The 57,671-nt window shown below is 54.6% G+C and carries 54 protein-coding genes and 3 pseudogenes (1 of these 57 running past the window's edge); 37 read left to right on the plus strand and 20 right to left on the minus strand.

Translation table 11 applies throughout. The annotated features are described in order from the left end of the window. Nucleotides 1–76: 76 nt before the first annotated feature. Complete coding sequence (locus CWM52_RS13815) at nt 77–316, minus strand: DUF1435 domain-containing protein (RefSeq protein ID WP_100684708.1); 240 nt, start codon at nt 314–316, stop codon at nt 77–79. Nucleotides 317–580: 264 nt separating this feature from the next. On the opposite strand from CWM52_RS13815, the gene CWM52_RS13820 reads away from it, so the two are divergent. Both CWM52_RS13820 and fhuF read left to right on the plus strand, forming a co-directional pair. Further along, nucleotides 581–1,627 carry a GGDEF domain-containing protein gene (locus CWM52_RS13820; protein WP_100684629.1) on the plus strand — a complete coding sequence of 349 codons (1,047 nt, stop codon included), beginning with the start codon at nt 581–583 and terminating at the stop codon, nt 1,625–1,627. A 112-nt stretch (nt 1,628–1,739) separates the two neighbouring features. Further along, entirely contained in the window at nt 1,740–2,528 is a 789-nt protein-coding gene (gene fhuF / locus CWM52_RS13825) for a siderophore-iron reductase FhuF (RefSeq protein ID WP_100684630.1), read from the plus strand. A 43-nt stretch (nt 2,529–2,571) separates the two neighbouring features. Here fhuF and CWM52_RS13830 read toward each other — a convergent pair whose 3' ends face one another. Next, nucleotides 2,572–3,915: a PTS sugar transporter subunit IIC gene (locus CWM52_RS13830; protein ID WP_100684631.1), complete on the minus strand. Its 1,344-nt coding sequence runs from the start codon at nt 3,913–3,915 to the stop codon at nt 2,572–2,574. Nucleotides 3,916–4,254: 339 nt separating this feature from the next. Here CWM52_RS13830 and CWM52_RS13835 point away from each other — a divergent pair, with 339 nt between their 5' ends. Continuing rightward, complete coding sequence (locus tag CWM52_RS13835) at nt 4,255–4,722, plus strand: YbaK/EbsC family protein (RefSeq protein WP_100684632.1); 468 nt, start codon at nt 4,255–4,257, stop codon at nt 4,720–4,722. A 7-nt stretch (nt 4,723–4,729) separates the two neighbouring features. On the opposite strand, the gene bglJ is transcribed toward CWM52_RS13835, so the two are convergent. The 4 genes from bglJ to pobA form a co-directional block, all read right to left on the minus strand. Then, nucleotides 4,730–5,407 carry a DNA-binding transcriptional activator BglJ gene (gene bglJ, locus CWM52_RS13840; protein ID WP_165785396.1) on the minus strand — a complete coding sequence of 226 codons (678 nt, stop codon included), beginning with the start codon at nt 5,405–5,407 and terminating at the stop codon, nt 4,730–4,732. Further along, nucleotides 5,356–6,099: a helix-turn-helix transcriptional regulator gene (locus CWM52_RS13845; protein ID WP_100684633.1), complete on the minus strand. Its 744-nt coding sequence runs from the start codon at nt 6,097–6,099 to the stop codon at nt 5,356–5,358. The genes bglJ and CWM52_RS13845 overlap by 52 nt, the downstream gene beginning before the upstream one ends. A 259-nt stretch (nt 6,100–6,358) precedes the next feature. Beyond that, entirely contained in the window at nt 6,359–7,228 is an 870-nt protein-coding gene (locus CWM52_RS13850) for a helix-turn-helix domain-containing protein (protein WP_100684634.1), read from the minus strand. A 22-nt stretch (nt 7,229–7,250) separates the two neighbouring features. Beyond that, nucleotides 7,251–8,435: a 4-hydroxybenzoate 3-monooxygenase gene (gene pobA / locus CWM52_RS13855; RefSeq protein WP_100684635.1), complete on the minus strand. Its 1,185-nt coding sequence runs from the start codon at nt 8,433–8,435 to the stop codon at nt 7,251–7,253. Between the two features lie 286 nt (nt 8,436–8,721). Between pobA and CWM52_RS13860 the strand changes: the two genes are divergently transcribed. From CWM52_RS13860 to opgB, 6 genes are all read left to right on the plus strand, one after another. Then, complete coding sequence (locus CWM52_RS13860; RefSeq protein ID WP_100684636.1) at nt 8,722–9,498, plus strand: threonine/serine ThrE exporter family protein; 777 nt, start codon at nt 8,722–8,724, stop codon at nt 9,496–9,498. Further along, entirely contained in the window at nt 9,489–9,962 is a 474-nt protein-coding gene (locus CWM52_RS13865; protein ID WP_100684637.1) for a threonine/serine exporter, read from the plus strand. The genes CWM52_RS13860 and CWM52_RS13865 overlap by 10 nt, the downstream gene beginning before the upstream one ends. A gap of 181 nt (nt 9,963–10,143) precedes the next feature. Further along, nucleotides 10,144–10,683, plus strand: a complete 540-nt coding sequence (dnaT, locus tag CWM52_RS13870; protein ID WP_100684638.1) for a primosomal protein DnaT — start codon at nt 10,144–10,146, stop codon at nt 10,681–10,683. Between the two features lie 2 nt (nt 10,684–10,685). Further along, the gene (dnaC, locus tag CWM52_RS13875; protein WP_015585195.1) at nt 10,686–11,423 is read left to right on the plus strand and encodes a DNA replication protein DnaC; all 738 of its coding nucleotides are present in this window, start codon (nt 10,686–10,688) and stop codon (nt 11,421–11,423) included. 65 nt (nt 11,424–11,488) lie between these two features. Then, complete coding sequence (locus tag CWM52_RS13880; protein WP_100684639.1) at nt 11,489–11,980, plus strand: DUF2501 domain-containing protein; 492 nt, start codon at nt 11,489–11,491, stop codon at nt 11,978–11,980. Nucleotides 11,981–12,236: 256 nt separating this feature from the next. Then, on the plus strand, nt 12,237–14,528 hold the full coding sequence (gene opgB / locus CWM52_RS13885; protein WP_100684640.1) for a phosphatidylglycerol--membrane-oligosaccharide glycerophosphotransferase: 2,292 nt from the start codon (nt 12,237–12,239) through the stop codon (nt 14,526–14,528). Between the two features lie 41 nt (nt 14,529–14,569). On the opposite strand, the gene CWM52_RS13890 is transcribed toward opgB, so the two are convergent. Further along, nucleotides 14,570–15,403 (minus strand): GNAT family N-acetyltransferase, encoded by an 834-nt coding sequence (locus tag CWM52_RS13890; protein ID WP_100684641.1) that lies wholly within the window; start codon nt 15,401–15,403, stop codon nt 14,570–14,572. Nucleotides 15,404–15,435: 32 nt separating this feature from the next. Between CWM52_RS13890 and CWM52_RS13895 the strand changes: the two genes are divergently transcribed. Continuing rightward, the gene (locus CWM52_RS13895; protein ID WP_100684642.1) at nt 15,436–15,969 is read left to right on the plus strand and encodes a GNAT family N-acetyltransferase; all 534 of its coding nucleotides are present in this window, start codon (nt 15,436–15,438) and stop codon (nt 15,967–15,969) included. 160 nt (nt 15,970–16,129) lie between these two features. Here the strand turns inward: CWM52_RS13895 and hpaR are convergent, their stop codons facing one another. Next, complete coding sequence (hpaR, locus tag CWM52_RS13900) at nt 16,130–16,621, minus strand: homoprotocatechuate degradation operon regulator HpaR (protein ID WP_100684643.1); 492 nt, start codon at nt 16,619–16,621, stop codon at nt 16,130–16,132. 290 nt (nt 16,622–16,911) lie between these two features. On the opposite strand from hpaR, the pseudogene CWM52_RS26820 reads away from it, so the two are divergent. The 13 genes and pseudogenes from CWM52_RS26820 (at nt 16,912) to yjiA (ending at nt 31,638) form a co-directional block, all read left to right on the plus strand. Further along, nucleotides 16,912–18,305, plus strand: a pseudogene (locus CWM52_RS26820) (fumarylacetoacetate hydrolase family protein). Continuing rightward, nucleotides 18,302–19,768: a 5-carboxymethyl-2-hydroxymuconate semialdehyde dehydrogenase gene (gene hpaE, locus CWM52_RS13920; protein ID WP_100684646.1), complete on the plus strand. Its 1,467-nt coding sequence runs from the start codon at nt 18,302–18,304 to the stop codon at nt 19,766–19,768. Before CWM52_RS26820 ends, hpaE begins: the two are co-directional and overlap by 4 nt. Nucleotides 19,769–19,839: 71 nt before the next feature. Next, nucleotides 19,840–20,697 (plus strand): 3,4-dihydroxyphenylacetate 2,3-dioxygenase, encoded by an 858-nt coding sequence (hpaD, locus tag CWM52_RS13925; protein WP_100684647.1) that lies wholly within the window; start codon nt 19,840–19,842, stop codon nt 20,695–20,697. A gap of 9 nt (nt 20,698–20,706) precedes the next feature. Continuing rightward, nucleotides 20,707–21,087, plus strand: a complete 381-nt coding sequence (locus tag CWM52_RS13930; protein WP_100684648.1) for a 5-carboxymethyl-2-hydroxymuconate Delta-isomerase — start codon at nt 20,707–20,709, stop codon at nt 21,085–21,087. Between the two features lie 276 nt (nt 21,088–21,363). After that, nucleotides 21,364–22,167: a 2-oxo-hept-4-ene-1,7-dioate hydratase gene (gene hpaH, locus CWM52_RS13935; RefSeq protein WP_100684649.1), complete on the plus strand. Its 804-nt coding sequence runs from the start codon at nt 21,364–21,366 to the stop codon at nt 22,165–22,167. An 11-nt stretch (nt 22,168–22,178) separates the two neighbouring features. Further along, entirely contained in the window at nt 22,179–22,976 is a 798-nt protein-coding gene (gene hpaI / locus CWM52_RS13940; RefSeq protein ID WP_100684650.1) for a 4-hydroxy-2-oxoheptanedioate aldolase, read from the plus strand. Nucleotides 22,977–22,997: 21 nt separating this feature from the next. After that, complete coding sequence (hpaX, locus tag CWM52_RS13945) at nt 22,998–24,356, plus strand: 4-hydroxyphenylacetate permease (protein WP_100684651.1); 1,359 nt, start codon at nt 22,998–23,000, stop codon at nt 24,354–24,356. A 9-nt stretch (nt 24,357–24,365) separates the two neighbouring features. Then, the gene (hpaA, locus tag CWM52_RS13950; protein ID WP_100684652.1) at nt 24,366–25,256 is read left to right on the plus strand and encodes a 4-hydroxyphenylacetate catabolism regulatory protein HpaA; all 891 of its coding nucleotides are present in this window, start codon (nt 24,366–24,368) and stop codon (nt 25,254–25,256) included. A 534-nt stretch (nt 25,257–25,790) separates the two neighbouring features. Continuing rightward, entirely contained in the window at nt 25,791–27,353 is a 1,563-nt protein-coding gene (hpaB, locus tag CWM52_RS13955) for a 4-hydroxyphenylacetate 3-monooxygenase, oxygenase component (protein WP_100684653.1), read from the plus strand. A 19-nt stretch (nt 27,354–27,372) separates the two neighbouring features. After that, entirely contained in the window at nt 27,373–27,885 is a 513-nt protein-coding gene (locus CWM52_RS13960; protein ID WP_100684654.1) for a 4-hydroxyphenylacetate 3-monooxygenase reductase subunit, read from the plus strand. A 332-nt stretch (nt 27,886–28,217) separates the two neighbouring features. Continuing rightward, a complete protein-coding gene (locus CWM52_RS13965; RefSeq protein WP_100684655.1) occupies nt 28,218–30,368 on the plus strand; it encodes a carbon starvation CstA family protein in 2,151 nt (716 codons plus the stop codon). A 98-nt stretch (nt 30,369–30,466) separates the two neighbouring features. After that, the gene (locus tag CWM52_RS13970) at nt 30,467–30,670 is read left to right on the plus strand and encodes a YbdD/YjiX family protein (protein ID WP_004857555.1); all 204 of its coding nucleotides are present in this window, start codon (nt 30,467–30,469) and stop codon (nt 30,668–30,670) included. 11 nt (nt 30,671–30,681) lie between these two features. Further along, a complete protein-coding gene (gene yjiA, locus CWM52_RS13975) occupies nt 30,682–31,638 on the plus strand; it encodes a GTPase (protein ID WP_100684656.1) in 957 nt (318 codons plus the stop codon). Between the two features lie 49 nt (nt 31,639–31,687). Here the strand turns inward: yjiA and CWM52_RS13980 are convergent, their stop codons facing one another. Beyond that, nucleotides 31,688–32,167 carry an Hcp family type VI secretion system effector gene (locus CWM52_RS13980; protein ID WP_100684657.1) on the minus strand — a complete coding sequence of 160 codons (480 nt, stop codon included), beginning with the start codon at nt 32,165–32,167 and terminating at the stop codon, nt 31,688–31,690. Nucleotides 32,168–32,407: 240 nt separating this feature from the next. Further along, nucleotides 32,408–33,100: a hypothetical protein gene (locus tag CWM52_RS13990; RefSeq protein WP_100684659.1), complete on the minus strand. Its 693-nt coding sequence runs from the start codon at nt 33,098–33,100 to the stop codon at nt 32,408–32,410. A gap of 570 nt (nt 33,101–33,670) precedes the next feature. Here CWM52_RS13990 and CWM52_RS13995 point away from each other — a divergent pair. Beyond that, entirely contained in the window at nt 33,671–34,216 is a 546-nt protein-coding gene (locus CWM52_RS13995; protein ID WP_100684660.1) for a YfaZ family outer membrane protein, read from the plus strand. 210 nt (nt 34,217–34,426) lie between these two features. Here CWM52_RS13995 and CWM52_RS14000 read toward each other — a convergent pair whose 3' ends face one another. The 5 genes and pseudogenes from CWM52_RS14000 to CWM52_RS14015 all read right to left on the minus strand — a co-directional run bounded on the left by CWM52_RS14000 (nt 34,427) and on the right by CWM52_RS14015 (nt 37,666). Beyond that, nucleotides 34,427–34,906: an Hcp family type VI secretion system effector gene (locus CWM52_RS14000; protein ID WP_100684661.1), complete on the minus strand. Its 480-nt coding sequence runs from the start codon at nt 34,904–34,906 to the stop codon at nt 34,427–34,429. A 9-nt stretch (nt 34,907–34,915) separates the two neighbouring features. Beyond that, nucleotides 34,916–35,155 (minus strand): hypothetical protein, encoded by a 240-nt coding sequence (locus CWM52_RS14005; RefSeq protein ID WP_227521298.1) that lies wholly within the window; start codon nt 35,153–35,155, stop codon nt 34,916–34,918. Further along, nucleotides 35,142–35,804 carry a hypothetical protein gene (locus CWM52_RS14010; protein ID WP_100684663.1) on the minus strand — a complete coding sequence of 221 codons (663 nt, stop codon included), beginning with the start codon at nt 35,802–35,804 and terminating at the stop codon, nt 35,142–35,144. The genes CWM52_RS14005 and CWM52_RS14010 overlap by 14 nt, the downstream gene beginning before the upstream one ends. 651 nt (nt 35,805–36,455) lie before the next feature. Further along, nucleotides 36,456–36,548: pseudogene (locus CWM52_RS26830) on the minus strand (hypothetical protein); the annotation flags it as partial. A 212-nt stretch (nt 36,549–36,760) separates the two neighbouring features. Then, a complete protein-coding gene (locus CWM52_RS14015) occupies nt 36,761–37,666 on the minus strand; it encodes an Rpn family recombination-promoting nuclease/putative transposase (protein ID WP_100684664.1) in 906 nt (301 codons plus the stop codon). Nucleotides 37,667–37,883: 217 nt separating this feature from the next. On the opposite strand from CWM52_RS14015, the gene CWM52_RS14020 reads away from it, so the two are divergent. The 7 genes and pseudogenes from CWM52_RS14020 (at nt 37,884) to CWM52_RS14050 (ending at nt 43,297) form a co-directional block, all read left to right on the plus strand. Next, nucleotides 37,884–38,699 carry an AraC family transcriptional regulator gene (locus tag CWM52_RS14020; RefSeq protein ID WP_100684665.1) on the plus strand — a complete coding sequence of 272 codons (816 nt, stop codon included), beginning with the start codon at nt 37,884–37,886 and terminating at the stop codon, nt 38,697–38,699. Nucleotides 38,700–38,745: 46 nt separating this feature from the next. Then, complete coding sequence (locus CWM52_RS14025; protein WP_100684666.1) at nt 38,746–39,408, plus strand: LysE family translocator; 663 nt, start codon at nt 38,746–38,748, stop codon at nt 39,406–39,408. Further along, nucleotides 39,401–40,693 (plus strand): DUF445 domain-containing protein, encoded by a 1,293-nt coding sequence (locus tag CWM52_RS14030; protein ID WP_100684667.1) that lies wholly within the window; start codon nt 39,401–39,403, stop codon nt 40,691–40,693. Before CWM52_RS14025 ends, CWM52_RS14030 begins: the two co-directional genes overlap by 8 nt. A 57-nt stretch (nt 40,694–40,750) precedes the next feature. After that, entirely contained in the window at nt 40,751–41,995 is a 1,245-nt protein-coding gene (mdtM, locus tag CWM52_RS14035) for a multidrug efflux MFS transporter MdtM (protein ID WP_100684668.1), read from the plus strand. 37 nt (nt 41,996–42,032) lie between these two features. Beyond that, complete coding sequence (locus CWM52_RS14040; protein ID WP_100684669.1) at nt 42,033–42,272, plus strand: DUF2164 domain-containing protein; 240 nt, start codon at nt 42,033–42,035, stop codon at nt 42,270–42,272. Nucleotides 42,273–42,401: 129 nt separating this feature from the next. Next, nucleotides 42,402–43,046, plus strand: a pseudogene (locus CWM52_RS14045) (acyl-CoA dehydratase activase); the annotation flags it as partial. Next, entirely contained in the window at nt 43,043–43,297 is a 255-nt protein-coding gene (locus tag CWM52_RS14050; RefSeq protein ID WP_100684671.1) for a DUF3343 domain-containing protein, read from the plus strand. The pseudogene CWM52_RS14045 and the gene CWM52_RS14050, both read left to right, overlap by 4 nt. Nucleotides 43,298–43,894: 597 nt before the next feature. Here the strand turns inward: CWM52_RS14050 and CWM52_RS14055 are convergent. From CWM52_RS14055 to CWM52_RS14070, 4 genes are all read right to left on the minus strand, one after another. After that, nucleotides 43,895–44,959 (minus strand): DUF2955 domain-containing protein, encoded by a 1,065-nt coding sequence (locus CWM52_RS14055; RefSeq protein ID WP_100684672.1) that lies wholly within the window; start codon nt 44,957–44,959, stop codon nt 43,895–43,897. After that, a complete protein-coding gene (locus tag CWM52_RS14060) occupies nt 44,949–46,016 on the minus strand; it encodes an HlyD family secretion protein (RefSeq protein ID WP_100684673.1) in 1,068 nt (355 codons plus the stop codon). Before CWM52_RS14060 ends, CWM52_RS14055 begins: the two co-directional genes overlap by 11 nt. A gap of 3 nt (nt 46,017–46,019) precedes the next feature. Next, entirely contained in the window at nt 46,020–46,484 is a 465-nt protein-coding gene (locus CWM52_RS14065) for a MarR family transcriptional regulator (protein WP_100684674.1), read from the minus strand. 180 nt (nt 46,485–46,664) lie between these two features. Further along, on the minus strand, nt 46,665–46,829 hold the full coding sequence (locus CWM52_RS14070; RefSeq protein ID WP_100684675.1) for a DUF1127 domain-containing protein: 165 nt from the start codon (nt 46,827–46,829) through the stop codon (nt 46,665–46,667). A gap of 177 nt (nt 46,830–47,006) precedes the next feature. On the opposite strand from CWM52_RS14070, the gene CWM52_RS14075 reads away from it, so the two are divergent. Next, nucleotides 47,007–48,419 (plus strand): PLP-dependent aminotransferase family protein, encoded by a 1,413-nt coding sequence (locus CWM52_RS14075; protein ID WP_100684676.1) that lies wholly within the window; start codon nt 47,007–47,009, stop codon nt 48,417–48,419. A gap of 293 nt (nt 48,420–48,712) precedes the next feature. On the opposite strand, the gene CWM52_RS14080 is transcribed toward CWM52_RS14075, so the two are convergent. Then, nucleotides 48,713–49,105: a hypothetical protein gene (locus tag CWM52_RS14080; protein ID WP_100684710.1), complete on the minus strand. Its 393-nt coding sequence runs from the start codon at nt 49,103–49,105 to the stop codon at nt 48,713–48,715. 191 nt (nt 49,106–49,296) lie between these two features. Between CWM52_RS14080 and CWM52_RS14085 the strand changes: the two genes are divergently transcribed. From CWM52_RS14085 to CWM52_RS14105, 5 genes are all read left to right on the plus strand, one after another. Continuing rightward, nucleotides 49,297–51,369: an McrB family protein gene (locus CWM52_RS14085; protein ID WP_100684677.1), complete on the plus strand. Its 2,073-nt coding sequence runs from the start codon at nt 49,297–49,299 to the stop codon at nt 51,367–51,369. Next, the gene (locus CWM52_RS14090; RefSeq protein WP_416308808.1) at nt 51,366–52,715 is read left to right on the plus strand and encodes an McrC family protein; all 1,350 of its coding nucleotides are present in this window, start codon (nt 51,366–51,368) and stop codon (nt 52,713–52,715) included. Before CWM52_RS14085 ends, CWM52_RS14090 begins: the two co-directional genes overlap by 4 nt. A gap of 29 nt (nt 52,716–52,744) precedes the next feature. Further along, on the plus strand, nt 52,745–54,364 hold the full coding sequence (locus CWM52_RS14095; RefSeq protein WP_100684679.1) for a type I restriction-modification system subunit M: 1,620 nt from the start codon (nt 52,745–52,747) through the stop codon (nt 54,362–54,364). Next, complete coding sequence (locus CWM52_RS14100) at nt 54,354–55,760, plus strand: restriction endonuclease subunit S (RefSeq protein WP_100684680.1); 1,407 nt, start codon at nt 54,354–54,356, stop codon at nt 55,758–55,760. Before CWM52_RS14095 ends, CWM52_RS14100 begins: the two co-directional genes overlap by 11 nt. A gap of 95 nt (nt 55,761–55,855) precedes the next feature. Further along, nucleotides 55,856–57,671, plus strand: partial view of a type I restriction endonuclease subunit R gene (locus CWM52_RS14105; RefSeq protein WP_100684681.1) — the 5' portion only. Its footprint extends 1,448 nt past the window's final position; the window shows 1,816 of its 3,264 coding nt (coding positions 1–1,816); it begins with the start codon at nt 55,856–55,858; its stop codon lies beyond the right edge, outside the window.

Here is a 57,671-nt window from a genome sequence, read left to right on the forward strand (position 1 = left end):
CTTCAGGTGTTAGTGTCCTTAGGATGTGGGGGTTCGAGTCCCCCCCCTCGCACCAATATTCTTACCCTTCTCTGTATTATCCTGTCAGCTTCAAATTCAACGCCATTAGCATAATCCCACTAATTAATGCCACACATGACGGTAACAGGACGAAATGCCGCAAGCGCCGATGCCAGATCATCAATGCCGACATCAATAGCCCGACCGTGACCAGCCCACGCCAGGCTTCTACCGACAGACCAGCCCCTCCCAGTACAGCCACCAGTATGCCTGGAAGCAGCACTGCCCATCCACTGCCCAAAGCTCGCTGCAACATGTTTCCACCTATCCAATCGATAATGATAACCAATATCATATGATAGCTTTTATCATTTGTCATGCTTTTGCCCGTCAGGATATTCCGTTCTTTACGTTCGACCTGATGACATAGATTGGTGAAGGTGATAAATTAAGCGAGGCATACTAATGCATTAAAATATTTGACTATTTCGCAAAAAGCGCACTGCGTGCAGTGTTTTTTATCGTTCATTTTTGGCAGCCATCATTTTGAAATTTAATGACTAATAACGACAAGCCCAATATGACTGCGCAATCCTGGCAAAAGCATTATGACAAAAAATATCAATATTCATTACGGCTCTTCTTGCTGCTGAATTTTATTTCAGCGGTTTTATCACTAGTCAGTCCGCTCTATACCCCCGTCAGCTACACCCTTCCCTGCATGCTGATCGTTATTCTCAGCGCTACCCTGGCGCTATGGCACTGGAAGTTTTCACAGCACAAAATAAATATTTTGTTTATTTCTCTGATATTTGGCGTGCTGTGGGCGTCGCATATAACAGAAAAAGCCTTGTCACTGCCAGAGCCCCATTTTAACTTTCTGGTCATTGCGTTATTAAGCATATTGTTTATTGGCGCTATCGCATTCCCCAATAATGTCATTGCCTTTACCCTGCATTCTGTCCCCACGTTTATCGCCTGTCTGTTCCTTGCCGAAAGCGAACAGTGGTTACGGATGCTGTATTGCCTCACGCTCCCCATTGCCGGCATTACGTTGCAGGGCATCATGCAAAAACGCAACGATGCTTTCACCCAGGGGCTGATGGATAAACTCCTGCGCGAACGTAACACCCTGAACGATCTGAGTATGCTGGACCCGCTCACCGGCTTATATAACCGGCGCGGCCTGCAGAATCGTCTGGATACCCTTCTGTCGGTGAGTGACAGCGGGCATCATGTGCTGCTGCTGGATATTGACCACTTTAAAGCCTACAACGATCACTACGGCCATATGATGGGCGATCAGGCATTGATTCAGGTCTCCGCAGCCATTCGCAATGCCGTGCGATCGCGCGATATCGTCGCGCGCTTTGGTGGTGAAGAGTTTATGGTGCTGTTAACAAACTGTACGCCGGAAGCGGCTTTGCTGGCCGCAGAGCGTATCCGCCAGCAGGTCTACGATTTGAAAATTCCCCATATGTTTAATGAAAGCGTCGCCACCAATGTCACCATCAGTATTGGCATGACCCCCCTGCTGGAGACCGATATCGATGGTGCCCTGAAAAGAGCCGATACGGCGCTCTACGAAGCAAAAGGCCAGGGACGCAACATTATCCTTGCCAGTTAATCTCACCGCCGTGTGCTGCTGAGCCCACGGCGCAGACAAATTTCTTGCCATCGCCCGGGCAACTAACTAGTATCACTAATCATTATCATTTAGATTCATATCTGGCGATTTGATGGCTTACCGTTCTCCTTCATTCAGCAACGACATCATCTGGCAGGCTCCGTTGCCGCCAGCCGAAGATGCGTTGGCGAAGGCGATTCGGGAAAAAATCACCGCCCTTCGCCCCCATCTGCTGGATTTTCTTCGTCTGGATGAAGAGGCCCCGCCCTGTGCCTTGACGCTCGCTGAATGGTCAGCGCCCACGGTACTCAGCTCCCTGCTGGCAACCTGGTCCGATCATATCTATCGCCACCAGCCAACGATGCCGCGTGAACAAAAGCCGCTGCTTTCGCTCTGGGCACAATGGTACATCGGCCTGCTGGTGCCACCGCTGATGCTGGCACTGCTCAGTGAAGAGACCGCCATCAGTGTCGCGCCGGAGCGTTTTCGCGTTGAATTTCACGAAACGGGTCGCGCGGCCTGTTTCTGGATCGAGGTCAGTGCGGACGACTGCGCCAGAACCCATTCGCCGCAAACCCGTATGGAAACGCTGGTGACCAACGCGCTGCAGCCGGTAGTGCAGGCGCTGGAAACCACCGGTGATATCAATGGCAAGCTTATCTGGAGCAATACCGGCTATCTGATCAACTGGTATCTGGGGGAAATGAAAGCGCTGCTGGGTGACGAACAGATTGCCACCCTGCGCCAACACTGCTTCTTTGAAAAGCAGTTTGCTGATGGCCAGGACAATCCGCTGTGGCGAACGGTCATTTTACGCGAAGGATTGCTGGTGCGGCGCACCTGCTGTCAACGTCATCGCCTGCCCGACGTTCATCAGTGCGGGGACTGCACGCTGAAATAGCGCCGTTCACCGCGGGCGGCATTCAGGCCGCCCGCCGGTTATCTTATGCCGTCTGTCGGTTCTCTTCCGCCATGCGCTCCGCCTCTTCAGCCTCCTGCGCCAGCAGCTGTTTCTCGTACACCTTAAAGAACGGGAAGTAGATAATCGCAGAGACACAGGCCAGAATAACCACCAGGATGGCTGCCCGGAAATCCCAGCCCAACGCCCATGCGCCGCCAATCGGCGCCGGAGCCGTCCACGGTACCACTGAAATCACTCGCCCAATCAGATCCATCTTCATCGCCGCCCAGGCCAGTACTGCGTTAACCATCGGCGCCAGCAGGAACGGAATAAAGAACACCGGGTTCATGACGATAGGCGTGCCGAAAATAACCGGCTCGTTAATGTTAAACAGGCTTGGCACCACGCTCAGTCGACCGATTGAACGCAGATGCGCCGACCGGCTACGCAGGTAGCAGAAGACCAGGCCCATTGTGGCGCCAGATCCCCCGATAACAATAAAGAAGGTCCAGAACGCCTCCATAAAGATATGCGGCAGCGGCGCGCCCTGAGCCAGCGCCTGCTGGTTCATCCCCAGGTTGGTCAGCCAGAACATTTGCAGCATGCCAGACACAATCGCCGCGCCGTGGATCCCGGCGAACCACAGCAGATGGCCGATCAGCACCGCCAGTAAAATCGCCGGCAGCGAGTCCGCCGCCGATACCAGGGGTTTAAAGATGGCCATGATGGCCTGCGGAATAAGCATGTCAAAATGGTGCTGAATAAACAGACTGAGCGGATAGAGCGTCACCACCACCATCAGCACCGGAATGAGCAGATCAAAGGAGTTTTTGATCATTGGCGGCACCTGATCCGGCAGGCGAATACCGATATTGTGCGCCTTCAGGAAACGCATCATTTCAACGCAGTACACTGCCACCAGAATCGCCGTAAAAATCCCCGTGCCGCCAAGGCTATCGACCGGCAGGGTGCCGTTCGTTTTTGGCGCCGCCACCAGCAGAAAAGCCATAATGGACAACATGCTGCACATAAAGGGATCGAGCTGGTTGCTCTTCTCATAATGCTTGCCGAGGTTATAAGAGATCGCGGCACAAATGTAGATAGACATAATGTCCATCGTCATATCGAACGGCGTCAGAATGCGCCCTTCAAACTCTTTCGCCAAATCCAGCCAGGCGCGCGCAAACCCCCAGGTAGTATCTGGCGAAAACGGCGGATAGGCAAAGACCAGCAGGAATGACCCGACAATCATAAACGGCATCGCCGAGATGAAACCGTCACGGATAGCCATCACGTGGCGCTGCGACGAGATTCGCCCGGCGACAGGGCTTATATAATTTTCTACAAAGCGAAATATCAGATTAAACGCGGCATGGTTAGCAGACATAGCAGCCCTCCTGACAGGCTTTAGATACTGGCCCAACAACGATTATTCTGCCGTTGTGATGAAAGATGTTCTGTGAACGGACAACCACGCTGGCTATTCCACTCTCTATACCGTTCAAGTCAGCACGATTCATACGCGGCTCTTTGTTATATGTGATACAGGGAAGTTACCCATCCAGTATTCATCTGAGCGAGCAGAACGGCAACCGGTTACAGTAACCGGTTACGGTGATTGTGAAGAAGATCCAGAAATTGGAATAATTCCTGATTCACCATCGGCAATATTTACACTCCGCCAGGCTTGTGACAGATTAAATCGGTCATTCATCAGGAGATCCCAATGAGCCTGCAGTCCGTGCGGCAGTTTTTTGCCGAACATGCCCCCGATATCGACATCATCGAGTTAAATCAAAGTACGGCCACCGTTGCCCTCGCAGCCGCCGCGCATCATGTCGAACCCGGTCAAATCGCCAAAACCCTTTCGTTAAAAGTGAAAGAACGGGTCGTCCTTGTCGTCGCCAGCGGCAACGCCCGGCTGGATAATAAAAAACTGAAGGATGCATTTGGCGCGAAAGCGCGCATGCTCAGCAGCGACGAGGTCGTGATGTTGACCGGGCATCCGGTGGGCGGCGTGTGCCCGTTCGGGCTGGAAAACCCGCTGGCTATCTACTGTGATATTTCGTTAAAACAGTACCCGGAAGTCTTACCGGCGGCAGGCGCTGTCCATAGCGCAGTACGCATTTCACCCGACAGAATGGCCCAGTTGACCGAAGCCACCTGGATTGATGTTTGCCAGTCGCATTCCTGAAGCACCGCTACGCTATCCCTGCCCCCGCAGCGTCTTTGCCGCACGGTGGCGGGAGATGGATAAGAATATCGGCTGCGCTCAGCAGCCCGAGAGCCGAGCTGATACCCAGCCTGAGCATCGCATTGTACTTGTGCGCACGAATGGTTTTAATATCCCGGTCCAGTTGAACCGCTATCTCTGACAATGAATAGCCGCAGGCTATATAGCGAAGAATCGCCAGCTCTATTGAACTGAGGCGATGCCCGTGGAGCACCTTCCGACGGCAGGGTTCGTCAATCGGCGGCATTTGTTGGGCAAGTAGTCGAAATAACTGTTCCTGCAACGTTTCACGACCGCTGGCTTTATTTAAAACGCCGTGCAAATGAAATGGTACCAGCTGAGTAATTAAGTCGCGCTCCCCTCGACTGTTCGCCATAATAATTCGCAAAACATCCGGATGGGTATAAGCAATCTCCTGAAAGAAAAGTAAACTTTCCAGTCGCGGTTGGCGGTGACCGGAAAGTGAAAAAATAATCGCAGTAACATGTCTGATATTCAATGCTTGCGCCAGCGACTGCACATCTTTAAAAAAATGAACACACGTATTTTCGTTATCACGATCGTTTAAGATAAAACGAAGCGCCGTCTCCGTCATTACGCACTGTTCGACGACAGCAATACGTTGCGCTTCGTTGCGCTTATCCATTCCTGCAGCTCTCCGTGTTCTGAGTATATATTCAACTCTTTCATCCCTTGTTCGCTATTAATCCACGCATACATCTGCGCATTGCCATTCAAAGATAAACGGCGCATGGCGCTATTCTTTTGCGCGCTAATTGTCTTATTGCTTTTTTTCAATAAAGAGGCGATTTGATTAATTTCCCAACCCTTCGCCAGAAGCCGTAAAACTTTGCGCTCAGATAAAGTCAGAATGCTTATCATCTCCGGGCTTATCGACACACGATCGGCGTTCATATTGAGAGAAGTCACTTTCGCATGCGCGGCAGACAAATCATCCGGGCGCCTCGCGCATATCGCTTCACTTAAACGCGCCACCGGTGCCCCGTCGGAAACTAATGTGCTGTCATCGCGGGCTAAAAATATCTGGGCCTCACGATCGCTGACACGCCCGACAATATAAACCCAATGAATGTCTTTATACTGAGCCATTAAAAAACAATAATATTCACAAACTGCCTGAGGCTGGCTGATATCACCGGACAGATCGACAATGACCAGCCGGGCTCGACTCAGTTCGGTTCGCGTGAGCGCCTCCGATGAACGGCAGCAGCTGAATGTATAGTCGGGGAGACATTCACTGGTGATTGTTTTTAAGCCGGCCTGCATAACCGGAATTTTGCTGACGATGATGCCGTGCTGATCATGTCCTGGTAACATAAATCCTCCGTTTTCTGTAGAAGATTCACGTCTGGCATAAAACAGATGGCCCCCTGGCAACCATAATATTATTTTGCCAGGTGAATCTGTGTCACCCCTGGCGAACGTTTCGGCCCTACGCTCTGTACCAAATCTTAGTGTGGGGAATAGCATTGCTGGCCTTAGCAATAAACGACAGTAGCATACATAAAGACCAACAATAAATTAGAAAAAATGAAAGCAGACTTTAGAAACAATTATGCAAATGTATCACATCGGTTTATTTAATTTCATTCCTGAATGTTTTTGGCGACACGCCGCTATAGCGGCGAAAAAACCGCGAAAAATAAGTCGCATCTGAAAACCCTAAATAATCAGAAAGTTGAGTCACAGTCATGGCGGTATATTGCAAATTACGCCGCGCCTCCAGCATCAATCTTTGGTGCAAAACCCCTAAGGCACTGCAGCCATGAAATTCGCGGCACAAATAATTGAGGTGCGTCGGCGACAGCCCAACCTGGCGGGCGTATTCCGCCAGCGGCAGATGTTCGCGGTAATGGCTTTCAATAAGACGAGAAAAATGTCGCATGACGCTGCGCTTTCGTTCCGCTTTTCCTTCGGCGATCGGCGCCGGGAGGCACTGGCGGTTTAGCCAAACCAACAGCGCTCCTAAGAGCGAGTGCAGCATCATCTCCCGGGCGTCCAGTTCTTCGCAATACTCTTCCCGTAATGCCGTAAACAGCGCGCGGATATGCCCGCGGGAGCGCTTAACGGGCACACACCGCGGCTGGCCGAGGACATCAAGCTGGCGGCCAAACTGGCGTTCAAAATGGCTGAGCAGCGGCAGCGCCAGCGACAAAACATAACCCTGGGTGCCGGGTGAAAAACGAAACCCATGAATGCACAACGCCGGCACCACCTGAATACAGGATTCCGTCATCACGGTGGTTGTCCCTTCAATTTCGATCTCCGCCCTGCCTTTATGTAAATAGAGCAGCTGCACCAGCTCCGCATGCTGATGCATACGGATATGCCACTCATACAGGCTGCTGCGCTGCAAAATCGACTCGCAGTGCAGAAGATCGGGCGTCGGCCAGTCGCGCTCTTCGCCATACAATTTAAAAACGGGAACGGTATTGGTGGCCTGCATAACAACTCCGGCTGTTGATCCCCTACGCCACGCGCTCCATGGGCAAGCCCACATAGTTTTCCGCTATGGTGGTCAGCCCGGCGCGCGATCCGAGGTAATAGCGGCGGTCCGCCGCCTGCATTTTTTTATCGAACTCGCTCTGCTGCGGAAAATCATGCAACAGGCGAGTCATGAACCAACTAAACCGCTCCCCTTTCCACACCCGATCCAGGGCAAAACGAGAGTAGCTCGCCAGCAGATCGGTGCGGCCGCGGTGATAGTATTCCCGCAGAATGCGCCACAAATAGTTCACATCGGAAGCGGCCAGGTTCAGCCCTTTGGCTCCGGTCGGCGGCACGATATGCGCCGCATCGCCCACCAGAAACAGCCGCCCGTACTGCATCGGTTCCACCACGTAACTGCGCAGCGGCGCAATGCTTTTCTCAAGTGAGTGACCAGTTACTAACTTGCCAGACAGCTCATCCGGCAGGCGGCGCTTCAGCTCATCCCAGAAGCGTTCGTCCGACCATGCCTCAACCTTTTCGCTCAGCGGGACCTGCAAATAGTAGCGACTTCTTGTTAGTGAGCGCTGACTACATAAAACAAATCCCCGCTCATGGTGAGCATAAATCAGCTCCGGATTGACCGGCGGCGTGTCCGACAACAGCCCCAGCCAGCCAAACGGCCAGACGCTTTCATACTCTTTAAGAATGTCGCGCGGGATGCTTTGTCGCGAGACACCATGAAAACCATCGCAACCGGCGATAAAATCACATTCCAGACGGCAGGTTTCCCCACCGCTGACAAAGGAGACTGACGGCCGGTCGCTCTTCGCATCATGAATCATCACGTCGCTGACACCATAAATAGCCGGCGCTCCGCATTCAGCACGGGCCGCCATTAAATCCCGGGTGACCTCGGTCTGACCGTATACCATCACGCTTTTTCCGCCGGTCAACTCCGTCAGCGCAACCGGTACCCGCTGCCCCTCAAATAAAAACTCAACCCCATGATGCACCAGCCCCTCCGCATCCATGCGCTGCGCAGCTCCCGCTTCCCGCAGTAGTTCGACGGTACCGCTTTCCAGAATCCCCGCCCGAATGCGCCCCAGCACATATTCCGGCGTTTGCCGTTCGAGAATAACGGTGTTGATCCCGGCACGATGCAACAGTTGCCCCAGCAGCAGCCCGGAAGGGCCAGCCCCGATAATCGCGACCTGTGTTTTCATAGGATTGCCTCATGCTCGATGGTTAATTATTTGTTTATTTTTTGTTTAATAAAAGTACTCTCCTGCATTTTTGATAACCCGGACGGGAAAAAGAAGGCAAAAATCCGTATAAAAAATGCACTTTCCAACAGTTTTTAGAAAGTGTGGTGGAGTTCAAATTCTGTTCCGGCCGCCCGCGGCGACTTTTTGCACATTGTTTGATCCGCTCCCCCTCAGAGAAAGCGCGGGTTCAGGTTAAAGTAGCAACAGACACGACGGCATCGGATGTAACGAACAGCGGGTACTTATGCAAGCAGATCGGGCAGTGCAGCGCACAATTACGCGACTATGTATTCAGTGTGGACTTTTCTTATTACAGCATGGCGCAGAGAGCGCGCTGGTTGAGGAGCTCTCGACGCGTCTGGGGCGGGCGCTCGGCATGGATAGCGTTGAAAGCGCCATCTCCTCGAATGCGATCGTGCTCACGACGATTAAAGACGGCGAATGCCTGACTTCTACGCGTAAAAACGTCGATCGCGGCATCAACATGCACGTGGTGACGGAAGTACAGCATATTGTGATTATGGCCGAGCATAAGCTGCTGGATTATAAAGATGTGGAGAAGCGCTTTACGCAGATTAAGCCGCTGCGCTATCCGCGCTGGCTGGTCGTTCTGATGGTGGGACTCTCCTGCGCCTGTTTCTGCAAGCTCAACCAGGGCGGCTGGGACGGGGCGCTGGTCACCTTCTGCGCCAGCACTATCGCCATGTATATTCGCCAGCTCCTGACCCATCGCTCGATGCATCCGCAGATTAACTTCTGCCTCACCGCCTTTGTCGCCACCACCATCTCCGGGCTGATGCTGCGCCTTCCCGCCTTTACCCACACCTCAACGGTGGCGATGGCCGCCAGCGTGCTGCTGCTGGTTCCCGGCTTCCCTCTGATTAACGCCGTTGCGGATATGTTCAAGGGGCATATCAATACCGGCCTGGCGCGCTGGGCGCTGGCCAGCCTGCTGACGCTGGCCACCTGCATTGGCGTGGTGATGGCAATGACCATGTGGGGGCTACGCGGATGGGCATAATCTCGTATCTGTTCGCTCTGCTTCAGGATATGGCGCTGTCGGCCATTCCGGCCGCCGGGTTCGCCATGGTGTTTAACGTACCGCAGCGCGCGCTGCGCTGGTGTGCGCTGCTGGGCGCAATCGGCCACGGTTCGCGTATGGTGATGATGAGCGCAGGGTTCAATATTGAATGGGCGACGTTCCTCGCCGCTCTGCTGGTTGGCTGCATTGGTATTCAATGGTCCCGCTGGTATCTGGCGCATCCAAAAATTTTCACCGTCGCGGCCGTGATCCCGATGTTCCCCGGTATTTCCGCCTATACGGCGATGATCTCGGCGGTAAAAATCAGCCATTTCGGCTACTCGGAAGAGATGATGATCATGCTGCTGAGTAATTTTCTCAAGGCCTCCTCCATCGTTGGCGCCCTCTCTATCGGTCTTTCCATTCCGGGTCTCTGGCTGTACCGTAAGCGCCCGCGGGTATAGCAGGGATTTGGCCGGACGCTGTGCTACTATAGCCAATGGATTTCAGTTTGCTTGATTGCGACAGCCCGAGACGCTGCGCTGATGCCAGCGCGCCCTCAGTCAGCACAAAAGCGCCTGAAAGACGACAGGTATCCGGGGGCGGTGACCCCTCTCTATAGTTGTTCAGAATTGAGATAGTGTTATGTCTTCGCGAATATTAACCACCGATTTTAGCGGCCTGGATGATTTTATTCAGGACCACGCGGCCGTTCTCGCCAAATCGGCCAGCGGCGCGGTTGCCGTTTTTGCCAACAACGCCCCAGCGTTCTACGCGCTCACGCCAGAACGTCTGGCGCAGTTGCTTGAACTGGAAGCAAAACTGGCTCGCCCCGGCAGCGATGTTGCGCTCGATACGCAGTTTTTCGACGAACCCAGCGCAGCGCCAACCGCTATCCCCGTGGGGAAATTCGCCATGTATGCCGACTGGCAGCCGGACGCTGATTTCCAGCGCATGGCCGCGCTGTGGGGCATCGCCCTCAGCCAGCCGGTGACGCCGGAAGAGCTGGCGGCATTTGTCACCTACTGGCAGGCGGAAGGCAAAGTCTTTCATCATGTGCAATGGCAGCAAAAGCTGGCGCGCAGCGTACAGATCGGCCGGGCCAGCAACGGCGGCCAACCGCGGCGCGATGTGAATACGGTCAGCGAACCGGATAGCCATATTCCACGAGGTTTCAGAGGATGAGCATGAAAAACGTTGGCGACCTGATGAAGCGTCTGCAAAAAATGATGCCAGCCCATGTCGAACCGGCGTTTAAAACCGGCGAAGAGCTGCTGGCCTGGCAAAAAGAGCAGGGCAAATTGCGTTCTGAAGCGCTGGAGCGCGAAAACCGCGCCATGAAAATGCAGCGAACGTTTAACCGCTCCGGCATCCGCCCGCTGCATCAGAACTGTTCATTTGAAAATTACCGGGTCGAGTGCGAAGGCCAGATGAACGCGCTGTCCAGGGCGCGCCAGTACGTTGAAGAGTTTGATGGCAACATCGCCAGTTTTATCTTTTCCGGCAAACCCGGCACCGGCAAAAACCACCTGGCTGCCGCCATTTGCAACGAGCTGCTGCTCCGCGGAAAATCGGTATTGATCATCACCGTCGCCGATATTATGTCGGCGATGAAAGAGACCTTTGGCAATCGGGAAACCAGCGAAGAACAGCTTCTTAACGATCTGAGCAAGGTCGATCTGCTGGTGATCGATGAGATCGGGATGCAGACGGAGTCACGCTACGAGAAAGTGATCATCAACCAGATAGTCGATCGCCGCTCCTCCTCAAAGCGCCCGACCGGGATGCTGACTAACAGCAACATGGACGAGATGAACAAGCTGCTCGGCGAGCGCGTCATGGATCGTATGCGTCTTGGCAACAGCCTGTGGGTTATCTTCAACTGGGATAGCTATCGTCATCGGGTCACCGGCAAAGAGTATTGAGATATTTCCGAACCCAGCCGGGGTTATACTGCAGAAATACGTAAGTAACCATGATGAGTACACCGATGAAATCTGCAAAACGCTTATTCCGTACCACCTTGATTGCCGGCGTTTTTTTTGCCGCCGGTGCCCACGCCGCCTCCTGGCAGGACTCCCTGTCCAGCGCCGCCAGTCAGCTTAGCCAGAGCGGCTCTCATGAAAGCGGCGCCCTGTCGATATCTTCACTGACCGGCCTGCTGAGCGGCGGCACTCAGTCCCTGAGCGCCAGCAGCATGAACAATGCCGCCGGGATTATGTCCTACTGTGCCAAACAAAAGCTGGCCTCGGTCACCAACACGGAAAACGTCAAAAACCAGGTTCTGGATAAACTCGGCCTCAGCACCCCGGAAAAACAAAAAGAGGACACCAGCTATCTGGAAGGGTTGCAGGGCCTTCTGAGCAATAATAGCGGTCAGCAGCTGAACCTCAACACCCTCGGCAGCAGCCCGCTGGCGGAGAAAGTGAAAACCAAAGCCTGCGATCTGGTCTTAAAACAGGGCCTTAACTTCCTCTCCTGATTCTCTCACTGACGCCGCGTTTAACGCCTTAGCGCGTTCAACGCGGTTCCAGCCATGATTTTCGTCATTTTTCACCGCACAATCCGCGTTGTTCAGCGATGTGATACTGCTCAAAAATGACGATTTCTAAACCAATTCTGAACTACTGCACAGTTTAATGACTCTACAATTGCAGCTATATGACACTGCAATTACAGTGTAGCGTGAAAAATAGTCTATCCTGCCAGCGGTCAACTGGCGCTAATGAGGATGAATTGTGTCAGAGTTGTTATCCATCGCCTTGTTCCTCACCTCGGTGGTGATTTATGCCTTAAAAGCCGGTCGTAATACCTGGTGGTTTGCCGCCACGTTAACGGTGCTGGGGCTGTTTGTGGTTCTTAATATTACCCTTTATGCCAGCGACTACTTCACCGGGGACGGAATTAACGACGCGGTCCTCTACACGTTGACCAACAGCCTGACCGGGGCTGGCGTCAGTAAATATATTCTTCCCGGCATCGGGCTGGTGGCAGCGCTGGCGGCCGTATTCAGCGCGCTGGGATGGGTGCTGCGCCGTCGTCGCCACCATCCTCATCACTTCGGCTACAGCCTGCTGGCGCTGGTTCTGGCGCTGGCCTCCGTCGATGCCAGCCCGGCGTTTCGTCAAATCAGCGAGCTGGTCAAATCGCAGTCCCGCGATGGCGATCCCGATTTTATCGCCTACTACAAAGAACCGGCGAAGAGCATTCCGCACCCGAAGCTGAACCTGGTCTATATCTACGGGGAAAGCCTTGAACGCACCTGGTTCGATAACAATGCCTTTCCCGACCTGACGCCTGAACTCGGCAAGCTGAAAAACGAAGGCCTCGATTTCAGCCATACCGCCCAGTTGCCGGGTACCGATTACACCATCGCCGGCATGGTGGCTTCCCAGTGCGGCATTCCGCTGTTTGCGCCGTTTGAAGGCAATGCCTCCGCCTCGGTCTCCAGCTTCTTCCCGCAGAATATCTGTCTCGGCGATATTCTGAAAAATTCCGGCTATGAAAACTATTTCGTGCAGGGCGCCAACCTGCGTTTCGCTGGCAAAGATGTGTTTCTGAAATCACACGGTTTTGACTACCTGTACGGCGCTGAAGAGCTGAAAACCACGGTCGCCGACCCCGCTTACCGCAATGACTGGGGCTTCTACGACGACACGGTTCTGGATGAAACCTGGAAAAAATTCGTAGCGCTTTCTCAATCCGGTAAACGCTTTTCGCTCTTTGCGCTGACGGTCGACACCCACCATCCTGACGGCTTTATCTCCCGTACCTGCCAGCGTAAAAGCTATGATATCGACGGGAAAAAGAACCTCTCTTTTAGCGCGGTCACCTGTAGTCAGGAGCATATCGCGGCATTAATTGAGAAAATCAAAGCATCGCCGTATTTCAAAAATACGGTCATCGTGGTCTCTTCCGACCATCTGGCGATGAAAAACACCGCCTGGGATTATCTCAACAAGCAGGATCGCAGCAACCTGTTCTTTATCCTGCGCGGCGACCAGCCGCAGCAGGAGACGCTGGCCGTGAAGCGCAATACCATGGACAACGGCGCCACGGTGCTGGACATCCTTGGCGGCGATAACTTTATCGGTCTGGGACGCAGCAGCCTCTCCGGGCAATCGCTGTCCGGTATTTTCATGAATATGAAAGAGAAAGTGCTGGCGTGGAAACCGGATATCATCCGCCTGTGGAACTTCCCGAAAGAGATGAAAAACTTCACTATCGACAGCCAGAAGAACACCATCGCCTTCTCCGGCAGCCATTTCCGCTTACCTCTGCTGCTGCGGGTATCCGATAAACGCGTTGAGCCGCTGCCGGAGAGCGAATATTCCGCCCCGCTGCGCTTCCAGCTGGCCGATTTTGCCCCACGGGACAACTTCGTGTGGATCGATCGCTGCTACAAAATGGGCCAGCTGTGGTCCACTGAGCTGGCGCTCTCCACCGACTGGTGCGTTTCCCAGGGCCAGCTCGGCGGCGAACAAAAGGTGCAACATGTTGATAAGCCCAGGTGGCAGGGAAAAACGGCGTTTAAAGATACCGTTATCGATATGCCGCGCTACAAAGGCAACGTCGATACCCTGAAGATCGTCGATAACGATATTCGTTACAAAGCCGACAGCTTCGTCTTCAACGTTGCCGGCGCGCCGGAAGAGGTCAGGCAGTTCAGCGGGATCTCGCGCCCGGAATCGTGGGGCCGCTGGTCCAACGCCCAGCTCGGCAGCGAGGTGAAGATTGAATATAAAGAACCGCTACCGGAAAAATTCGATCTGGTGATTACCGCCAAAGCCTACGGGCCGAACGCCAATAAACCGATCCCGGTTCGCGTGGGCGACAGTGAGCACATTCTCACCCTGGCCAACGAGGTCTCCACCACCACGCTGCATTTCGATAACCCGGCGCGCAGCGATACGTTGATTATCGTCCCGCCGGATCCGCAGTCCACCAACGAAGGGAATATCCTTGGTCACGCGCCGCGCCAGCTGGGAATCGGCATGGTGGATCTGAAAGTGGTAAAAAGCGACGGTTAACGCTGCCGCCCCGGCGCGTGGCCTGAGCCGGGGCGTATCCGCTAGCATTCGGCAGGTGGTAAGCGGCTGAACTCCACGCACATCTCATACTGTTTCAGCATCAGGGGCGCATACCCCGCCGCGCTAAACAGCGGCGTAAATGATTCGGGAATGATCACCGAAGTACTCAGGCCAGGGAACTGGCGGGCCAGCGCCCTCAGCATCTCATGCGCCAGCCCGCGGCCGCGGACAGAGGGCTCAACCCACAAAAACTGTAGCTGCGGCGTGGAGGTTAAGGTTGCCAGCACCGCAAAAGCCTGCTGGTTTAGCGTAAGCGCCCGGCAGGGCAGAGTGGCGAAGGTGAGCGGGTCCATCAGCCACGGCAGACGACCGTTTACCTCCGCTGCGGACCTGCGCAACAGGGGCAGCACATCGCTCTCATCCAGCACCGCCGCGGCATCCTCTGCCCGGCTACTGACAAATCCGCACAGCCCATGATGTACTACAAAGCCTAAAGACTGGTACAGCGCCACCGCGGCATAGTTTTCGCGGATCACCTCCAGCCACATCCGCCGCACGCCCTGTTCCCGTAACGAGGCCATGAGCGGGATCATCAGCCGACGGCCGATGCCTTTTCCACGCCAGGCCGGACGCACCGCAAAGGCCGCCAGCCTCGCCTCATCGCCACGCCGGGCCACGATGGCGATGGCCGCTGGCGTCTCGCCGTCAAGCCAGACGCAGGAGTCGAGCAGGCTCAGTCCTTCAGAGCCAAAGCGCTGAACGAACGCCGTCACCGGCAGCGAAACCGGCACCAGATAATCTTCAAAACAGTCGTTGAGAATCGAGCTTAACTGCTCGCTGCTAAAACTGATGGCGGAGACGGCTATCAATGCCATGCATTTCTCCCGAAGATTGCTATGCTGAAGCGATGAAAAATAACACTATAACCGCCGCAACGACTTTTCGCCTGGCCACGCAGAGCGATATCCCCGGTCTGCCCGCAATCGAACGCTCGGCGGCCCAGGCGTTTCGCCTCATTCCGCACCTCGCCTGGCTGGCAGAAAGTCCGACGATCGACCTCCGGCAACATCGCCTCTCTGTTGAGGACGGCCACAGTCTGGTCGCCGTCGCCGACGGACAGCTCGCCGGCTTCCTGCTGACCGAAGCGCTGGATGACGCGCTGTTTATCGTCGAGATTTCCGTTCACCAGGCGTGGCAAGGCCAGGGCATCGGCCGGGCGATGATGGCGAAGATCATTGACCATGCCCGCCGTGCGGCGTATCCGGCGGTGACCCTCACCACCTTCCGCGATGTCCCCTGGAATGCGCCGTTTTACAGCCGCCTGGGGTTTCGTATGCTCAATGAACAAGCGCTGCCAGCAGGTCTGGCGGCAAAGCGACAGCAGGAAACTGCCCACGGACTGGCGCCAGAGACGCGCTGCGCCATGCGCCTGACGCTGTAAACCGTCTCCTGTCAGGGCTGCGATGAACAGGATAGCGGCTGACGCCTTATCGAGAAAACCCGCCCTCCCGTAGCCCCGGTAAGCGTAGCGCCACCGGGGAAATCCCCGCTCTCCCGTAGCCCCGGTAAGCGTATCGCCACCGGGGGCCTACCTCCCGCGCTTATCGCGCCGGCCCATACCCGGACGACGCGCCGATCGACTCTTCCTCATCACTGTCATCACTGCGCCCGGCGTCCTGACGGTTGCCGAGCGCGATAAACTCTTCCAGCAGCGCGGTCAACTGCTGCATCTTTTCGCTGGTAAACTGCGCTTCAATCAGGCGATACGCCTCTTCCACCTGCGCCTGCGCGCTTTGATACAGCGTATAGCCCGCCGACGTCAGCGAAATATACAGCTTGCGCTGATCGTTGACCGGCTTGAGGCGCAACACCAGACCATCGCGCTCCATACGGGTCAAAATACCGGTCAGACTGGGGCGCAGGATGCAGGCGCGGAACGCCAGATCGTGAAAATCCATCGACGGATTTTCCGCGAGAATGCGCACAATGCGCCACTGCTGCTCGGTGAGATTATGGCGTTTAACGATCGGCCGGAAATGGCCCATCGCCACTTCCCGCGCCTGTAACAACGCAATGGTTAACGAATCATGCATCACATACCCTCGACATCGCACTTTTATGTTTATTAATAAGTTAATAATTAGCGCCTATCCTGCCATGACGCAACCGGTTTCTGCACCTGAAAAGTACCAGCCGGAACAATAAAAAAACATTAATACACTGATTAATAACATATAAATATTTTAACTGTAAATTTATTGTTAATCAGATCACAAAACATTCACTTCTGTTTGCCAAACCTCGCCACAAAGAATAAAAGATGATCATTAACATATTAATGAATATTCCTTAGCATCCGACATCAGTACCAGAGGAGTGGTGAATGAAAGGTACCATCTTCGCCGTTGCGCTCAACCATCGCAGCCAGCTTGACGCCTGGCGCGACGCGTTCCAACAGGCCCCTTACAAAACGCCGCCGAAGACCGCGGTCTGGTTTATCAAACCCCGCAATACCGTTATCGGTGCGGGCGAGGCGATTCCCTACCCGCAGGGCGAAAGCGTACAAAGCGGCGCAACCGTCGCGCTGATTGTCGGCAAAACCGCGCGTAAGGTTTCCGCCGACAACGCCGCCTCTTTTATCGCCGGCTATGCGCTGGCCAATGACGTCAGCCTGCCGGAAGAGAGCTTCTACCGCCCGGCGATTAAGGCCAAATGCCGAGATGGTTTCTGCCCCGTCGGCGCTCTCGCCCCGGTGCATAGCGTGGACAATCTGACCATCATCACTGAAATCAACGGCCGCGAAGCCGACAGCTGGAATACCGGCGATCTCCAGCGCAATGCCGCCGAACTGTTAAGCGCGCTGAGCGAGTTTGCCACCCTGAATCCCGGCGATGCCATTCTGATCGGCACCCCTCACGCTCGCGTCACGCTGCAACCCGGCGATCGCGTGCGGATCCTCGCCGAAGGTTTCCCGGCGCTGGAAAACCCGGTTGTTGCAGAAGGAGAGCTGGCATGAAACAGGCACGTATTGAATGGCAAGGCGCCCGCTACGACGTACAGATCGACGAACGCGACCAGGTTCGCCTCGCCGATGGCACCCTGCTTAAAGCCGGTGACTTTCGCTGGCTGCCTCCCGCCGACGGCACCCTGTTCGCGCTGGGTCTGAACTATGCCGACCACGCCAGCGAGCTGGAATTTAAGCCGCCGGAAGAGCCGCTGGTCTTTATCAAAGCGCCGAACACCTTTATCGGTCATGAACAAGAGTCGGTACGCCCGGACAACGTGGAGTACATGCATTACGAAGCCGAACTGGTGGTGGTGATCGGCAAAACCGCGCGCCGCGTCGCCGAAGCCGATGCCATGGACTATGTTGCCGGCTACACCGTCTGCAACGACTACGCCATCCGCGACTATCTGGAAAACTACTATCGCCCCAACCTGCGGGTCAAAAGCCGCGACACGCTGACGCCGATCGGCCCGTGGATCGTCGCTAAAGAGACGATCCCGGATCCGCACAACCTGGCGCTGCGCACCTGGGTCAACGGCGAACTGCGCCAGCAGGGCACCACCGCCGATCTGATCTTCAGCATTCCGTTCCTGATCGCTTACCTCTGCGAATTTATGACCTTGCAGCCGGGCGACATGATCGCCACCGGCACGCCGAAGGGGCTGTCGGACGTGGTGCCAGGCGATGAAGTGATCGTCGAAGTCGAAGGCGTCGGCCGCCTGGTCAACCGCATCATCAGCCAGCAAGCGTATGAGGAGAAGCTGTCATGAAAAAAATTAACCATTGGATCAACGGCAAAAACGTCGCAGGCGCCGAGTATTTCCATACCACCAATCCGGCCAGCGGCGAAGTGCTGGCGGAAGTCGCCTCCGGCGGCGAAGCCGAAGTGAATCAGGCCGTTGCCGCGGCGAAAGAGGCGTTCCCGAAATGGGCTAACCTGCCGATGAAAGAGCGCGCGCGCCTGATGCGTCGGCTGGGCGATCTGATCGATCGAAACGTCCCGGAGATCGCGGCGATGGAAACCGCCGATACCGGCCTGCCTATTCATCAGACCAAAAATGTGCTGATCCCGCGCGCTTCGCACAACTTCGAGTTTTTCGCCGAAGTGTGCCAGCAGATGAACGGCAAGACCTATCCGGTTGACGACAAGATGCTCAACTACACCCTCGTGCAGCCGGTCGGCGTGTGCGCGCTGGTGTCGCCGTGGAACGTGCCGTTCATGACCGCCACCTGGAAGGTCGCGCCGTGCCTGGCGCTGGGCAACACCGCGGTGCTGAAGATGTCTGAGCTGTCGCCGCTGACCGCCGATCGTCTGGGCGAGCTGGCGCTGGAAGCGGGTATTCCTGCTGGCGTACTCAACGTGGTGCAGGGCTACGGCGCCAGCGCCGGCGATGCCCTGGTGCGTCATCACGATGTCCGCGCGGTGTCGTTTACCGGCGGTACCGCCACCGGGCGCAACATCATGAAAAATGCCGGCCTGAAGAAGTATTCCATGGAGCTGGGCGGCAAATCGCCGGTGCTGATTTTTGAAGATGCCGATATCGAGCGCGCGCTGGATGCTGCCCTGTTCACCATCTTCTCAATCAACGGCGAACGCTGCACCGCCGGGTCGCGCATCTTCATTCAGCAGAGCATCTCTGCGGAATTCGTAAAACGCTTTGCCGAACGCGCCAACCGCCTGCGCGTCGGCGATCCGACCGATCCGACTACCCAGGTCGGGGCGCTGATTAGCCAACAGCACTGGGAAAAAGTCTCTGGCTATATTCGCCTCGGGATCGAAGAAGGCGCCACCCTGCTGGCCGGTGGCCCGGACAAACCGTCCGATCTGCCTGCGCATCTGCAAGGCGGCAACTTCCTGCGTCCGACGGTGCTGGCGGACGTCGATAACCGCATGCGCGTCGCGCAGGAAGAGATTTTTGGCCCGGTGGCCTGCCTGCTGCCGTTTAAAGACGAAGCGGAAGGGCTGCGCCTGGCGAACGACATCGAATATGGCCTGGCGTCTTACATCTGGACCCAGGACATCAGCAAAGTTCTGCGTCTGGCGCGCGGTATCGAAGCCGGCATGGTGTTCGTCAATACCCAGAACGTCCGCGACCTGCGCCAGCCGTTTGGCGGCGTGAAAGCCTCCGGCACCGGCCGTGAAGGCGGCGAGTACAGCTTTGAAGTGTTCGCTGAAATGAAAAACGTCTGTATTTCCATGGGTGACCATCCGATCCCGAAATGGGGCGTATAACCGTCATCCGTCGAGCCGCGCCCTGGCGGGCTGCGGCTCACACTATTCAGGTTATGTAAGGAGAACACCGCATGGGCAAATTAGCGTTAGCCGCCAAAATCACTCACGTGCCGTCAATGTATCTCTCTGAACTACCGGGGAAAAATCATGGCTGCCGTCAGTCTGCCATCGACGGCCATAAAGAAATTGGCCGGCGCTGCCGTGAAATGGGCGTCGATACCATTATCGTTTTCGATACCCACTGGCTGGTCAACAGCGCCTACCACATTAACTGCGCCGACCATTTTAAAGGCGTCTATACCAGCAACGAACTGCCACACTTTATCCGCGACATGACCTACGACTACGACGGCAACCCGGAGTTGGGTCAGCTGATTGCCGACGAAGCGGTCAAACTGGGCGTGCGGGCGAAAGCGCACAACATCCCCAGCCTGAAGCTGGAGTACGGCACGCTGGTGCCGATGCGCTACATGAACAGCGACAAGCATTTCAAAGTGGTGTCGATTTCCGCGTTCTGCACCGTTCACGATTTTGCCGACAGCCGCAAACTGGGCGAAGCCATCGTCAAAGCCATTGAAAAATATGACGGTACCGTGGCGGTCTTCGCCAGCGGCTCGCTGTCGCACCGCTTTATCGATGACCAGCGCGCCGAAGAGGGGATGAACAGCTACACCCGCGAGTTTGACCATCAGATGGATGAACGCGTGGTGAAGCTGTGGCGTGAAGGCAAATTCAAAGAGTTCTGCACCATGCTGCCGGAGTACGCCGACTACTGCTATGGCGAAGGCAATATGCACGACACGGTGATGCTGCTCGGCGTGCTCGGCTGGGACAAATACGAGGGCAAGGTGGAGTTTATTACCGATCTGTTCGCCAGTTCCGGCACCGGCCAGGTGAACGCCGTGTTCCCGCTTCCGGCCCAGGCGTAAGGAGCCACTATGCCGCATTTTATCGCTGAGTGTACCGATAACATCCGCGAACAGGCTGATTTACCCGCCCTGTTCGCCCAGGTCAATCAGGCACTGGCCGCCACCGGCATCTTCCCGATGGGTGGCATCCGCAGCCGCGCCATCTGGCTGGACACCTGGCAGATGGCCGACGGCAAGCAGGATTACGCCTTCGTGCATATGACGCTGAAGATCGGCAGCGGGCGGAGTCTGGCGAGCCGTGAAGAGGTGGGCGAAATGCTGTTCGGGCTGATTAAAAGCCACTTCGCCGCGCTGATGGAGAGCCGCTATCTGGCGCTGTCATTTGAGATTGAAGAACTGCACCCGACGCTGAACTACAAACAAAACAACGTCCACGCCTTGTTTAAATAACGCGCCTTTTCGCCCGGTGGCGCTGCGCTTACCGGGCCTACAAAAGACAAACCGATGCCGAACCGCCTGCCGGGCCGACAACGACCAGCACAACGCAGCAACCGTAAGCCGGGTAAGCGCAGCGCCACCGGGTCGACGACGGCAGAACAATGCACCAACCGTAGGCCGGATAAGCCCGATAACGCCCGGCACAATGCACCAACCGTAGGCCGGGTAAGCGCGGCGCCACCCGGCGCCGCGACAACGCGACACCGAACAAGGTAACAGGAAGCCACTATGCTCGATAAACAAACCCGCACCCAGATCGCCCAGCGACTGAATCAGGCCGAAAAACAACGTGAACAGATCCGCGCGATCTCGCTGGACTATCCGTCGATCACCATTGAGGACGCCTACGCCGTCCAGCGCGAATGGGTCGCGATGAAGATCGCCGAAGGGCGGGTGCTGAAAGGCCATAAGATCGGCCTGACGTCAAAAGCAATGCAGGCCAGTTCACAAATCAGCGAGCCGGACTACGGCGCGCTGCTCGATGATATGTTTTTTCACGATGGCAGCGACATTCCGACCGACCGTTTTATCGTGCCGCGCATTGAAGTCGAGCTGGCTTTCGTGCTGGCGAAACCGCTGCGTGGCCCGAACTGCACCTTGTTCGACGTCTATAACGCCACTGACTATGTGATCCCGGCGCTGGAGCTGATCGACGCCCGCTGCCACAACATCGATCCGCAAACCCAGCGCCCGCGCAAAGTCTTCGACACCATCTCCGATAACGCCGCCAACGCCGGGGTGATCCTCGGCGGGCGACCGATTAAACCCGACGAGCTGGATCTGCGTTGGATCTCCGCCCTGCTGTACCGCAACGGGGTGATCGAAGAGACCGGCGTTGCCGCCGGGGTGCTCAACCATCCGGCAAACGGCGTCGCCTGGCTGGCAAATAAGCTGGCGCCATACGATGTCCAGCTGGAAGCCGGGCAAATAATCCTCGGCGGCTCGTTTACCCGCCCGGTCGCGGCGCGTAAGGGTGACACCTTCCACGTCGATTACGGCAACATGGGCGCAATCAGCTGCCGCTTTGTATAAGGGGAAAGATAATGCATAACACGTTTAAAGAGGCGCTGCGGGCCGGGCGCCCGCAAATCGGCCTGTGGCTGGGGCTGTGCAGCAGCTACAGCGCCGAACTGCTGGCCGGCGCCGGGTTTGACTGGCTGCTGATCGACGGCGAACACGCGCCGAATAATGTACAAACGGTGCTGACCCAACTGCAGGCGATCGCCCCCTACCCCAGCCAACCGGTGGTTCGCCCGTCGTGGAATGACCCGGTGCAGATTAAGCAACTGCTGGATATCGGCGCACAGACGTTACTGGTGCCGATGGTGCAAAACGCCGATGAAGCGCGGCTGGCGGTGAAAGCTACCCGCTATCCGCCAGCCGGTATTCGCGGCGTCGGCAGCGCCCTGGCGCGCGCTTCTCGCTGGAACCGCGTTGCGGATTATATCCATCAGGCCAACGATGCCATGTGCGTGCTGGTGCAGATTGAAACCCGCGAGGCGTTGAAAAATCTGCCGCAGATCCTCGCAGTAGAAGGCGTCGACGGCGTGTTTATCGGCCCGGCGGATCTGAGCGCGGATATGGGCTTCGGCGGCAATCCGCAGCATCCTGAGGTGCAGGCGGCTATTGAAAGCGCCATCGTCCTGATTCGCGAGGCGGGTAAAGCCCCGGGCATTCTGATGGCCAATGAACAGCTGGCGAAACGCTACCTCGAACTGGGTGCGCTGTTTGTCGCCGTCGGCGTCGACACCACCCTGCTGGCCCGCAGCGCAGAAGCGCTGGCGGCACGCTTTACCGACGCAATCCCCACCACCACTGATAACAATAAATCCGTCTACTGAACGGAGAATGTGGAGCGCATCATGACGACCTCTACCCTGCAACATAATGAAAATAAAGTCGTTGAAGTAGAAAACCGGGTGATCAAAAAGCTGTTCCGCCGCCTCATCACCTTCCTGTTCGTGCTGTTCGTTTTCTCGTTTCTGGATCGCATTAATATTGGTTTCGCCGGGCTGACGATGGGTAAAGATCTCGGTCTGACCTCCACCATGTTTGGTCTGGCGGCGACGCTGTTTTACGTCACCTACGTGCTGTGCGGGATCCCCAGCAATATCATGCTGGCGAAGGTCGGCGCCCGCCGCTGGATCGCCGGGATCATGGTGGTGTGGGGGATCGCGTCAACCTGTACGATGTTTGCCACCAACCCGCATACGCTGTATATCCTGCGCATGCTGGTCGGTATCGCTGAAGCCGGCTTCCTGCCCGGGATCCTGGTCTACCTGACCTGGTGGTTCCCGGCCTATCACCGCGCCCGCGCCAACGCCCTGTTTATGATAGCGATGCCGGTGACCATGATGCTTGGCTCCATCCTCTCCGGCTATATTCTGGCGCTTGACGGCCTGTGGAACCTGAAGGGCTGGCAGTGGCTGTTCCTGCTCGAAGGGCTGCCGTCGGTGGTGCTCGGCGTGGTCACCTGGTTCTTCCTCAACGATACCCCGGATCAGGCCAGCTGGCTGGACAAGGAGGAGAAGCAGGCGCTGAAAACGATGATTGAACGCGAGCGCGAAAACGCCACCGTCCTCCCGACCTCCGGACGCTCTACCCTGCGGGAAGTGCTGACGCCGGCGGTGCTGATGTACACGCTCGCCTACTTCTGTCTGACCAATACCCTGAGCGCGATTAATATCTGGACTCCGCAGATCCTGCAAAGCTTCAACACCGGCAGTAGCAACATTGTGATTGGGATGCTGGCGGCGATTCCGCAGTTCTGTACGATTTTCGGCATGATCTGGTGGAGCCGGCGATCCGACCGACGAAAAGAACGCAAGATGCATACCATCCTGCCCTATCTGTTCGCCGCCGCCGGGTGGCTGCTGGCCTCCGCCACCCACCATGCGCTGATCCAGTTGCTCGGCATCATCATGGCTTCCGTGGGCTCTTTTACCGCGATGGCGATTTTCTGGACCACCCCGGATCGGGTGATCAGTCTGCAATCGCGGGCGGTGGCGCTGGCGGTGATCAACGCTATCGGCAACATCGGATCCGCCGTCAGCCCACTGCTGATCGGTATTCTGCGTGATACCACCGGCAGCTTTAGCTCCGGGCTGTGGTTTGTCGCCGGACTGCTGATCGTCGGCGCGCTGGTGCTGACCCGAATTCCGATGAGTGCGCGGGAAGACGCCGCCGCAGAGGCAGGACTCGCCGCCCAGAAGAGCCATTAAGGAGTGCCCATGTGTCAGCCCTCAATCACCAATATCGATATCAACAAAGATTACGATGAGAGTCTGGGGACCGAGGATGTGCACTATCAGTCGTTTGCCCGCATGGCGGCCTTTTTTGGCCGCGACATGCAGGCGCATCGACACGACCAGTATTTTCAGATGCACTTTCTCGATACCGGACAGATTGAACTGCAGCTCGACGATCACCGCTACTCGGTGCAGGCGCCGCTGTTTGTCCTGACGCCGCCGTCGGTGCCGCACGCTTTTATCACCGAGTCCGACAGCGACGGGCACGTACTGACCGTACGCGAAGAGCTGATCTGGCCGCTGCTGGAGGTCCTCTATCCCGGGACACGAGAAGCGTTCGGGCTGCCGGGGATCTGTCTGTCGCTGGCGGATAAACCCGATGAGCTGGCGGCGCTGGCGCACTACTGGCAGCTGATCACACGCGAATCGACCGCCCGACTACCGGGGCGCGAGCATACCCTGGTGCTACTGGCGCAGGCGGTGTTCACTCTGCTTTTGCGTAATGCCAGGCTCGACGACCAGGCCGCCAGCGGGATGCGCGGCGAGCTAAAGCTGTTTCAGCGCTTTAACCAGATGATCGACAGCCACTACCACCAGCACTGGGCGGTACCGGACTATGCCAGCGAGTTACACGTTACCGAATCACGGCTGACCGACATCTGCCGCCGCTTTGCCAACCGGCCGCCGAAGCGGCTGATCTTCGACCGCCAGCTGCGCGAGGCCAAACGGCTACTGCTGTTTTCCGACAGCGCGGTCAATGAGATAGCCTGGCAATTAGGGTTTAAAGATCCGGCCTATTTTGCGCGATTTTTTAGTCGCCTGGTCGGCTGCTCGCCGAGCAGCTACCGTGCGCAAAAAGTACCGGTGTCTTAATTCCCCCGCTGGCGCTGCGCTTAGCGGGGCTACAGTCCGTAGGGCGGGTAAGCGCAGCGCCAGCGGGTACGGTCCGCAGGGCGGGTAAGCGCAGCGCCAGCGGGGCTACGGCCCACAGGGCGGGTAAACGGCAGCGCCAGCGGGTACGGTCCGCAGGGCGGGTAAGCGCTGCGCCAGCGGGTACGGTCCGTAGGGCGGGTAAGCGCAGCGCCAGCGGGCATGGTCCGTAGGGCGGGTAAGCGTAGCGCCACCCGCCGAAAAACCGGCAGTCGAGCCCGCCCAGCGTAGCCGCGCCGGGAAAAAGACGGGCCTGGGCAGCGAAAACACCACCTCGATCACAGAACCACACTCCCCCTGAAAAGTACCTGTCGTTGTCGCAAACGTCCCTTCACGAATAGCGCAATAACCGCTTCAATTGAACAACAAAAACAAAACATAAATTTAACATTAATACCCGAAATCATGCGCCGGCAGCCACCCGACAGGCAGCCCGAAGCAGGACGGGATATTCCGATAAATACTGAAGAGGCCCCTATGAAACCTGAAAATTTCCGCGCAGACGCGAAACGCCCGTTAACCGGTGAAGAGTACCTGAAAAGCCTGCAGGATGGCCGCGAAATTTACATCTACGGCGAGCGCGTCAAAGACGTCACCACGCATCCGGCCTTCCGCAACGCCGCCGCCTCCGTCGCCCAGCTGTACGATGCGCTGCACAAACCAGAAATGCAGGACTCCCTGTGCTGGAACACCGATACCGGCAGCGGCGGCTATACCCATAAATTCTTTCGCGTGGCGAAAAGCGCCGACGACCTGCGCCAGCAGCGCGATGCGATTGCCGAGTGGTCACGCCTGAGCTACGGCTGGATGGGCCGCACCCCGGATTACAAAGCCGCCTTTGGCTGCGCGCTGGGCGCGAACCCGGCCTTCTACGGCCAGTTCGAACAGAACGCCCGCAACTGGTACACCCGCATTCAGGAAACCGGCCTGTACTTTAACCACGCCATCGTCAACCCGCCGATTGACCGCCATAAACCGGCCGACGAAGTGAAAGACGTCTACATCAAGCTGGAAAAAGAGACCGACGCCGGGATCATCGTCAGCGGGGCGAAAGTGGTCGCCACCAACTCGGCGCTGACCCACTACAACATGATTGGTTTTGGTTCTGCGCAGGTGATGGGGGAAAACCCGGACTTCGCCCTGATGTTCGTCGCGCCAATGGATGCCGAAGGCGTCAAACTGATCTCCCGCGCCTCCTATGAGATGGTTGCCGGGGTCACCGGATCGCCATACGACTACCCGCTCTCCAGCCGCTTCGACGAAAACGATGCAATCCTGGTGATGGATAAAGTTCTGATTCCATGGGAAAACGTGCTGATCTATCGCGATTTCGATCGCTGCCGTCGCTGGACGATGGAAGGCGGCTTTGCGCGCATGTATCCGCTGCAGGCCTGCGTACGCCTGGCGGTCAAACTCGACTTTATCACCGCCCTGCTCAAGCGCTCGCTGGAATGTACCGGCACCCTGGAGTTCCGCGGCGTGCAGGCCGATCTCGGCGAAGTGGTCGCCTGGCGCAATATGTTCTGGGCGCTGAGCGACTCCATGTGCGCCGAAGCCACCCCGTGGGTAAACGGCGCATACCTGCCGGACCACGCTGCGCTGCAAACCTACCGCGTGATGGCGCCGATGGCTTACGCCAGGATCAAGAACATCATCGAACGTAACGTCACCAGCGGGCTTATCTACCTGCCGTCCAGCGCCCGCGATCTGAACAACCCGCAGATTGATCGGTATCTGGCGAAATACGTGCGCGGCTCAAACGGTATGGATCACGTTGAACGTATCAAGATCCTCAAACTGATGTGGGATGCGATCGGCAGCGAATTCGGCGGCCGCCACGAGCTGTATGAAATCAACTATTCCGGGAGCCAGGATGAAATCCGCCTGCAGTGTCTGCGTCAGGCGCAAAGCTCCGGCAACATGGACAAAATGATGGCGATGGTCGACCGCTGCCTGTCCGAGTACGACCAGAACGGCTGGACGGTGCCACATCTGCACAATAACGCTGATATCAATATGTTGGATAAGCTGCTGAAGTAATTCACAGCGGGAGGTCACAATGCAATTAGATGAACAACGTCTGCGTTTTCGCGATGCCATGTCCAGCCTGTCGGCTGCGGTCAACGTTATAACCACCAAGGGAGACGCCGGCCGCTGCGGCATCACCGCGACCGCCGTGTGCTCGGTGACCGATACGCCGCCGTCGGTCATGGTGTGCATCAATGCCAACAGCGCGATGAACCCGGTATTCCAGGGGAACGGCAAACTGTGTATTAACGTGCTGAATCATGAACAGGAAGTGATGGCTCGCCATTTCGCCGGCATGACCGGCATGGCCATGGAAGAGCGCTTTAGCCTCTCCTGCTGGCAAAAAGGGGCCCTGGGACAGCCGGTTTTGCAAGGGGCGCTGGCCAGCCTTGAAGGGGAGATAAGCCAGGTGCAGACCATCGGTAGCCACCTGGTCTATCTGGTCGGGATCAAGAACATCACCCTGAGCCAGGAAGGCCATGGGCTGATTTACTTTAAGCGCCGTTTCCATCCGGTGATGATGGAAATCGAGGTTGCGGTATAACGTTCTGCCACCTTCGCTTCTGACATTCTCTTTTCTGTGCCCTGTTCTCTGTTCTCCTCTCTTTTTCCTCTCCCCTGCGGGAGGAAAAAGAGGTGGAAAAAATCTTGTGATCTCAATCACATGTTTACCCGTTGCTCATTTCCTACCCAACCGCTTATCCCACCTGGCAACCGCTTAACCCCACATATAACCACTCGCAGATTTACCCAACTTTACGCGCGCGGAGTTCTGGCAAGATCGTCTCCAGCATAGCTAACCAATACCTCCTCAAACCCTAACTTAAACCCAGACGGCTTCGGCCCATTATTCATCTAATTAACGCCAGGTTTACTATGGATACTAAAAAGTTATTCAAGCACATACCCTGGGTGATTCTTGGAATCATCGGGGCATTTTGCCTCTCAGTCGTCGCTCTGCGCCGCGGCGAGCACGTCAGTGCGCTGTGGATCGTGGTGGCGTCGGTTTCCGTCTACCTCGTCGCCTATCGCTATTACAGCCTGTATATCGCACAAAAGGTGATGAAGCTCGATCCTACGCGTTCTACGCCGGCGGTCATTAACAACGATGGTCTGAACTACGTCCCGACCAACCGCTACGTGCTGTTCGGCCACCACTTTGCCGCTATCGCCGGCGCCGGTCCACTGGTGGGCCCGGTGCTCGCCGCGCAGATGGGTTACCTGCCAGGTACCCTGTGGCTGCTGGCAGGGGTAGTGCTGGCCGGGGCGGTACAGGACTTTATGGTGCTGTTTATCTCCTCGCGCCGTAACGGCGCCTCGCTGGGTGAGATGATCAAGCAAGAGATGGGGCCAATTCCGGGCTCCATTGCGCTGTTCGGCTGCTTCCTGATTATGATAATCATCCTCGCGGTGCTGGCGCTGATCGTGGTGAAAGCGCTGGCGGAAAGTCCGTGGGGCGTCTTCACCGTCTGCTCGACCGTACCGATTGCCCTGTTTATGGGGATCTATATGCGCTTCCTGCGCCCGGGTCGCGTGGGTGAAGTGTCGGTGATTGGTATCGTCCTGCTGGTGGCTTCCATTTACTTCGGCGGCATCATTGCCCACGACCCGTACTGGGGCCCGGCGCTGACCTTTAAAGACACCACTATCACCTTTACCCTGATCGGCTACGCGTTTATCTCCGCGCTGCTGCCGGTGTGGCTGATTCTGGCACCGCGTGATTACCTGGCGACCTTCCTGAAAATCGGCGTTATCGTTGGCCTGGCGCTGGGCATCGTGATCCTCAACCCGGATCTGAAAATGCCGGCGGTCACCCAGTACATCGATGGTACCGGTCCGCTGTGGAAAGGTGCGCTGTTCCCGTTCCTGTTTATCACTATCGCCTGTGGCGCGGTGTCCGGCTTCCACGCGCTGATCGCCTCCGGCACCACGCCGAAGCTGCTGGCTAACGAAACCGACGCCCGCTTTATCGGCTACGGCGCGATGCTGATGGAGTCCTTCGTGGCGGTGATGGCGCTGGTTGCGGCGTCGATCATTGAGCCAGGCCTCTACTTCGCCATGAACACGCCGCCGGCCGGTCTGGGCATTGTGATGCCAAACCTGCACGAAATGGGCGGTGAAAATGCCGCGCTGATTGCCGCGCAGTTGAAGGATGTGACCGCGCACGCAGCGGCGACCGTCAGCTCCTGGGGCTTTGTGATCTCACCTGAGCAAATCCTGCAGACGGCGAAAGATATCGGCGAACCGTCGGTACTGAACCGCGCGGGCGGCGCGCCAACGCTGGCCGTCGGTATCGCTCACGTGTTCCACAAAATCATGCCGATGGCGGATATGGGCTTCTGGTACCACTTCGGTATTCTGTTTGAAGCGCTGTTTATCCTTACCGCGCTGGATGCCGGTACCCGCGCAGGCCGCTTTATGCTGCAGGATCTGCTGGGCAACTTCGTGCCGTTCCTGAAGAAAACCGATTCGTTGGTCGCGGGCGTGATTGGCACCGCGGGCTGCGTCGGGCTGTGGGGCTACCTGCTGTATCAGGGCGTGGTCGACCCGCTGGGCGGCGTGAAGAGCCTGTGGCCGCTGTTCGGTATCTCTAACCAGATGCTGGCCGCCGTGGCGCTGGTGCTTGGCACCGTGGTACTGGTCAAAATGCAGCGTACCAAATACATCTGGGTTACGGTGATCCCGGCCGCATGGCTGCTGCTGTGCACCACCTGGGCGCTGGGTCTGAAACTGTTCAGCACCAACCCGCAGATGGAAGGCTTCTTCTTCATGGCTCAGCAGTATAAAGAGAAGATTGCTTCCGGCGGCGAACTGACCGCGCAGCAGATTGCTAACATGAACCATATCGTGGTGAACAACTACACTAACGCCGGTCTGAGTATTCTGTTCCTGGTGGTGGTTTACAGCATCATCTTCTACGGCATCAAAACGTGGCTCAACGTGCGTAACAACAAAGTCCGCACCGACAAAGAGACCCCGTATGTGCCGGTACCGGAAGGCGGCGTGAAAACCTCCTCGCATCACTAAGCCTTAAGGCCGGATAGCGCTACGTTTATCCGGTCTGTAAAGGTCCTGTAGGCCCGGTCAGCGTAGCGCCACCGGGCTTTTTCTATCTGGAACTCACGATGTTTGGTAACTTAGGCGAAGCAAAAAAATACCTGGGTCAGGCAGCCAAAATGCTGATTGGCATTCCGGACTACGACAACTATGTCGAACATATGAAAGCCAACCATCCGGATAAGCCTTACATGACCTATAACGAATTTTTCCGCGAACGCCAGCAGGCTCGCTACGGCGGCGATGGCAAAGGCGGCGTACGCTGCTGTTAATGGAGGCAAACATGGCACCGATTGCAGTCACCCTGCTGACCGGTTTTCTCGGCGCAGGCAAAACCACCCTGCTGCGCCATATTCTCAATGCGCAGCACGGCTTTAAAATTGCCGTCATCGAAAACGAATTTGGCGAAGTCTCCGTTGACGATCAGCTGATTGGCGATCGCGCCACGCAGATCAAAACCCTGACCAACGGCTGCATCTGCTGCACCCGTTCCAACGAGCTGGAAGATGCGCTGCTCGACCTGCTCGACAGCCGCGATCGCGGCGACATTGATTTTGACCGGCTGGTGATCGAGTGCACCGGCATGGCCGACCCCGGTCCGATAATTCAGACCTTCTTCTCCCATGAGGTGCTCTGCGAACGCTATCTGCTCGACGGCGTGATTGTGCTGGTGGATGCGGTCCATGCCGACCAGCAGATGAACCAGTTCACCATCGCCCAGTCGCAGGTGGGCTATGCGGATCGGATCCTGCTGACGAAAACGGACGTGGCGGGCGACAGCGACAAGCTGCGCGAACGGCTGGCGCGCATCAACGCCCGGGCGCCGGTTTATACCGTGACCCACGGTAATATCGATCTGAGCCCGCTGTTTAATACCAGCGGCTTTATGCTGGAAGAGAACGTTGTGAGCAGCGCGCCGCGCTTCCACTTTATCGCCGATAAGCAAAACGACGTCGCGTCTATCGTGGTCGAGCTGGATTACCCGGTCGATATCAGCGAAGTGTCGCGGGTGATGGAAAACCTGCTGCTCTCTTTCGCCGAACAGCTGATGCGCTACAAAGGGATGCTGTGGATTGACGGCGAGCCAAATCGCCTGCTGTTCCAGGGCGTCCAGCGCTTATACAGCGCCGACTGGGATCGTCCATGGGGTGATGAAGCGCCCCACAGCACGCTGGTGTTTATCGGCATTAATTTGCCGGAAGAGGAGATTCGCGCGGCGTTTGCCGGATTGCGCAAGTAACGGTTCGGACTTCTCCCTCTCCCGGAGGGAGGAGGTCAACGTGAAGGCGTCAGGCGGTACAGAATTCATTCCAGGTATCACGATAAATAATGTTTCCTTCGGTGTACTTCCAGACGATGGCCTCATAACGCAATTCGAGTGTTTCAAGGTGCGTGCTGCTCAGACCGGTGGGGGAAAGGTACGGTGCAACCGTGGTGATTTTGACGTTGTCGAGGACGATATTGAAATACTCGGCTTCAAGGCCTGATGCCATAATACGGTACATCTTGATCGTCGCTTTTTTCAGGGTACGGCCTTCGCACACCGCGCGATACAGAACAGGCGTCGTCTGGTCGAACTCTTTCACAATGGCGATCGGCCGATGAACGCGCGTACCGGTAAGTTTACCCCAGTGCGGATCAACGGGAATGGTGATGCCGTGCGAGAATGATTTTAATTCGATAGAGCCTGCACGCAGGGGCATTAAACAGCCGCCAACAATCGGCGAACCGTTCTCATCCTCAAACCAGAGGTGTGCGGGAGTAGACATATATAATTTCCTTATCAATAAATGTAACAAACCGGTTATTTCTTGGTGTTTACCCTTTCACGTAACGTGCGAATATATATATTATGAATATAGCGAACACTCCCACCGGCCAAATGGGGCCAGAGGGAAAAAAATGAATAAACACCATTGCGAATAACAAAGTCAGCACCCCCGGTCCATAAAGCAAAACCAAGGACCTAAATATCCGGCAAAAAATTCTTTTAATAATATTCATCAAAATTATCGAATCATCCTGGTAATAATTTCTGCAATATCACTATCCGATGCCCATTGTGCCTTAAGCGCCCCCACTCGCTCAAACAGCGGTTCTATCAGGAAATACATCATTTCCAGTCCTTGAGCGTAGAGTGCAGAGTAAAGAGCCGGCCAGGTAAACTGAAGTCGACAGGCGCTATCTGCTGCTTTCTGGACGATCCCATATATGCCAGAGAGCGTTACCGCCATACCCGCCGCGCGCCCCGTTAAGATCCTCATATCAAGGCTTAGATTCATACCCACGGTAACCGAGGTGGTGACCGCTAATATGAAACCGTGACCACTAAGAGAATTCGCCGCAATGTGTACATTGACCGCCATGAGCATTTTCTTGATGTACTCTATTTGAGCGGATGTTTTGTATTTAAATATTTCCTCAAAATATACTTTGAGCATTTCATAAACAACATCGCCATGCTGAAAAAGGTGAATGACTGCGAGAGTAAATCGTACATCCTCTGTCTTTTGCCGCTGACAAACATCCTGATATTCATCAGTAAAACAGGATGCGTAATACAACGCGCGTTTTGCGCCAGCACCGGTCAATGCAATCTGATCTGCCAGCGCGTTTTCAACGCCCGCCAGCGCATGGTCAAGTTTCAATGCGAGAATGTTATTGGATTGCAAATAACTGAGGACTTCATTTCTGTAGTACATAGCCGCTCCTGGCCATTATGGATTCCGCGAAAGGACATCGGAAGGCTATATTGACAAGAAATGCGCGCCGGAAGATATATTCGTTCTCAACAATTTTATCTTAATTCAAAAAAAATCAGTTAAATTCATAAAATAGTACACCACTATCGCCCCGCTTTTCTGCACATCACACGGTAATACGCTGATGGCAGTCGGGGCATAATCTTTCGCCCGACTCAGCGATATCGCGTTGAACATAAACGATCATCCGCTCAATTTATCAGCAAAAATGTAAATTAAAATTTTTATTAGTTACGATTGAAATATTTTCAAGAATAATAACAGAGGTAGACTATTTTATCGGCAACTCATTTTCCCCGTTTGTTCAATTCAGGTTTAGCCAAACAGCTAAACTGACCCTAAACAGCAAAACGTTAATGATTGACGCCGCGACAAAGAAACCAATTTACAACATCCGCAAAGCATTTAAATAACAAGATCAGAATAAAGCATCGAAAATGATCATGTTTGCAGTTTTAAAAATCGTTTGATAGGGTATCCGCAGATTAGTTTTACGACGAGGCATCTACCATGAAAAAGCTCAATATCCTTATTCTTTCCGCGCTGACCGCTGTTTCCGGATCTGCCATGGCGATGGGCTTTACCGTCGAGCAGGGTAAAAACTTTACCAACCTTAATATGGAACTGGGTAAATCCTCCTCCGGTCTTTATGCCGAAAGCAACTGGCTGAAAAATACCGATGACGGTACCCAGACCGGCGGCGTTGGCGCAGGTTATAACCTGGAAGTTGGCCCGGTGATGCTCAATGCCGGCGCGAAGGCCATCTACATGGGCCCGAAAAAAGGCGATAACGGCGTGGCGTTCCCTATCGGGGGCGGCGTTAACGTTGCGCTGACCGACAGCATCCACGTATTCGGCGAAGGTTATGCCGCACCGGAAGGCCTGAACAACAGCGTGAAAAACTACGTTGAAGCCAACGGCGGCGTGAGCTGGACGCCCATTACCCCGGTAACGCTGAAAGTGGGTTACCGCCATGTAAGCGTTGACGGGAAAGACGGTCGTCCGAACCATACCCTGATTGATGGCGCCTATGTTGGCGGCGGCATCACCTTCTGACCCACCTGTCAGCGTAAAAAAACCTGCCATCCGGCAGGTTTTTTCTTTAGTGTCTATGGATTACCGGCAACTCACCACCAGCTTCTGGTTCACAAACACCCTAATCCCCAGATCCACCAGTGATTAATGCTGTACCTGCCGTGCGCCCGGCTAAGATATTTCGTTCAAGGCTAGTCCCAAAAATTCGGGCCTTTGACAGGCAGCCTCCGGCTACGCAGTCGCTCGTTCGTTCCAGCCATCTTTAAAGATGATGTTCCCGTCCGTATACTTCCACTGGATGGTTTCATAACGCAGTTCAATATTTTCCAGATGTGTTCCCGATACAGCTCCTGGATGTAGACTGGGAGTGACGCCTGTTACCTTTACATTTTCTAAAAGAATGTTGAAATACTCGACCTCAAACCCTGCCTCGTTAATACGATACATTTTTACCTCTGCAGACCTGAGCGTAATCCCTTTGCAGATAGCGCGAGCCAGCAAAGGCGTGGTGCGGTCGAATTCTTTTTGTATCAGAATTGGGGTATGAATCCGCGTACCGGTTAATTTCCCCGTGTTGCGGTCAGTCGGAATAGTCAGGTGATGAGAGAGTGATTTTATCTCAATTGAACCTTCGCGCCCGAGCACCATGGAACCACCGACAATCGGAGATCCATTCTCATCGGTAAACCACAAACAGGCTGGATTTGACATGCCATTTCCTTAATTTATATTTTTACCTTTTTTACGATACTCGTCTAAACGTTCAACGAGTTTAGATATGGCATAGGCTGTAATGAACCATACTGCCATATAGACAAATTTCATCGGCCATACAACTGGCAGCATGATGCAAACAATAAAGCCACCGACAAAAATCACCGACTGGAAAATATCCCAGATATTTACGATGGCAAACAGCAGCATATTTAACAAGCCGCGTGAGATCTTATTGAAAGACACTGAGCTTCTCCCCAACGATATTCATTATATTGTCAAATGCGGACTGCCCGCGGGTGACGGCAATGTGGATAGCATCCACGAACGGTTTGACCGCAGGCTCAATGAGGAAATATGTCAAATCATAATCATGTGGACGTAGGATCTCGTACACTTCTGGATCTTCATTGGCAAGACTTTCAGAAGTCCTTATGGAACGCTCGCTCATTCCACCAATAAGCATAGCTATTTGACTGGTGGCTCTTGCTCCGCTTTTAGCGCTGATGAATGAAAGACGTGCGAGAACGGCACCAGCAATAGTGGCGGAGATTTTCGCTGCCAGGAAGCGGCCTGCAACGAATGAAATAACGGCACGATACACGGCGTCTTGTTGATGAATAGTCAGGTATTTATTGAATTTTTGGAAGATAAGCTCTACAGCATTGATGATGTGGTTATAGTTAAGAATGTCATTATGAATAGCTTGTGCCATTCTGATTCGTTGTGTCTGGTGAGCAAATCGATTATCGGTGTCAAAAAAACCACGAGCAAGATATCCGAGGTCGAGAGGTACAGTTAAAGCACCATTTATCAATCCCGGAAGGGTCTCTGGCGATAAAATAATATCTGCAATCCTGCCGGCTATTTTTTCAAGACTTCCTGCTGTCATCATATCTCCCTAATATATTCACCATATCAATAGCATACCTTTCCCACGTGGCGACAATAATAGATTCTAAACATCAGCCCCATTATTTAATGCTGGATTATTTAAAATGGTACACTCTTCACTTCGTTGCACAGGCGATTTGGCATTGACTACATGTCAAAAAATTATCTTTTTTATTCTCCTCAGCTATATATACCGCGGTTAATGGCGGAGATGTAATACATACCATGAATAATAAAGTGAAGCCGAGGGCACTTTCTTTTGAATGAGCATACACTATAACATCAACTGTTCTTTTATATATTGCCAGAGTTTCTTGTTTTAAGATAAAAATCTCACCCTGCCAATTTATACAATAAACACCAATGCTTACAAAGCTCATTTAACCAGCTCAATATTGACAATTAAAATATTACACACCAGATAAAAACCTTTATATTGCATCGCTTTTAGTCGATAGTACTAAAAATAAACAAGACGTATTAAACAAGACCTCATTTGATGTAAATCAATTACCCGGATACCAATGAAAATATAAAAAAACAGACCAGACGTTAAACCTGCCGAGGCGTGCATGACATAAGAATGCGAAGGTTATGCCGCACCGGAAGGTCTGAATAACAGCGTGAAAAACTACAGGCGATGGAGCATCACCTTCTGCAGCGCCGCTTCGACATCCGCATCGCTGTGCGCAGCGTACTGTTTAATCAACTGATTATTAGCAGGATTCACCGTCTGATAAGCCATATCGTATGTCTCTTGTTATCGCTATTTACGTAGTCATAAAAACTACTCAGTAGCATTAAAACTAGTAAATATAGCTGGACATGAAGGTAAAGTCAGGTATTTACGGAGGATTCCGGCCGGAGATCGTCAGACGATATCCGGCGAAGAACAGGCTTAACGAGGAAGTCAGTAATAGCGGCCAGTCCGCCTGATAAGGCCATGTGGCGACACAATCAACGCTTAGCAGCGGTAATCTCCTCTTCTGACAGACCGGTGACGCGCAGCACCGTCTCCAGAGCGATGCCATTCGCCAGCATCGTACGGGCAATGCGCAGCCCTTCGGCTCGCTGGCCTTCGCGGCGCCCTTTTCTACGCCCAACTTCCTTGAGTCTTTCCGCAATAGTCATCAGCCCCTCCTTATGATGTTGCGGCGCCCGCCGGGCGAGCTCACGAATAAACCTGCCAAAACGGGGGGCATCACCGGAATATACCAGGTAATTAAACAACGTTTTTAGCTGGCCGTCATTAGTATATTCCTTAACCAAAATGACAATTAGCTGCTCAACCAGCCCCGTCAAATCGCGCTGGCGGATATGCTTTTGCATGAACTCCAGCAGCGCTACGCGTCGGTGCTGGACGATCTCGTCATCCGGGATCACCGTAATATCCACCAGCGGAAAAGCGGTCGTATATAATCCGCGGGCATGAGCCGGGTGGGTAAAGCCATCCAGCCAGCACAACGAATACGGATAAGGCGTGGCGATACCGTGATAGAACAGCATGGGTACTACCAACGGCAGGCGTTTATGTCCGGCATCCAGATGACGCTGCATTGCCGCAATGGCATAGCGTATCAGCCTGAAGGCCATATGGGCATCCGGCGAGCTTTGGTGCTCAATAACGACGTAAATATAGCCCTCTCCGGCGGTGGTTTTTAACGACCAAAGCACATCGGAGTAGCAAGCATGCAGGTCCTCCTCAATAAAACTTGCGGATTCAAGCCGTAGCGTCTGCAGATCGCAAAGCTGGCGTAGCGAGGACGGCAGATGGATATCCAAAAAATCTCGCGCGGTCTCCGTATGCCGGAGAAACTTTTTGAAAACCGCATCATGCGGCGTCGACGTTGAGCCTTTTTGCATGGTAAATGGCCTGCGCGGAGGGACACGAAAACGACTCTACCCACCGGTAGCCCAGCGCACACGCCGCCGCTTATCTCTTTGCGCGCCGGGACGGAAGATATTTTTATCCGGCGGTAATAACGACAATTTTTTGCCTGCCCGCTCTCAGAACGCCCCCGCAGACAGGCCCCGGAGGACATGCTATAAACCCCCTATCCCCTTCGCTAAGGAGTCTTTCGTGAGCCATACGCGCGATATCCTGCAAATCTTCTGGCGCGACGAACAGCTGCCCTGGCTGGAACTGCGCAGCACCCGGCAAAGCCGCCAGGCCTATAAACGGCACCGCCATTCGCAGCTCTCTCTGGGGGCGATTATCGAAGGGGAAACGTGCTGTCTGTGCAACGGGCAGGAATATCTGCTGCGTCCCGGCGATCTGATCATTATCCCCGCTCAAGCGCCGCACAGCTGTAACCCGCGCGACGGCCGGCCGCGCAGCTACCATATGCTGTACCTCGACATGACGTGGTGCCGGCAACAGCTGCCGCTTCTCCCGAGCCAGGCGCAGATGAACGCGCCGCATCCGGTGATCCGCGATCCTGAGCTTTTCGCACGATATCAGCAGATTGTGACGCTGATGGATCGGCAGCAAACGGCGGCGCTCCCCGAACAGATCGCGCAATTGCTCCGGGCGCTCCCGCTCTATGCCGCCCCGCCACTACCGCTGCGCGCGACCAGTTCACAGCTTTTCAGTCGCCTGGCGGCCGATCTACAGCAGCCGCCCTCTCTTGATGCGCTGGCCCACGAGTTCGCCCTGCGCAAAGAGACGCTGATCCGCACCTTTAAGCAGGACACCGGCCTGACCCCCGCCAGCTTTATGAATATGGCGCGCATTGAATTTGCCAAAACGCGCCTGCGCGCCGGGGATGAGATCGCCGACGTCGGCTACCAGGCCGGGTTTGCCGACCAGAGCCATTTCCACAAAACCTTTGTCAGCTACACCGCCGCCACGCCGCGCCAGTACGCGCTGGGTCGATCAATATCAGACAATAATTAGCGCTCCGCTTGCCATAGGCTGATCTCAGGTTCTTTCTGAGGTCGCTATGGACATGTTTACGTCGTTTTTCCCGCCCGCGTTTCCGGCGCTGGTACTCTCCCACTTCGTTGCTCTGCTGAGTCCGGGGCCGGATTTCTTTTTACTGATGGGCTACGCCATCCGCTATCGCCTGCGCGGCAGCGCCGGCCTGTGCGTCGGTATCGCCGCCGGAAACGGGCTGTACATCGTGCTGGCGATTATCGGCTGGGGCGTGCTGCGTCAGGCGCCGCTGCTGTTTACCGTTGTCGAGCTGCTGGGGGCGGCATATCTGCTGTGGATTGGCAGTCGGCTGCTGCAAAGTCGCCCGTCGGCGCTGGCTCCCGACGGCGCCTCGGCTTCATGCCCGTCGCTGGCAAAACAGCTTCTGCTGGGGCTGGGTTCTTCGCTGCTCAATCCCAAAAACGCCCTGTTTTATCTGGCGCTGATGACTTCGCTGCTGGGGCCGGACGTCACCCTGACGCAGCAGGCCGTCAGCGGAGTCTGGATGACCAGTGTCGTGCTGCTGTGGGATCTCTTGCTGGTGACGATGATTGCCCTGCCAGCGGTGCAGCGTCGCCTTTCCGCCGTCGTCTGGCGCGTTGAGCGGGCGGCGGGCGGTATACTGATGGCTTTTGGCGGCTGGATTGTGTGGCAGTTTTTGCACGAGTCCGCCGTCAGGCTATATGCTTAAGCCTATGGAAAAAATCGCTGAACTAAAACGCGCCAAACTGCTGGCGCTGTCGCTACTGCTGATTGCGGTCGCCATTTTTATCACCACGCTGCTACTGCCGCCAACGCCGTGGGTCAGCGCGCTAAAAGCCATCTCCGAAGCGGCGATGGTCGGGGCGCTGGCCGACTGGTTCGCGGTGGTGGCTCTGTTTCGCCGTATCCCGCTGCCGTTTATCTCCCGGCATACGGCGATTATTCCCCGCAATAAGGACAGAATCGCCGATAATCTTGGCTATTTCGTGCAGGAAAAATTTCTCGATACCCCTTCACTGGTGGCGCTCATCCGTCGCTATGAACCGGCCCTGATGCTCGGCAACTGGTTCAGCCAGCCGGAAAACGCCCGGCGAGTGGGTCACCATCTGCTGCAGGTGATGAGCGGTTTTCTGGAACTGACCGACGATGCCCGCATCCAGCGCCTGCTGCGCCGGGCGGTACATAAAGCGATTGATAAGGTCGATCTGACGCAGACCAGCGCCATGATGCTGGAGGGATTAACCCGCAACCATCGCCATCAGAAGCTGCTGGATTCGCTCATTAGCCAGCTCATTGCGTTGCTGCAGCGCGACAGTTCGCGCGCGTTTATTGCTCGCGGTATTGTCCATTGGCTGGAGACCGAGCACCCGCTGAAGGCCAAAATTCTGCCCACCGAATGGCTGGGCGAACACAGCGCCGACATGGTGACCGACGCGGTCAATACCCTGCTCGACGAAGTCACCCAGGATCGCAGCCATCAGATCCGCCAGGCGTTCGATCGCGCCACCTTAAAACTGATCGATAACCTGAAAACCGATCCGCTGCTGGCGGAAAAAGCGGAGAATATGAAGGCATATCTGAAAAACGATGAGACTTTCAACCGCTACCTTGGCGAGGTATGGGCCGACCTGCGGACGTGGATTAAAAATGATGTCACCCGCGACGACTCACAGATTCAACAGCGGATTGCCGATGCCGGGCAGTGGTTTGGCGAAACGCTGCTCCACGATGACGCGCTGCGCGAGTCGCTGAACGAACACCTGGAGCAGGCGGCACATCGGGTGGCGCCGGAGTTTGCCGCCTTCCTGACCCGGCACATCAGCGATACGGTCAAAAGCTGGGATGCGCGGGATATGTCGCGGCAAATTGAGCTCAATATCGGCAAAGACCTGCAGTTTATCCGTATCAACGGCACCCTGGTCGGCGGATCTATCGGCCTGCTGCTGTGGCTGTTCTCGCAGATCCCGACGCTGCTACATCTTAAGATTGGTTGAAAATGGTAGCATCACAACGCTTCCGGCGATAACGACCCGATAAGGAGGGAGCAGGCTATGTTATGGATATCGCGACTATTTGCTCGTCATTCCGCGACGCTTGTCTTTCCCATCGCGTTGATTCTCTATGATTTTTCCGCCTATCTGACCACCGACCTTATCCAGCCGGGGATCATCCACGTGGTGCGCGATTTCAACGCCGACGTGGCGCTGGCGCCGGCTTCGGTCAGCGTGTATATGGCCGGCGGTATGGCCCTGCAGTGGTTGCTGGGACCGCTCTCAGACCGTATCGGCCGTCGACCGGTGCTGCTCGCCGGGGCGCTGATCTTCACTCTTGCCTGCCTCGCGACGATGTTGACCACCTCCATGACGCAGTTCCTCGTCGCGCGCTTCGTTCAGGGCACCAGCATCTGTTTTATCGCCACGGTCGGCTACGTCACCGTGCAGGAGGCCTTTGACGAGAAAAGATCGATTAAGCTGATGGCGGTGATCACCTCGATCGTGCTGATAGCGCCGATCGTCGGCCCGCTTTCCGGCGCGGCGCTGATGCACTTCGTCCACTGGAAAGTCCTGTTCGGCATTATCGCCGCGATGGGATTTATCGCCTGGCTGGGGCTGCTGCTGAACATGCCGGAAACGGTGCGTCGCGGCGACGTGCCCTTCAGCGCCGGTAGCGTGGTTCGTGACTTCCGCGACGTCTTCCGCAATCGGATCTTTTTATCCGGCGCCGCCACGCTCTCCTTGAGCTATATCCCGCTGATGAGCTGGGTCGCCGTCTCGCCGGTTATTTTAATGGATGACGGCGGGCTCAGCAGCGGCGAATTCGCCTGGGTGCAGGTGCCGGTCTTTAGCGCGGTGATTATCGCCAACCTGTCGGTAGCGCGCTGGGTGCGGGACCCCACGCGCCCGCGCTTTGTGCTGAGCGCGGTCCCCATCCAGGCCATCGGGCTGGCGCTGCTGATTTTCGGCAACCTGGCATGGCCGCACGTCTGGCTCTGGTCGGTGCTGGGGACCTGCTTTTACTCTTTCGGCATCGGGCTGATTTTCCCGACGCTGTTCCGCTTTACCCTGTTTTCCAACGATCTGCCGAAGGGCACCGTCTCCGCGTCGCTGAATATCGTGATCCTCAGCGTCAGCGCGCTTTCCATTGAGGCGGCACGCTGGCTATGGTTTCACGGCGGCAGATTGCCGTTCCACATGCTGGCGGTGGTCGCCGGGATCGCGGCCTCCTGCTGCCTGGTCGGGTTATTGCACAACCTGCGCCAACGTTCGGAAGCGGCCATCGAAGCCCGGCAATCCTGATGACCCCGGCACATAACCACACGGAGAAAGAGCAAAGATGAGCGATATTGAACTCAGCCCGCCGCAGCGCGACCTGTTATGCGAAAAGCTAAGAAAATACTGCGAAACCCATTTCGACCTCGAACTGGAGCAATTCGACGCCGAGTTTTTTGTCGACTTTATCGCCAAAGAGCTGGGGCCGCTGTTTTACAACGCCGGTATCGAGGAGGCCATCCGGACCCATCTCGCCTGGAGCGAGCGGATTCAGGAGGAGATGGATCTGAAAAAGGTCTATTAGCCCGGTCAACGCCTGCGGAGATCAATAAACACACGATTAACAGGGTTATAATACAGGTTCTTTCATCATCTCCCGTGTACGGGGAAGGAAAACCATGTCCCTTATCACCGATCTACCCGCTATTTTCGCTCAGTTCTCCGAAGCCCGCCAGCAGGGCTGGCATCCCGACCGTTTTTGACCTTAACCGGCTATGGCTGCCAGCTGGTGGATTTCGCCGATAAGCAGGTGACGGAGATTTCCTGCCACGGGCCTGGCACCCGCTTGCTGGCTCCCACAGCCCGCACGATGATTGATATCGGCGGCCAGGACAGTAAGGTTATCCAGCTTGATAAGTACGGCAATCTCAGCGCCTTCCTGATGAACGATAAATGCGCGGCGGGCACCGGGCGCTTTCTCGAGGTGATTTCGCGCACGCTCGGCGCCAGCGTCGAGCGGCTGGATACCCTCACCGAGGGCGTTGCGCCGCACGCCATCACCAGCATGTGCACGGTCTTCGCCGAGTCCGAGGCGATCAGCCTGCGATCGGCGGGGGTACCGCCAGAGGCCATTCTGGCCGGGGTGATTAACGCCATGGCCCGACGCAGCGCTCACTTCATCGGTCGACTGCCAGCACAGGGGCCGCTGCTGTTTACCGGCGGCGTCAGCCGCTGCGCGACGTTCGCCGCGATGCTGGAGCGCCACCTCGGCATGACGGTGCACAGGCACCCGGACGCCCAGTTTGCCGGAGCCATCGGCGCGGCGCTGATCGGCCAACGCCAGAGGCGACAAGGATGACGGTATATCTGTTTTTATTTCATTCGACGGCAGGGGTGGTGCGGATACGCAAAGCCCCGCAGGCGGCGGGATTATCCTTTCAGGTCAAGGATATCCCACGCCAGCTGCGCGGCGGTTGCGGATTATGCATTTATCTGCGCTATCTGCCGGGAGAAGAGCAGCAGTGGGTTATCCCCGGCCAAACGGAAGCCATATTCCACGTTGCCGGGGATGATTACCAGCTACTGGCTAACTTTCCGCAGCAGGCGTAAGGGCTGTCCCTGCCAGGGCGTCAATTATCGCCCGGCGGCGCTTCGCTTGCGCGGGCCTACAGTCGATCGCGGATTGCCCTGCCCCGGTCTGTTTGTAGGCCGAGCCGCTCCCCGCATAAAGCGCGCACAGCGGCAATTTTGTAGGCCGGGTAAGGCGCCAGCCACCACCCGGCGTAAAGCAGGCACAGTGGCCGTTTTATCGGCCGGGTAAGGCGCCAGCCGCCACCCGGCGTAAAGCAGGCACAGCGGCAGTTTTGTAGGCCGGGTAAGGCACCAGCCTCCACCCGGCGTAAAGCAGGCACAGCGGCAGTTTTGTAGGCCGGGTAAGGCGCCAGCCGCCACCCGGCGTAAAGCAGGCACAGCGGCAGTTTTGTAGGCCGGGTAAGGCACCAGCCGCCACCCGGCGTAAAGCAGGCACAGCGGCAGTTTTGTAGGCCGGGTAAGGCGCCAGCCGCCACCCGGCGTAAAGCAGGCACAGCGGCAGTTTTGTAGGCCGGGTAAGGCGCCAGCCGCCACCCGGCGTAAAGCGAGCACGGTGGCCATTGCGATCCCCCGTCAATCACCCGATCGCCAGTTGCGCGCGTTGGCGGCCTGAGGTTATTCCGTGATGACAAACCGCGTCGGCGCAAAGCAGTTCAGAATCCGATGCACGAGGAAAACCAGCGTCAGCGTAACGATAAGCGAGGTGGTTACCGAGGTAATGCGATAGAGGTCGCTGAAGATCAGATCCTGGTCCGGATGCAGGTTCTGGCCGAACATAATCCCGATGGTGGTGATGCTGGCGAAACCGACCCCGGCGCCAACCTTTTCCATGACATGCAGGCGGGCGCTAAAGGCCAGCCCCAGGCCAATCAGCGGCATCATCAATATCATATGATTGCTGAAATCATAGATAAGCAATTGTACCACCAGAATATACAGGCAGGACAACACCACGCCCACAACGCGCCACAGCGAGCTTATTACCGCGCCGCGATAGTGCATCGGGAACAGGATCAGGATCCCCGCCATCAGCGCCGAAAGAGAATCGCTGAGATCGCAGATCTGGAAGACCACGAAAATCAGGGTGGCGACGGTGCCGGAGAGCAGCGATTCATGGCGCACCCGGGCGGCGTCTTTCTCGATTCGCGGCGGCGGCTTACGCGGTTCGACATCCGGAATCAGGTAATTCATTAACGCGCTGAGCGCCACCGCCATCACGCAGGCTTCCATATTAGAGAACAGCAGCGTGTGCCAGCTGCTGGTGGGATAGCTCATAAAGTTGAGCATCGTGCTCTGACAGACCACCCCCATCGACCCCAGCAGAAACAGCGGTCCCTGGCTCATAAAGCGAAAACGCATCACATAGAGGCCGAAAACCACCAGCGTCATCACAATCGGCCATTGCGATAAATATCCGACGATCAGCACCATTTCGACGCAGTTTACCGCTGCACTGAACATAAACTGCCTGGCGACGTGACGATTAAAGACCGGCACCAGCGACAGCAGCATCAGCGGATAGACGACAAAGAAGACGCCGTACTGCACGTCGTAGAAGGTCGAGATACTCAGCGCTATCATCCCGGCGAAGGCGATCCGCAGCGTCTGACGAAAGTCATTCGCCGTGTAAACGATATTACCGTGCGGGGTGAAAACGCGAGCCAGCGTATTAATAGACATAGTGCAGCAGGCTCACCAGATGGATCTGCAGACCGGCGAAGGTGCGGGCGAACGGACCGTCGCTGTTATAGAGCTGAACCGTGGCGCGGGCGCCGGTCGGCAACGGTTTGTCCAGAGGTTCATCGAGGGCGACGTGGATCCGCATACGTTGGGCATCGCGCACCCAGCGGGTAGACTGCTCGGGCTGCGACAGCTGGCCGTTGACCTCTTCCTGGCCGGCTAAAATCCCGGCATCGCTGCTGGTAACGTGCGCCGGAAAGACGTTGCCCGGCAGAGCATCGAAGACCACCGCGGCATCAGTATTCACCCCGGTGTGGCGCAGACTCTTCTCACGAAAATCGGCGACAATATCAGTATGGTTGCTGACCAGCGCCAACAGCGGCGTAGCGGCGGTGGCATACAGGCCGGGGTTGAGCTGCAGGTTGCTCACCATCCCGTCCGTTTCGGCGTAGACTTTGCTCCAGCCAAGGTTGAGCTGCGCCTCTTCCAGCGCGTTGCGGTATTTTTGCAGCGTCACGTTACGGCTGTCGTCGCGCTCCCCGCGTTGAATGAGCAGATTCTGAATGCTGGCATTCAGCGCGCTTACCGCCTGTTCGCTGGTCTGCCAGGTGGTGCGTACCTTATCGAGATCCGCTTGCGAAACGTTTTGCATGGTGCTCAAGCGCTGGTAGCGATCGAGGGTGACCTTATCGTTGCGGGCGGTGTACTGCGCGGTGCGCAGGTTGGCGCGCGCGGCGGCGATCTGCGCATCGAGCTGCTGGTTGCTCAGCTTCGCCTGGGCAAGCGCAATCTGTGCCGCCTGGACTTTATTGATAAACGGCGTCGGATCCAGCTCATAGAGCAGGTCTCCCTTCTTCACCTGGCTATTGTTGTGCACATAGACCTGCGACACATAGCCGGAGACCCGCGGTGCAACGGGCGTCACCACCCGCATGACGGTCGAGTCCGGCGTCAGCGGGATCCAGATATCGGCAACGATAAACCAGGCGAATATAGCCAGGAAAGCGGCAATACTCACCCTTACCCAGCGGGCAAATTTTTGTTCAGGGGTCATCATAGTTTAGATCTTGTTATCTTCTTCGCGGATTGTCCGCAAATTGCAGGCGATGTGATTTAAGGTGGCGCTGAAGGTGGCGAGATCGTCCGCAGGAATGGTCCGGGTGACCCGGGATTGATAGGTCTCAATCACACGGTTCAGATCTTCCAGTATCGACAGGCCTTCCGCCGTCAGCGTCAGCAGGCGTATGCGTTTGTCATAGGGCGATGTTGAACGCAGCAGATAGCCCTGACTTTCGAGCTGCGTGAGGGTGCGCATCAGCGGCGGCAGTTCAATACCCTGCACTTCCGCCAGTTCGCTGACCGAGACGTTATCCCCCAGTTGATGCAGCTGCATCAGCACCGTCCAGCTTGACTGGGTCAGGCCGGTATCGGTGATAGCAGAGTCGATGGTCGCGCGCCACTGGCGGACCACCATCGCCATCCGCATCCCCATCGGGCGGCGGGCGAACAATTCGTCTTCGGTCATGTTTCTTTCCTCAGTTAACTGAGAGCAAAATAATACTTATCAGGGTAAGTATCAAGAAACAGCGGACGCAGAAGCATTAATTGATAAATATTGTGAATGTATAACCCTGGCGGACATTTCCCCGGTCGCGCTACCGCTTACCGGGGCTACGGACAAGCGCCGGGTGAAAGACCGGACTTTTTAATTGAGCTGATCGCGCCGCAGGCCGACATCTTTCAGCTGTTCATCGCTCATTCGCTGCAAAATCCGTCGCGTTTGCTGCCGAAGCCACCATTTTCTTATCATTCTGCCCAGTAATATGAAGCCGATAAACGGCTGTCTTGCCCGGTTCTCATGAAATTCCATACTCCACCTCCTCACCTTGCCAGAGTCTTTATCTTCGCGGATCGGAGGCCAGACAATACAGATGCACAAAACTCTTTTCTTTAACATACAGATTGGCTAAAACGGTATCTGCGTGGCTTTTTTTTCATTCATCTGTACTGGTTTATCTATCTGTATGGCGGCAATAAGGGATACAGCATGACGCGTTACCAACATCTGGCCAGCCTGCTGGCAGAACGTATTGAGCAAGGGCTGTATCGCGACGGCGAAAAACTGCCATCGGTACGCAGCCTGAGTCAGGAGCACGGTGTCAGCATCAGCACCGTCCAGCAGGCCTATCAAATGCTGGAACAGCAGCGGCTAATCACCCCGCAGCCGCGTTCCGGCTATTTTGTCGCCCCGCGTAAAGCGCAGCCGCCGGTGCCGCCGATGTCGCGCCCGGTTCAGCGCCCGGTGGAGATCACCCAGTGGGATCAGGTGCTGACCATGCTCGACGCCCGCAATGACAAAAGCATTATTCCCTTCGGCGGCGGCTCGCCGGACGTCACTCAACCCAGCCTGAAGCCGTTGTGGCGTGAGCTGAGTCGGGTTATCCAGCACAATATCAACGAAGTGCTGAACTACGACGAACTGGCCGGGCGCCGAGAGCTGCGCGAACAAATCGCCCGCCTGATGCTCGACGGCGGTTCCGTGGTCACCGTCGATGATTTAGTGATCACCAGCGGCTGCCATAGCGCCCTGTCGCTGGCCCTGCTGTCGGTGTGCCAGCCTGGCGACATCGTCGCCGTGGAGTCCCCGACCTATTACGGCACCATGCAGCTGCTGCGCGGTTTGGGGCTGAAGGCCATTGAGATCCCGACCGATCCGGATAGCGGGATCAGCCTGGAAGCGCTGGAGCTGGCATTAGATCAGTGGCCGATCAAAGGCGTTATCCTGGTGCCGAACTGCAATAATCCGCAGGGTTTTATCATGCCAGACGCCCGCAAACGCGCGATACTCACCCTCGCCCAACGTCACGATATCGTTATTTTTGAAGATGATATCTACGGCGAGCTGGCCACCGACTACCCGCGTCCGCGCACCATCCATTCATGGGATATCGACGGACGGGTAATGTTGTGTAGTTCTTTTACTAAAACTATCGCGCCGGGCCTGCGCATCGGCTGGATCGCGCCCGGCCGCTATTACGACCGGCTATTGCAGATGAAATACGCCGCCAGCGGCACCAACGTTCCCTCGACGCAACTGGCGGCATCCATTTTTATTCGCGAAGGCCACTACCACCGTCACGTACGTCGGATGCGGCAGATCTACCAGCGCAATATGGAAATCTATACCTGCTGGCTGCGGGAGTATTTTCCGTGTGGGATCTGCGTCACCCGGCCAAAAGGCGGCTATATGCTGTGGGTTGAGCTACCGGAGCATGTCGATATGGTCTGCGTCGCGAAGCAACTGTGCCGCATGAAAATCCAGGTCGCGCCGGGTTCGCTGTTCTCGGCGTCCGGGAAATATCGCAATTGCGTCAGGATCAACTGCGCCCTGCCGCCGATCGAGAAGCATCGGGAGGTGATGGTGAAGCTGGGCGAGGCGGTGAAGGTGGCGATGGAGTGAGTTTTTCGCCGTGGCGAACTGGCTTGTCCCCCGGTGGCGCTTTGCTTACCGGGGCTACGGTTCGCAACCGTCTGCGGGATGGTGGGCGGGCCAGGCGTGGCAAGCGGGATTTATCTCATATACTGCACATGTTTCACCCTTCATCAGCTTCTCACATCTACTTTCGCAAATAAACTATAGCGATAACAATGATGTCATGTTCTCACCCAATATATTGATTCATGGTCTTCGTCTCAACCTACATTTGAAACTCAATTTTTGGCCCCAATCTCATAGGGCCATGGTCATACTAGCTATCTGACATCTCTTTCTCTCAGAATGAGATTAATTTCCTGTAAAGCATCTAGCTGTCTTTTCTCAAAAGTCGTTGGCACATCTGAGCGACAAATAGTCGCAAGGCTGAAAAGACCGCCTGCGAATCCGGTCAAACCAGAGACTAGATCCCATTGGCCATGAATATAATACCACCCTCCGGCAAAGAGCATTAAAATACCGCACCCGGCCAAAATTTTTAAGGCGAGGGTTGATTTTCTTTTCCTCTCCTTCTCCAAAACTTTTAACCGATGCTGCTCTTCTGAAAGTAACTCATCATTATCACAATGAATGAATAACTTAAATTTTTGCTCAGTTGAATGATCATTAATAGTGACATCACCATTAATGTCACCAGAATTAAAATCTCGCATATTGTTCACCTTATCATGATAACTGCTCAATAAAATCCACCCCACCATTTTGCCTGAAAATCCGCCTCTATCAATGAAAAAATAAAATAGGCGCCATTTCATATATCTGATAAATGTTTAAGGAAATATATTGCGATTTTTGATATAAAATATAACCATGATCAATAGTATTGGCATCAGGAGTCCGTCAAATGGTACAAGATCCACAATCACTCGCCCCTTTCTTCAGGAATTTCGCGCAGAAAAATAACGAAAACAATGCTGAGTGGGGGTCAGGATATCGTGAGATTGTTGGCCGGGTTCAGCGCGAGAAGCCAGATTTCAGCGATCAAACCATCCTGGACCTTTGGTATACACGTGATAATCGGGTTGCCAGCCTGCGACAAGGTGGCATGTCCCATGAAGAGTTTATACAAGCTAAAGATGACCTCCGCGAGCTCACCAGGCTCATTGCCTCTGGTTGCACACTTGAGGTGTTTGAGCTGGCTCATCAACGCTTACAGTCTCTAAAAGAGCAAGGTAAGCTGAAGAAATTCTACCGTGCACTATGTAGCCGCACCTTTGCAGCCTTCTACCCCTCGCAAATAACCAGCATTATCAACGAAGGGGTCTTCTTCAGCGTTTATAATTATTGCAATAACCACTTCCAGCTAAATCTGCCAAAGGACGGTGAATGGACACCGTCAAAGTGGTTTAAGCTTAATATCGCACTTAAAGAAACCTTCCATCGCTACCTCAATAACGACCCGGACGATATTGAACTCAATATGTCGCTTTGGCATTTGTATGAGTTTGAAATTGAAGAAGAGGGCAACAGTGCAGATAGCATTGAGTCATCCATCTTAAGCGATGATGAGCGTGGCAATGAACCGAATGATATTCTTCCCGCTAAAAACCTCATACTGTATGGACCGCCAGGAACAGGAAAAACCTACAAAACCATTGAAATTGCAGTACGTGCCTGTGAGCCACAAGCCTATACTCGCCTGGAAGGAAAAGAAAAAACAGAGCGTCGCACTGAACTTAAAAAGATGTATGACACGCTCATTGACGAAAAGCGCATACGCTTTATCACCTTCCACCAAAGTTTTGGCTATGAAGAGTTCATTGAGGGACTTCGGGCGGAAACCAGTGATGATGGCAATGTTCGCTATGACATAAAACCCGGCGTATTCAAGCAAATTTGCGAAGATGCTTCTTTCGGTAACGCAGGGGCACAATTGGCCCTTGATGATGCTCTGGAGAAGTTCAAAGCCCAGTGTGCAGAAAAAGACACCATTGTTTTAAAGACAACTAATGGCAGCGTCTTCCGGGTTTCCTACGCCAATAACAGCACATTCCGGGTATTCCCCTCCCAATCCAAAAACGATCAACTTGATAAAGGCTATCCCGCATCGATTGAAAATATTCGTCGTCTTTATCAGGGGGAGAAAGAGAATATTTATAATATTTCCTACGTTCGCGGCATCCTTCAATATCTGATTAAAGAATGGCATCTCCCTGCAACGCCAGAAGCGCCACAGACAAAGAAAAAGCAGAATTATGTCCTGATCATTGATGAAATTAACCGTGGCAATATCTCCAGGATATTTGGCGAGCTCATTACTTTGATTGAAACCTCTAAACGCGCAGGCGAAAGTGAAGCGCTAAGCGTTAGCCTTCCTTACTCATCGCAACCCTTTTCTGTACCTAATAATCTATACATCATAGGTACCATGAATACCGCGGATCGTTCGCTGACCGCGTTAGATACCGCCTTGCGTCGGCGCTTCGAATTTCAACCCCTCATGCCGGATGTATCGGTACTGAACGACACGGTTATCCAGGGAATTAATCTTACGGAATTGCTTACCACGCTGAATGCGAGAATTCAGGCACTTTATGACAGCGAGCATACCCTCGGACATGCTTTTTTTATGCCGGTCGTACAAGAGAAAGACAATCCCGTTGAAGCGTTTAAAAAATTAAAACGCGTGATGAAGAATAAAATACTCCCGCTACTGGAAGAGTATTTTTATAACGACTGGCAGAAAATTCGCCTGGTGCTCGGTGACAATCAAAAAGCAGAAAAATCACTGCATTTTGTTCGCTCAGTAGAAAACCAGAACGATCTGGCAACGCTTTTCGGCAAAACTGCGATTGATGACCTTCAGGAAGCAGGCATCAGCTACCAATTATGTAAGGACAACGATCCGGTCTGGGATAATGCGCTGGCATACCAGCAAATTTACAATCCGGGCTCTACAGCGGCGGTGCAAGACTGATGGCTGGCAGCACGCACTCCATTTTTGAGTACGGTTATCTTGTCAGCGAAGAGGACCGGGGAAAATTCGCTGATGCAGAACCACTCCCTACCGCAGCATTTCGCTGGCTAGAACAACGCTGCCTGAAAGACAATGAGGGTGAGGACCAACGCTTGTTATCTCTGCGTGCCATTGGTGGCGTCAAAGTGATTCAGGTGAAAAATTACGTTGGCATTATTGCTCTGCCTCAACAGCGGCTTATTGAGGTCCTGCCAAAAACGGGTAAGAAGCAAGATAAGCCACTTGAGGCTCGCCAGCGATTATTAATGATGCTGACAACGCTGAAGGATTTTCGCCATATTGAAACCACAGCAGCCAGCATCATGACGTCACGGATGACATTAATGGATATTTTCATCCAACAGTTCATCACGAGCATGGAAGCTATCGTTCGCAAAGGATTAAAACACGATTACCTCCGTCAGCAGGACAACCTTCCCTGGCTAAAAGGTAAGTTACTGATAAGCGAGCAGCTCAAAAAAAATAGCGTCCGCCGCGATCGCTTCTATGTGGAATATGATGAATATCGCGTCGAGCGACCAGAAAACCGGCTGTTGAAAACGGCTATTGATAAGGTTTATAGCTACGCGACTAACCCGCAACTTCTACAGGCCCTGAACCGCCTGCAGGCGCTTTTTGACCCCATACCGAAGGTCGATAATATTGATATCGCCTTCAGGCAGATTCATCTGGATCGCCATATGCAGCATTACGAAAAGGCGCTGAACTGGGCAAAGCTAATCTTGCAAGGTAATTCGCCGCATTGTATGCAAGGCCATACGGAAGCCATCTCTCTCTTGTTCCCTATGGAAGCCGTATTTGAAGCCTTTGTGACGACATGGTTCCGTCAGCATTACCACGCTCACTGGCAAGTGAAGCCGCAGTCGAGGTCACATTATCTTGCCCGGTACGACACATCTTCCATGTTTCAGCTCCGCCCGGATATCTGGCTTATACCGCACGATAACTCAGAGAAATCATCTATCATTTGCGACATGAAATGGAAGCTGGTTGAAGCAGCCAACAGTAAGTTCAACCTTGCCCAGAGCGATTTATACCAAATGCTGGCCTATGGTATGAATCATCTGCAAGGCGCAGGGGACATGCTCTTAATTTATCCCCACCATGCCGGATTCAGCGTTCCGCTTGAGCACCCTTTTGAATTCAATCATTCAGGGGGAAAGACGCTACGCCTGTGGGTGGTACCGTTCGAGGTAGGCACCAGCCTGCGAACCTCCAGGTTACTCATGCCGGCAAAGTTTAGTCTGACAGACAGCGGACCTTTGTCGATTTTATCGTTACAATAGCCACCAAATTTTTCCAGAACGAGTCCATCATGGCCAAAGCACCAACTAAAAAAGCCAAAGCAAAGAAAGGCTTTGAAGACACATTATGGGATACCGCGAACCAGCTTCGCGGCAGCGTTGAATCCTCCGAGTACAAACACGTGGTACTGAGCCTCGTGTTCCTGAAGTTTATCAGCGATAAGTTTGAAGCCCGCCGTCAGAAGATGAAGGACGAGGGCCAGGGCGATTTCCTCGAAATGGAAGTCTTCTATCAGCAGGACAACATCTTCTATCTGCCGGAAGAGGCGCGCTGGTCATTCATCAAACAGCACGCCAAGCAGGATGATATTGCCGTACGCATTGATACCGCGCTCTCCACCATTGAGAAGCGCAACGCGTCGCTGAAAGGCGCGCTGCCGGACAACTACTTCAGCCGCCAGAATCTGGAAACCAAGAAGCTGGCATCGCTTATCGATACCATCGACAACATTGAAACGTTGGCTCACGAAACCGACGTTAAGGCACTGTCGAAAGAAGATCTGGTCGGTCGCGTGTACGAATACTTCCTCGGCAAGTTTGCTGCTACCGAAGGCAAAGGCGGCGGTGAATTCTACACGCCAAAATGCGTGGTCACACTGCTGACCGAAATGCTCGAACCCTTCCAGGGCAAAATTTATGACCCCTGCTGTGGCTCAGCAGGGATGTTTGTGCAGTCGGTGAAGTTCGTTGAAAGCCATCAGGGGAAAAGTCGTGATATCGCCCTGTACGGCCAGGAGCTGACGGCCACCACCTACAAGCTGGCGAAGATGAACCTCGCCATTCGCGGCCTGTCCGCCAACCTCGGTGAACGCCCGGCGGACACCTTCTTCAGCGACCAGCACCCGGACCTGAAAGCCGACTATATTCTGGCCAACCCGCCGTTTAACCTGAAAGACTGGCGTAACGACGCCGAGCTAACCAAAGATCCGCGCTTTGCAGGCTATCGTACGCCGCCGACCGGTAACGCCAACTACGGCTGGATTTTGCATATGCTCTCCAAGCTGTCGGCCAACGGTACCGCCGGTTTTGTGCTGGCAAACGGCTCGATGAGCTCCAACACCAGCGGCGAAGGCGAGATCCGTGCGCAGATGATCGAAAACGATCTGATTGACTGCATGATCGCCCTGCCCGGACAGCTGTTCTTCACCACCCAGATCCCGGTGTGCCTGTGGTTTATGACCAAATCGAAGGCGGTCGATCCGGCCAAAGGTTATCGTAACCGTCAGGGCGAGACGCTGTTTATCGATGCGCGTAATCTCGGCACCATGATGAACCGCACCACCAAAGAGCTGACGGCGGACGATATCGCCACCATCGCCGATACCTACCACGCCTGGCGCAGCACGCCGGAAGAGCTGGCCGAGCGTATTAAGCGCGGCGACAGCCAACTGGCGCAGTACGAAGATCAGGCCGGATTCTGCAAGGTCGCGACTATTGCAGAGATGAAGGCTAACGACTATGTGCTGACGCCGGGCCGCTACGTGGGTGCCGCCGAGCAGGAAGACGACGGTGTGGCGTTTGAAACTAAAATGCGCGAGTTGTCGCAGACACTATTTGCGCAGATGAAGCAGGCGGAAGCACTGGATAAAGCCATTCGTCAGAACCTGGAGGCGCTGGGTTATGGGGAATGAAGACTTCAAACTACCACCTGGATGGCATTGTAGAAGCCTTGTTGATTGCACAAAAGGTGGAAATATTTCTTATGGTATTGTTCAGCCTGGCCAACATCAGGACGATGGCATTGGAATTATTCGTGTAAATAACATACAAAATGGAGAAATTTCCGTTGTCGATGTATTAAAAGTTTCTCACGATATTGAAAGTAAATTTTCTAAGACGCGATTAGAAGGTGGGGAAGTTCTTTTAACACTAGTTGGTTCGACCGGCTTAAGTGCTATTACGACTAAAGACTTACACGGGTGGAATGTTGCTCGTGCTATCGCAGTTATTAAACCATCCGATGAAATAAGCGCAGAGTGGATACATATTTGTCTTCAATCTCCTTATACAAAATACTTCTTAGATTCAAGAGCTAATACAACTGTTCAAAAAACTCTTAATTTAAAAGATGTAAAGGAAATCCCATTACCGATTCCTCCTATTGAAGAGAGAATGAACCTTGAAAAAATTTATTTTGATTTAGAGAATAAAATTAATCTTAATTTAGGAATCAACCAAACCCTGGAACAAATGTCCCAAACCCTGTTCAAATCCTGGTTTGTGGATTTCGATCCTGTAATTGATAACGCGCTGGATGCAGGAAACCCAATCCCGGAAACGCTGCAATCTCGCGCCGAACTCCGTCAAAAAGTTCGCAATAGTGTAGATTTCAAACCACTTCCAGCGGATATTTGTGCTCTGTTCCCATCGGAGTTTGAAGAAACAGAGTTGGGCTGGGTGCCTAAAGGTTGGATAACAACATCTTTCAACGATTTGATAGAACTCATTGGTGGAGGCACACCTAAAACCTCTGTAGAAGAGTACTGGAATGGAGATATTCCATGGTTCTCTGTCGTCGATGCACCTAATGAATCCGACGTATATGTATTAACTACAGAGAAAAACATTACCACTGAAGGGCTCAACAATTCCTCCGCAAAGTTATTAAGAAAAGGAACAACAATAATCAGCGCCAGAGGAACTGTAGGGAAATGTGCTATGGTTGCTGTACCGATGGCAATGAATCAGTCATGCTATGGTGTTATTGGTAAAAATAATATTTCTGATGAGTATATTTATTTCCAATTAAAAAATGCAGTCCAGGCTCTTCAACAAATGGGACACGGCTCAGTTTTCAACACAATAACAAGAGATACATTCAAAAATATTAAAATTCCTTTTTGCAATGAAGAATTAACAAATAGTTATTCTTTGCTTGTTAAAAATTATTTTTCAAAAATACTGAATAATAATTATCAAAATATTGCTTTAACTAATCTCCGCGACACCCTGCTCCCTAAACTTATCTCCGGCGAGCTCTCTCTGGAGGATCTGCCAAATTTAGTAGCCCAAACCGAACCCGCATAATGCATTTCCCCCCTGTAAAATCAGGGGGTTTCTGATAAGGTTTTCTTCTGTTACAGGAACCCTTACCAGAAAATCAGCCAGGGCCGGAGCGAGATATGCATCTCTCATTCAGTGAAGCGAAGTTAGAACAGGCGATAATTGAGTTACTGCAGGATCAGGGATATCAGCACCTGATCGGCGATAATGTGCCGCGTTCCAGCCTCGATCTGGTGATTATCGAAGACGATCTTCGTCATTACCTCGCCGCCCGCTATCAGGCCGACGGTATCACCGAAGAAGAGATCCAGCGTCTGATCAAGCAGTTCACTACCCTGCCCGCCTCCGATCTCTACGAAAGTAATAAAACCTTCTGTTCCTGGCTGGCCAACGGTTTCCTGTTTAAACGCGACGATCGCCAGCAGAAAGATCTCTATATCGAACTGCTCGATACCCGGCACCTGCCCGCCGTGCTGCGTGAACTGTTTGATACCGAAGAGGTCCCGCAGCAACAGGCCGCAGAAACGCCGGCAGGCTATCTTATCCAACCGCTGAACCGGGTTAAAATCGTCAATCAGCTGACCATTACCGGCAAAGAAAACCAGCCGCGTATTCCGGATGCCATTCTGTATATTAACGGCCTGCCGTTAGTGGTGTTTGAATTTAAAAGCGCAGTGCGCGAGCAGGAAGCCAGTATTGGCGATGCGTATAAACAACTCTGCATCCGCTACCGCCGCGATATTCCGCAGCTGTTTGTCTATAACGCGCTGTGCATTATCAGCGACGGCGTCAATAATCGTATGGGTAACCTGTTTGCGCCGTACGAGTACTTCTACTCATGGCGTAAAGTCACCGGCAATGAAAATCGCGAGCAGGACGGTATCCCATCCCTGCACTCAATGATTCAGGGACTGTTTCACCCTGTACGCCTGCTAGACGTAATAAAAAACTTTATCTGTTTCCCGGATAAAGCCAAACATGAAGTGAAAATCTGCTGCCGCTACCCGCAGTACTATGCGGCCCGCAAGCTGTACTACAGCATCGAGCGGGCACGTAAACCTTTCGGCGACGGTAAAGGCGGCACCTACTTCGGCGCGACCGGCTGCGGCAAAAGCTACACCATGCAGTTCTTAACTCGCCTGCTGATGAAAAGCGTCGAGTTCGCCAGCCCGACGATCGTGCTGATCACCGACCGCACCGATCTGGACGATCAGCTCTCGGCGCAGATGTGTAATGCCAAAAACTATATCGGCGACGAAACGGTGGTGCCCGTCACCAGCCGCGACGATCTACGGGAAAAACTGGCCGGTCGCAACAGCGGCGGCGTCTTCCTGACCACTATCCATAAATTTACCGAAGACGCCGAACTCCTTTCCGAGCGCAGCAATATCATCTGCATTTCTGACGAAGCGCACCGCAGCCAGATCAACCTCGATCAGAAGGTGATCGTCGATAAAGAGAGCGGCAAGGTGCGTAAAGCATGGGGGTTCGCCAAATACCTACACGATTCGCTGCCGCAAGCCACCTATGTCGGTTTTACCGGCACCCCTATCGACGCCACGATGGGAGTCTTTGGCGACATCGTGGACAGCTATACCATGACCGAATCCGTTCAGGATGAGATCACGGTACGCATCGTCTACGAAGGCCGCGCCGCGAAGGTCATCCTCGATGCCCGTAAACTGGAAGAGGTAGAAAAGTACTACGAAGATTGTGCTAACGCGGGCTCCAATGAGTGGCAAATTGACGAAAGCAAAAAGGCCAGCGCCACCATGAACGCCATTCTCGGCGATGACGATCGCCTGGAGGCGCTGGCGGAAGACTTTGCCAGGCACTATGAAAAACGTGTCGCAGAAGGCTCTACGGTGAAAGGCAAAGCGATGTTTGTCTGCGCCAGCCGGGAAATTGCCTGGGATTTCTATCGTCAGTTGAAAG

This window comes from Raoultella sp. T31, from assembly GCF_002806725.1.
Classification (GTDB): domain Bacteria; phylum Pseudomonadota; class Gammaproteobacteria; order Enterobacterales; family Enterobacteriaceae; genus Klebsiella; species Klebsiella electrica.

Bases quoted from the DNA above. Each gene is read 5' to 3' on its own strand.
- CWM52_RS14040 (WP_100684669.1), top strand. From the start codon at position 42,033: ATGAGCGATATTGAACTCAGCCCGCCGCAGCGCGACCTGTTATGCGAA.
- CWM52_RS14085 (WP_100684677.1), top strand. From the start codon at position 49,297: ATGGTACAAGATCCACAATCACTCGCCCCTTTCTTCAGGAATTTCGCG.
- CWM52_RS14025 (WP_100684666.1), top strand. From the start codon at position 38,746: ATGGACATGTTTACGTCGTTTTTCCCGCCCGCGTTTCCGGCGCTGGTA.
- CWM52_RS13960 (WP_100684654.1), top strand. From the start codon at position 27,373: ATGCAATTAGATGAACAACGTCTGCGTTTTCGCGATGCCATGTCCAGC.
- hpaX (WP_100684651.1), top strand. From the start codon at position 22,998: ATGACGACCTCTACCCTGCAACATAATGAAAATAAAGTCGTTGAAGTA.
- CWM52_RS13980 (WP_100684657.1), bottom strand. From the start codon at position 32,167: ATGTCTACTCCCGCACACCTCTGGTTTGAGGATGAGAACGGTTCGCCG.
- CWM52_RS13965 (WP_100684655.1), top strand. From the start codon at position 28,218: ATGGATACTAAAAAGTTATTCAAGCACATACCCTGGGTGATTCTTGGA.
- hpaI (WP_100684650.1), top strand. From the start codon at position 22,179: ATGCATAACACGTTTAAAGAGGCGCTGCGGGCCGGGCGCCCGCAAATC.
- CWM52_RS13895 (WP_100684642.1), top strand. From the start codon at position 15,436: ATGAAAAATAACACTATAACCGCCGCAACGACTTTTCGCCTGGCCACG.
- CWM52_RS13880 (WP_100684639.1), top strand. From the start codon at position 11,489: ATGAAATCTGCAAAACGCTTATTCCGTACCACCTTGATTGCCGGCGTT.
- yjiA (WP_100684656.1), top strand. From the start codon at position 30,682: ATGGCACCGATTGCAGTCACCCTGCTGACCGGTTTTCTCGGCGCAGGC.
- hpaA (WP_100684652.1), top strand. From the start codon at position 24,366: ATGTGTCAGCCCTCAATCACCAATATCGATATCAACAAAGATTACGAT.
- CWM52_RS13865 (WP_100684637.1), top strand. From the start codon at position 9,489: ATGGGCATAATCTCGTATCTGTTCGCTCTGCTTCAGGATATGGCGCTG.
- CWM52_RS13990 (WP_100684659.1), bottom strand. From the start codon at position 33,100: ATGTACTACAGAAATGAAGTCCTCAGTTATTTGCAATCCAATAACATT.
- CWM52_RS13860 (WP_100684636.1), top strand. From the start codon at position 8,722: ATGCAAGCAGATCGGGCAGTGCAGCGCACAATTACGCGACTATGTATT.
- pobA (WP_100684635.1), bottom strand. From the start codon at position 8,435: ATGAAAACACAGGTCGCGATTATCGGGGCTGGCCCTTCCGGGCTGCTG.
- CWM52_RS13815 (WP_100684708.1), bottom strand. From the start codon at position 316: ATGTTGCAGCGAGCTTTGGGCAGTGGATGGGCAGTGCTGCTTCCAGGC.
- CWM52_RS13890 (WP_100684641.1), bottom strand. From the start codon at position 15,403: ATGGCATTGATAGCCGTCTCCGCCATCAGTTTTAGCAGCGAGCAGTTA.
- CWM52_RS14015 (WP_100684664.1), bottom strand. From the start codon at position 37,666: ATGCAAAAAGGCTCAACGTCGACGCCGCATGATGCGGTTTTCAAAAAG.
- CWM52_RS14050 (WP_100684671.1), top strand. From the start codon at position 43,043: ATGACGGTATATCTGTTTTTATTTCATTCGACGGCAGGGGTGGTGCGG.
- CWM52_RS13830 (WP_100684631.1), bottom strand. From the start codon at position 3,915: ATGTCTGCTAACCATGCCGCGTTTAATCTGATATTTCGCTTTGTAGAA.
- CWM52_RS13835 (WP_100684632.1), top strand. From the start codon at position 4,255: ATGAGCCTGCAGTCCGTGCGGCAGTTTTTTGCCGAACATGCCCCCGAT.
- CWM52_RS13850 (WP_100684634.1), bottom strand. From the start codon at position 7,228: ATGCAGGCCACCAATACCGTTCCCGTTTTTAAATTGTATGGCGAAGAG.
- CWM52_RS13820 (WP_100684629.1), top strand. From the start codon at position 581: ATGACTGCGCAATCCTGGCAAAAGCATTATGACAAAAAATATCAATAT.
- hpaR (WP_100684643.1), bottom strand. From the start codon at position 16,621: ATGCATGATTCGTTAACCATTGCGTTGTTACAGGCGCGGGAAGTGGCG.
- bglJ (WP_165785396.1), bottom strand. From the start codon at position 5,407: ATGGATAAGCGCAACGAAGCGCAACGTATTGCTGTCGTCGAACAGTGC.
- CWM52_RS14000 (WP_100684661.1), bottom strand. From the start codon at position 34,906: ATGTCAAATCCAGCCTGTTTGTGGTTTACCGATGAGAATGGATCTCCG.
- CWM52_RS14065 (WP_100684674.1), bottom strand. From the start codon at position 46,484: ATGACCGAAGACGAATTGTTCGCCCGCCGCCCGATGGGGATGCGGATG.
- dnaC (WP_015585195.1), top strand. From the start codon at position 10,686: ATGAAAAACGTTGGCGACCTGATGAAGCGTCTGCAAAAAATGATGCCA.
- CWM52_RS14010 (WP_100684663.1), bottom strand. From the start codon at position 35,804: ATGATGACAGCAGGAAGTCTTGAAAAAATAGCCGGCAGGATTGCAGAT.
- dnaT (WP_100684638.1), top strand. From the start codon at position 10,144: ATGTCTTCGCGAATATTAACCACCGATTTTAGCGGCCTGGATGATTTT.
- CWM52_RS13845 (WP_100684633.1), bottom strand. From the start codon at position 6,099: ATGTTACCAGGACATGATCAGCACGGCATCATCGTCAGCAAAATTCCG.
- mdtM (WP_100684668.1), top strand. From the start codon at position 40,751: ATGTTATGGATATCGCGACTATTTGCTCGTCATTCCGCGACGCTTGTC.
- CWM52_RS14080 (WP_100684710.1), bottom strand. From the start codon at position 49,105: ATGCGAGATTTTAATTCTGGTGACATTAATGGTGATGTCACTATTAAT.
- hpaE (WP_100684646.1), top strand. From the start codon at position 18,302: ATGAAAAAAATTAACCATTGGATCAACGGCAAAAACGTCGCAGGCGCC.
- CWM52_RS14030 (WP_100684667.1), top strand. From the start codon at position 39,401: ATGCTTAAGCCTATGGAAAAAATCGCTGAACTAAAACGCGCCAAACTG.
- CWM52_RS13930 (WP_100684648.1), top strand. From the start codon at position 20,707: ATGCCGCATTTTATCGCTGAGTGTACCGATAACATCCGCGAACAGGCT.
- hpaH (WP_100684649.1), top strand. From the start codon at position 21,364: ATGCTCGATAAACAAACCCGCACCCAGATCGCCCAGCGACTGAATCAG.
- CWM52_RS14070 (WP_100684675.1), bottom strand. From the start codon at position 46,829: ATGGAATTTCATGAGAACCGGGCAAGACAGCCGTTTATCGGCTTCATA.
- hpaB (WP_100684653.1), top strand. From the start codon at position 25,791: ATGAAACCTGAAAATTTCCGCGCAGACGCGAAACGCCCGTTAACCGGT.
- CWM52_RS14055 (WP_100684672.1), bottom strand. From the start codon at position 44,959: ATGTCTATTAATACGCTGGCTCGCGTTTTCACCCCGCACGGTAATATC.
- CWM52_RS14100 (WP_100684680.1), top strand. From the start codon at position 54,354: ATGGGGAATGAAGACTTCAAACTACCACCTGGATGGCATTGTAGAAGC.
- hpaD (WP_100684647.1), top strand. From the start codon at position 19,840: ATGGGCAAATTAGCGTTAGCCGCCAAAATCACTCACGTGCCGTCAATG.
- CWM52_RS13970 (WP_004857555.1), top strand. From the start codon at position 30,467: ATGTTTGGTAACTTAGGCGAAGCAAAAAAATACCTGGGTCAGGCAGCC.
- CWM52_RS14095 (WP_100684679.1), top strand. From the start codon at position 52,745: ATGGCCAAAGCACCAACTAAAAAAGCCAAAGCAAAGAAAGGCTTTGAA.
- CWM52_RS14075 (WP_100684676.1), top strand. From the start codon at position 47,007: ATGACGCGTTACCAACATCTGGCCAGCCTGCTGGCAGAACGTATTGAG.
- CWM52_RS14060 (WP_100684673.1), bottom strand. From the start codon at position 46,016: ATGATGACCCCTGAACAAAAATTTGCCCGCTGGGTAAGGGTGAGTATT.
- CWM52_RS13995 (WP_100684660.1), top strand. From the start codon at position 33,671: ATGAAAAAGCTCAATATCCTTATTCTTTCCGCGCTGACCGCTGTTTCC.
- fhuF (WP_100684630.1), top strand. From the start codon at position 1,740: ATGGCTTACCGTTCTCCTTCATTCAGCAACGACATCATCTGGCAGGCT.